The organism is Enterococcus sp. SMC-9 (genome assembly GCF_021011285.1).
Taxonomy (GTDB): Bacteria; Bacillota; Bacilli; order Lactobacillales; family Enterococcaceae; genus Enterococcus_C; species Enterococcus_C montenegrensis.
The window spans coordinates 287,671-332,214 of the sequence record NZ_JAILYE010000006.1 but is presented as its reverse complement, the minus strand read 5'-3'; the positions used below and the strand labels follow the sequence as shown (position 1 = coordinate 332,214).

The 44,544-nt window shown below is 39.5% G+C and carries 34 protein-coding genes, 2 tRNA genes and 1 pseudogene (1 of these 37 only partly in view); 28 read left to right on the top strand and 9 right to left on the bottom strand.

Annotated features, from left to right (window positions below; all coding sequences use genetic code 11):
• The 6 genes from K4422_RS11520 (at position 1) to K4422_RS11495 (ending at position 6,293) form a co-directional block, all read left to right on the top strand.
• Positions 1-74 (top strand) — tRNA-Pro (locus K4422_RS11520).
• Positions 75-146: 72 nt separating this feature from the next.
• Positions 147-220 (top strand) — tRNA-Arg (locus tag K4422_RS11515).
• Positions 221-612: 392 nt separating this feature from the next.
• On the top strand, positions 613-1,080 hold the full coding sequence (locus K4422_RS11510; RefSeq protein WP_206903170.1) for a CtsR family transcriptional regulator: 468 nt from the start codon (positions 613-615) through the stop codon (positions 1,078-1,080).
• Between the two features lie 5 nt (positions 1,081-1,085).
• Positions 1,086-3,584 carry an ATP-dependent Clp protease ATP-binding subunit gene (locus tag K4422_RS11505; protein WP_206903171.1) on the top strand — a complete coding sequence of 833 codons (2,499 nt, stop codon included), beginning with the start codon at positions 1,086-1,088 and terminating at the stop codon, positions 3,582-3,584.
• A 255-nt stretch (positions 3,585-3,839) separates the two neighbouring features.
• Positions 3,840-4,763, top strand: a complete 924-nt coding sequence (locus K4422_RS11500; protein ID WP_230711198.1) for a peptidase U32 family protein — start codon at positions 3,840-3,842, stop codon at positions 4,761-4,763.
• Positions 4,764-5,048: 285 nt separating this feature from the next.
• Entirely contained in the window at positions 5,049-6,293 is a 1,245-nt protein-coding gene (locus tag K4422_RS11495; protein WP_230711197.1) for a peptidase U32 family protein, read from the top strand.
• A 261-nt stretch (positions 6,294-6,554) separates the two neighbouring features.
• Here the strand turns inward: K4422_RS11495 and gloA2 are convergent, their stop codons facing one another.
• Positions 6,555-6,941 carry an SMU1112c/YaeR family gloxylase I-like metalloprotein gene (gloA2, locus tag K4422_RS11490; protein ID WP_230711196.1) on the bottom strand — a complete coding sequence of 129 codons (387 nt, stop codon included), beginning with the start codon at positions 6,939-6,941 and terminating at the stop codon, positions 6,555-6,557.
• A 293-nt stretch (positions 6,942-7,234) separates the two neighbouring features.
• Between gloA2 and gor the strand changes: the two genes are divergently transcribed.
• A complete protein-coding gene (gor, locus tag K4422_RS11485; protein WP_230711195.1) occupies positions 7,235-8,584 on the top strand; it encodes a glutathione-disulfide reductase in 1,350 nt (449 codons plus the stop codon).
• Between the two features lie 258 nt (positions 8,585-8,842).
• Here gor and K4422_RS11480 read toward each other — a convergent pair whose 3' ends face one another.
• Positions 8,843-9,577 carry an ABC transporter permease gene (locus K4422_RS11480; protein WP_230711194.1) on the bottom strand — a complete coding sequence of 245 codons (735 nt, stop codon included), beginning with the start codon at positions 9,575-9,577 and terminating at the stop codon, positions 8,843-8,845.
• A complete protein-coding gene (locus tag K4422_RS11475; RefSeq protein WP_230711193.1) occupies positions 9,574-10,281 on the bottom strand; it encodes an ABC transporter ATP-binding protein in 708 nt (235 codons plus the stop codon). The genes K4422_RS11480 and K4422_RS11475 overlap by 4 nt, the downstream gene beginning before the upstream one ends.
• A gap of 103 nt (positions 10,282-10,384) precedes the next feature.
• On the opposite strand from K4422_RS11475, the gene K4422_RS11470 reads away from it, so the two are divergent.
• From K4422_RS11470 to K4422_RS11455, 4 genes are all read left to right on the top strand, one after another.
• On the top strand, positions 10,385-11,128 hold the full coding sequence (locus K4422_RS11470; protein ID WP_230711192.1) for a polysaccharide deacetylase family protein: 744 nt from the start codon (positions 10,385-10,387) through the stop codon (positions 11,126-11,128).
• The gene (locus tag K4422_RS11465) at positions 11,128-12,096 is read left to right on the top strand and encodes an ABC transporter substrate-binding protein (RefSeq protein WP_230711191.1); all 969 of its coding nucleotides are present in this window, start codon (positions 11,128-11,130) and stop codon (positions 12,094-12,096) included. Before K4422_RS11470 ends, K4422_RS11465 begins: the two co-directional genes overlap by 1 nt.
• Before the next feature lie 156 nt (positions 12,097-12,252).
• Positions 12,253-12,564, top strand: a complete 312-nt coding sequence (locus tag K4422_RS11460) for a PadR family transcriptional regulator (RefSeq protein ID WP_230711190.1) — start codon at positions 12,253-12,255, stop codon at positions 12,562-12,564.
• The gene (locus K4422_RS11455) at positions 12,564-13,199 is read left to right on the top strand and encodes a DUF2812 domain-containing protein (protein ID WP_206903181.1); all 636 of its coding nucleotides are present in this window, start codon (positions 12,564-12,566) and stop codon (positions 13,197-13,199) included. The genes K4422_RS11460 and K4422_RS11455 overlap by 1 nt, the downstream gene beginning before the upstream one ends.
• Positions 13,200-13,306: 107 nt before the next feature.
• Here the strand turns inward: K4422_RS11455 and K4422_RS11450 are convergent, their stop codons facing one another.
• The 4 genes from K4422_RS11450 to K4422_RS11435 all read right to left on the bottom strand — a co-directional run bounded on the left by K4422_RS11450 (position 13,307) and on the right by K4422_RS11435 (position 17,837).
• Positions 13,307-14,293, bottom strand: coding sequence for a polyprenyl synthetase family protein (locus tag K4422_RS11450; protein ID WP_206903182.1), 987 nt, complete (start codon positions 14,291-14,293; stop codon positions 13,307-13,309).
• An 81-nt stretch (positions 14,294-14,374) separates the two neighbouring features.
• Complete coding sequence (locus K4422_RS11445; protein ID WP_206903183.1) at positions 14,375-14,923, bottom strand: Gx transporter family protein; 549 nt, start codon at positions 14,921-14,923, stop codon at positions 14,375-14,377.
• Positions 14,924-14,939: 16 nt separating this feature from the next.
• Complete coding sequence (locus K4422_RS11440) at positions 14,940-15,359, bottom strand: NusG domain II-containing protein (protein ID WP_230711189.1); 420 nt, start codon at positions 15,357-15,359, stop codon at positions 14,940-14,942.
• Between the two features lie 450 nt (positions 15,360-15,809).
• Complete coding sequence (locus K4422_RS11435) at positions 15,810-17,837, bottom strand: NAD(P)/FAD-dependent oxidoreductase (RefSeq protein ID WP_206903185.1); 2,028 nt, start codon at positions 17,835-17,837, stop codon at positions 15,810-15,812.
• Positions 17,838-18,097: 260 nt separating this feature from the next.
• On the opposite strand from K4422_RS11435, the gene K4422_RS11430 reads away from it, so the two are divergent.
• From K4422_RS11430 to menA, 4 genes are all read left to right on the top strand, one after another.
• On the top strand, positions 18,098-19,252 hold the full coding sequence (locus tag K4422_RS11430; RefSeq protein ID WP_230711188.1) for a peptidoglycan-binding protein: 1,155 nt from the start codon (positions 18,098-18,100) through the stop codon (positions 19,250-19,252).
• Positions 19,253-19,604: 352 nt separating this feature from the next.
• Entirely contained in the window at positions 19,605-20,540 is a 936-nt protein-coding gene (pplA, locus tag K4422_RS11425) for an extracellular electron transfer flavoprotein PplA (RefSeq protein WP_230711187.1), read from the top strand.
• A gap of 538 nt (positions 20,541-21,078) precedes the next feature.
• The gene (locus K4422_RS11420) at positions 21,079-22,161 is read left to right on the top strand and encodes an FAD:protein FMN transferase (protein ID WP_206903188.1); all 1,083 of its coding nucleotides are present in this window, start codon (positions 21,079-21,081) and stop codon (positions 22,159-22,161) included.
• 151 nt (positions 22,162-22,312) lie between these two features.
• Complete coding sequence (gene menA, locus K4422_RS11415; protein ID WP_230711186.1) at positions 22,313-23,269, top strand: 1,4-dihydroxy-2-naphthoate polyprenyltransferase; 957 nt, start codon at positions 22,313-22,315, stop codon at positions 23,267-23,269.
• 143 nt (positions 23,270-23,412) lie between these two features.
• On the opposite strand, the gene K4422_RS11410 is transcribed toward menA, so the two are convergent.
• Positions 23,413-24,375 (bottom strand): biotin--[acetyl-CoA-carboxylase] ligase, encoded by a 963-nt coding sequence (locus tag K4422_RS11410; RefSeq protein ID WP_206903190.1) that lies wholly within the window; start codon positions 24,373-24,375, stop codon positions 23,413-23,415.
• 800 nt (positions 24,376-25,175) lie between these two features.
• On the opposite strand from K4422_RS11410, the gene rpoB reads away from it, so the two are divergent.
• Positions 25,176-28,790, top strand: a complete 3,615-nt coding sequence (gene rpoB / locus K4422_RS11405; protein WP_230711185.1) for a DNA-directed RNA polymerase subunit beta — start codon at positions 25,176-25,178, stop codon at positions 28,788-28,790.
• A 102-nt stretch (positions 28,791-28,892) separates the two neighbouring features.
• Entirely contained in the window at positions 28,893-32,564 is a 3,672-nt protein-coding gene (gene rpoC / locus K4422_RS11400) for a DNA-directed RNA polymerase subunit beta' (protein ID WP_206903192.1), read from the top strand.
• A 297-nt stretch (positions 32,565-32,861) separates the two neighbouring features.
• Here rpoC and K4422_RS11395 read toward each other — a convergent pair whose 3' ends face one another.
• Complete coding sequence (locus K4422_RS11395; RefSeq protein WP_230711184.1) at positions 32,862-33,578, bottom strand: prepilin peptidase; 717 nt, start codon at positions 33,576-33,578, stop codon at positions 32,862-32,864.
• A 139-nt stretch (positions 33,579-33,717) separates the two neighbouring features.
• Here K4422_RS11395 and K4422_RS11390 point away from each other — a divergent pair, with 139 nt between their 5' ends.
• The 11 genes and pseudogenes from K4422_RS11390 to K4422_RS11340 form a co-directional block, all read left to right on the top strand.
• Positions 33,718-34,425 (top strand): DUF5105 domain-containing protein, encoded by a 708-nt coding sequence (locus tag K4422_RS11390; RefSeq protein WP_230711183.1) that lies wholly within the window; start codon positions 33,718-33,720, stop codon positions 34,423-34,425.
• Positions 34,426-34,614: 189 nt separating this feature from the next.
• Positions 34,615-35,082, top strand: coding sequence for a Dps family protein (locus K4422_RS11385; protein WP_230711182.1), 468 nt, complete (start codon positions 34,615-34,617; stop codon positions 35,080-35,082).
• A gap of 622 nt (positions 35,083-35,704) precedes the next feature.
• Complete coding sequence (locus K4422_RS11380) at positions 35,705-38,365, top strand: WxL domain-containing protein (RefSeq protein WP_230711181.1); 2,661 nt, start codon at positions 35,705-35,707, stop codon at positions 38,363-38,365.
• A gap of 8 nt (positions 38,366-38,373) precedes the next feature.
• Positions 38,374-38,724 (top strand): hypothetical protein, encoded by a 351-nt coding sequence (locus K4422_RS11375; RefSeq protein WP_230711180.1) that lies wholly within the window; start codon positions 38,374-38,376, stop codon positions 38,722-38,724.
• A 25-nt stretch (positions 38,725-38,749) separates the two neighbouring features.
• Positions 38,750-39,424 carry a WxL domain-containing protein gene (locus K4422_RS11370; protein ID WP_230711179.1) on the top strand — a complete coding sequence of 225 codons (675 nt, stop codon included), beginning with the start codon at positions 38,750-38,752 and terminating at the stop codon, positions 39,422-39,424.
• 47 nt (positions 39,425-39,471) lie between these two features.
• The gene (locus K4422_RS11365; RefSeq protein ID WP_206903199.1) at positions 39,472-40,251 is read left to right on the top strand and encodes a WxL domain-containing protein; all 780 of its coding nucleotides are present in this window, start codon (positions 39,472-39,474) and stop codon (positions 40,249-40,251) included.
• Between the two features lie 19 nt (positions 40,252-40,270).
• Complete coding sequence (locus K4422_RS11360) at positions 40,271-41,008, top strand: WxL domain-containing protein (RefSeq protein WP_230711178.1); 738 nt, start codon at positions 40,271-40,273, stop codon at positions 41,006-41,008.
• A 178-nt stretch (positions 41,009-41,186) separates the two neighbouring features.
• Positions 41,187-42,283, top strand: a pseudogene (locus K4422_RS11355) (DUF916 and DUF3324 domain-containing protein).
• The gene (locus tag K4422_RS11350) at positions 42,258-43,025 is read left to right on the top strand and encodes a class A sortase (protein WP_230711177.1); all 768 of its coding nucleotides are present in this window, start codon (positions 42,258-42,260) and stop codon (positions 43,023-43,025) included. The pseudogene K4422_RS11355 and the gene K4422_RS11350 overlap by 26 nt, the downstream one beginning before the upstream one ends.
• Positions 43,026-43,046: 21 nt before the next feature.
• Positions 43,047-43,634 (top strand): hypothetical protein, encoded by a 588-nt coding sequence (locus K4422_RS11345; RefSeq protein WP_230711176.1) that lies wholly within the window; start codon positions 43,047-43,049, stop codon positions 43,632-43,634.
• Positions 43,618-44,544, top strand: the 5' portion of a protein-coding gene (locus K4422_RS11340; RefSeq protein WP_230711206.1) for a helix-turn-helix domain-containing protein. It continues 549 nt past the right edge of the window; only the first 927 of its 1,476 coding nucleotides appear in the window; its start codon is at positions 43,618-43,620; the stop codon falls past the right edge of the window. The genes K4422_RS11345 and K4422_RS11340 overlap by 17 nt, the downstream gene beginning before the upstream one ends.

Below are 44,544 nucleotides of genomic sequence, written 5' to 3'. Positions count from 1 at the left end.
CGGGAAGTAGCTCAGCTTGGTAGAGCACTTGGTTTGGGACCAAGGGGTCGCAGGTTCGAATCCTGTCTTCCCGATTTTTTTTACTTTAGGCTTTATTTCTAAATGAATTTAAGCTATAATATTGTCAGACTTAATTTAATATTTATGCGCCCATAGCTCAACTGGATAGAGTGTTTGACTACGGATCAAAAGGTTAGGGGTTCGACTCCTCTTGGGCGCGTCTTAACGAAATCATATTAAGGATTTCGTTTTTTTGTATACCAAAATAGTTCTATCAAGGTCAAAATTTTATTAGCTATGATTTTGTTTAAAAAAATAGACAAGCTAGTAAATTATTTAGTGAATTGTAAGGAAAAATAGTATGTGATTAGCTCAAATTAATGTATGAATATTCATTGTGTTAGATTTTTTACTTTTGTGAAAGTTGCGGTAAAATAGAGAAGTAACTTTTATTTCCTATAAAAAAGTTACAAAGCAGTTCGTGTGTATGTGTTTTACTTTTTCTTCCGCTAATTCTTAAAGGAATGTTGTGATTCAGTCATGTTCCTTTAATTATCCAGCTAAGTTGGGTATAATTAAGGTCAGAATTAGTCAAGGGAGGGAAATCGCATTATGAGTCGTCACAACACTTCTGATTTAATTGAAGCTTATTTGAAAAAAATTTTGGAAGATAGCGAAATGATTGAAATCCGTCGCACCGAGATGGCTGATTTATTCAACTGTGTACCATCCCAAATTAATTATGTCATTAATACGCGTTTCACAATTCAACGGGGCTATGTTGTTGAAAGTAAGCGCGGTGGCGGTGGTTATATTAGAATTGAAAAAATCAAAATTTCTGACAATCATCGCTTTTTAGAGCAAGTAGATCAACTTTTTGTCGATACATTGGGAGAAAAAGATGCTTTAGCCATTATTCAAAAGCTATACGAAGAAGATATTTTAACCAAAACAGAAGGTAATTTAATTTTAGCGGCTTTGGCTAAAAGTACGCTGGGACGTTTTAAAAATGAAAATGAAATTCGAGCTGGCATGTTACATGCAGTGCTAGAGCGATTAAGTTATGAGGATAGGAAGTGAGTCAGATGGATGAATTATTTACAGAAAAAGCCAAGGCGGTCTTGACGATTGCCCAAGAAGAAGCAAAAACTTTCAAACATCAGTCAGTCGGTTCAGAACATCTACTGTTGGCTTTGATTATTGAACAAGATGGTATTGCTGGAAAAGTTTTACGGGAAATGAGCGTTACTGAAACAGATGTTAGAGAAGAAATTGAGCATTTAACTGGCTATGGCACGATGAAATCTTATCCGGCTGGAGTTTACTTACCGTATTCACCACGGGCAAAACAAATTTTTGCCTATGCAGGTGACGAAGCAAAACGCTTAGGCGCTCCGAATATTGGTACAGAGCATTTACTACTGGGACTTTTACGCGATGATGAAATTCTTGCTTCTCGCATCATGGTCAACCTTGGTTTGAGCTTAGCCAGAATGCGCCAACTTTTGAAAAAGAAAATGGGCGTAAGTGAAAGCAAGGCACCCAATAACGGGTTAGGAGGACGCCGCAGACAAGCGCCTCAGGGTACAAAAGGCATGCAGCAAGGTACGCCGACGCTAGACGGCTTAGCTCGGGATTTAACGAAGCTTGCCAGAGAAAACCGCCTCGATCCCGTGGTAGGCCGCAGTAAAGAAGTAAAACGTCTGATTCAAATCCTCTCGCGCAGAACGAAAAATAATCCTGTTTTAGTGGGTGAACCTGGTGTTGGGAAAACAGCTATTGCAGAAGGTTTAGCGCAACAGATTGTACGGGGCGAAGTTCCGGAAGATATGCAGCAAAAACGTTTGATGATGCTGGATATGGGTTCTCTTGTAGCGGGTACGAAATATCGTGGTGAATTTGAAGACCGGATGAAAAAAATCATTGATGAAATTTATCATGACGGGCAAATTATCTTATTCATCGACGAGCTGCATACTTTGATTGGTGCCGGCGGAGCTGAAGGGGCCATTGATGCTTCCAATATTTTGAAACCGGCTTTAGCTCGTGGCGAGTTACAAACAATTGGTGCCACCACGCTAGATGAATATCAAAAGTATATTGAAAAAGATTCTGCATTGGAACGTCGTTTTGCTCGTGTGCAAGTCGATGAGCCAACGCCAGAAGAGGCCGAAGAGATCTTAAGAGGCTTGCGTCCTCGTTACGAAGAACATCATGGTGTTGAAATCTCTGATGAAGCATTACATGCGGCTGTCCAGTTGTCTGTTCGCTATATCAATTCGCGGCAGTTACCAGATAAGGCAATTGATTTAATGGATGAGTCTTCAGCAAAAGTGCGTTTGGATAAAGCAGATGAACCTTCTGAAATTATCGGTTTGCAAGAAGACATTGCAAATCTGATGAGTGAAAAAGAAGAAGCAATTCAAAATCAAAACTTTGAAGCGGCAGCTCGTTTACGCCAAAAAGAGAAAAAGTTAAGTCAACGTTTGGCAGAATTAGCCTTTGCAGAAACAAAAGAAGCCTCTGGTTTTGCTGACCGTGTGACAGCAGAAGATGTCGCAACTGTCGTTTCTCAGTGGACAGGTGTACCGTTGCAACAAATGGAGAAAAAAGAAAGCGAACGCCTCCTAGATTTAGAAAAAATTCTTCATCAACGGGTAGTGGGCCAAGAAGAAGCAGTTAAAGCTGTCGCACGTTCGATTCGTCGCGCTAGAAGTGGCTTGAAAGATCCAAATCGTCCAATTGGTTCCTTCATGTTTTTAGGACCAACTGGTGTTGGGAAAACCGAATTGGCCAAAACGCTAGCAGAAGCGATGTTTGGCAGTGAAGATGCACTGATTCGCGTGGATATGTCAGAATTTATGGAAAAATACAGTACGAGCCGTCTGATTGGTTCTCCTCCAGGTTATGTCGGGTATGACGAAGGTGGACAATTAACAGAGAAGGTTCGTTCTAAACCATATTCTGTTATCTTGTTGGATGAAGTTGAAAAAGCGCATCCAGATGTCTTTAATATTTTATTACAAGTATTAGACGATGGGCATTTGACCGACTCAAAAGGACGTAAAGTTGATTTTCGTAATACGATTTTGATTATGACCTCCAATATTGGAGCTACGCAAATTCGTGAAGAAAAAAATGTTGGTTTTAACGTAACGGATTTAACAAAAGATCATGGGGCTATGCAAAAACGTATTTTAGAAGAATTGAAAAAAGCTTTCCGCCCTGAATTTTTAAACCGAATTGATGAAACAGTTGTCTTCCGTTCATTAGGAGAAGCTGAAATTCAACAAATCGTGAAAATCATGAGTAAATCCATTATAAAACGGTTGGCCGAACAAGATATTCAATTGAAAATCACACCTGCTGCCAATGAAGTTATCGGTAAAGCTGGTTTTGATCCAGAATATGGCGCTCGTCCAATCAGAAGAGCACTGCAAAAAGAAGTGGAAGATCGTTTATCTGAAGCGTTATTATCTGGCCAAATTCATTTGGGGGATAATGTTACAATCGGTGCTAAAAAAGGGAAAATCACCTTAACAGTAAAAGAACCTACTGAAGGGAAAAAATTGCAAAACGTTTAAAAATGCAGCCTCCAAATGTTAGTAATTTTCTAACATTTGGGGGTTTTTGTGTTCAGTTTTCTTTTAACGATTTTTTAGTAAAGTTTTGTTTTATCCATTTTACTTTCGGGGGATAAATTACCAGACTTATTAGCGTTTTGTTGTATTTTTAAAATCCAATCAGGGAATCTTCTAAAAATAGTAGGATTTTTGATTGCTACTTCTAAAATCCCACACCCTGTGATAAGATAATTGAGTTATCAAAGGGGGAAGAAGATGATTGAATTAATCACAACGGTAGCCTCTGTTGACCAAGCAAAAAAATTACTAGCAGCTGGTGTGGACACCATCTACTTTGGGGAAGAAACGTTTGGTTTGCGGTTACCTTATTCATTTTCACGCAAAGAACAAAGGCAATTAGTAAATTTAGCCCATGCTGCCGGGAAAAAAGCAGCAATTGCCGTCAATGGCATTATGCATCCGGAAAAAATGAAGTTAGTACCGGAGTATTTAGCTTTTGTAAAAGAAAGTGGTGCCGATCAAATTGTGGTGGGAGATCCTGGTGTCGTCTATGTGATGACGCAAAATGAAAACTTGGCGACGCCTTTTATATATGATGGGGAAACCTTAGTGACCAGTGCGCGTCAAATTAATTTTTGGAGTAAAAAAGGTGCTGTTGGGGCTGTTTTAGCCAGAGAAGTGCCTTTTGCGGAAATGGTAGAAATGGCGCCACAATTAGCGGTACCGGCGGAAGTTTTAGTTTACGGTGCAACCTGTATCCATCAATCAAAACGGCCACTTTTACAAAATTATTATAATTATACGCAGCAAGATGAGCGTACAAGTCGTGAACGCGATTTGTTCTTATCGGAACCAAAAAAACCTGAAACCCATTACTCAATCTTTGAAGATAGTCATGGGACGCATATTTTTGCTGATAATGATTTGGATTTGATGAAAGAAGTAGGACAGTTAGCCCAAACTGGTTTTACAACGTGGAAACTGGATGGATTGTTTACCGACGAAGCCAATTTTGTTGCCATTGCCGAATTATTTGTGGCTGCTAAGGCAGCCATCTTAGCTGGGACGTGGGACGAAGCACAAGCTGCAGCATTAGATGAAAAACTGCAGACCTTGCATCCTGAAAAGCGCGGATTAGACACTGGTTTTTATTATTTAGATCCAAAAGCGATTCGCTAAAAAGCAAGCGAAACTATTTACGATAAATGAAGTAAAAAAGGCCAGAAAGTTCAACAATAAGTAAAACCAGTGATAAGCAAAATGCGCTTACACTTTTTTTACTAATTGCTCACTGTCTAAGCGAGCCTTTTTCACATCTAAAGAAATCGAGTTGTCAAAAGTCCTACCAACTGGGTATTAAGCCACCCAACGTGCATGCCAAAAGGCAGCATACAATTGGCTTTACTTAATACCAGTTGGCAATTCGGACTATGACAACATCTAAAGCAGGAGTGACAAAAAGACATGACAAAGAGAGTCTTGAAGCGGCCGGAGGTTTTGGCTCCGGCGGGAACTTTGGAAAAATTGAAAACGGCGATTCATTATGGCGCCGATGCTGTTTATATTGGCGGGAACGCGTATGGTTTGCGAAGCCGCGCGGGGAATTTTAGTTATGAAGAAATGGCAGAAGGTGTAGCTTTTGCTAAAGAACACAATGCCAAAGTATATGTAGCGGCCAATATGGTTACCCATGAAGGGAATCAAGAAGGTGCGGGAGAATTTTTCCGCGAGTTGCGGGATGTCGGAATTAGTGCGGTGATCGTGTCTGATCCGGCATTGATTGAAATTTGTGCAACAGAAGCGCCGGGTCTTCCGATTCACCTTTCAACGCAAGCCTCTGCCACAAATTTTGAGACATTGGAATTTTGGAAAAATGAAGGCTTAGAGCGGGTCGTTTTAGCACGGGAAGTTTCAATGGCAGAAGTTGCTGAAATTCGCAAAAATACTGAAATTGAGATTGAAGCCTTTATTCACGGGGCAATGTGTATTTCATATTCAGGCCGGTGTACATTATCGAACCATATGTCCATGCGGGATGCCAATCGCGGCGGCTGTTCACAATCTTGTCGCTGGAAATATGAATTATACGATATGCCCTTTGGTACAGAGCAACACCGCAGTTTAACGGATAAAGGAAATGTAAATGAAGAATTTTCCATGAGTGCTGTCGATATGACGATGATTGAGCACATTCCAGATTTAATTGAAAACGGCGTGGATAGTTTAAAAATTGAAGGGCGCATGAAATCTATTCACTATGTTTCCACCGTTTCAAACGTGTACAAAGCGGCGGTGGACAGCTATATTGCAGATCCAGAAAATTATGTTTGCAAACAAGAGTGGATCGACGAACTATGGAAAGTGGCACAACGAGAGCTTGCAACGGGTTTTTATTACCATACACCAACGGAAAATGAACAGCTCTTTGGCCCAAGACGTAAAATTCCGCAATATCAGTTTGTCGGCGAAGTCATGGCCTATGATCCTACAACAAAAATTGCTACGATTCGCCAACGAAATCACTTTTCTGTCGGGGATGAAATTGAATTTTATTCACCAGGCTTTAAACATTTTGAACAATCAGTGGCATGGATGAAAAATGATGAAGGGGAAATGATCGACCGGGCCCCAAATCCGATGATGATTTTAACGATGCCTGTTGCCCAAGCTGTTGCGGTGGGGGATATGATTCGTAAGAAGAAGGATTAGGAAATAGGATAAAAGACAAGGCAGGTTATTTTGCTTGGAGGGAAAAATATCAGAAGCTTGACTTTGGTGTATTTTCCGCAAAGCAAAATTTCAGCTTATTGTGAATAAAACTAGTTCAACAATAGAAAAACTCCAGTCTAAATGGATGACTGTCACTAAGGTAGCTTTGATTGCTAACCTAAATGAGATAGCCGACCATGAATTAGACAGGAGTTTTTTTGTTCAATAGATTGGGTGCAGGTTAATTTGTTGCGACTTTATTTATTCATGCAATTCCAGCGGCAAGCCGTCAGGATCAAAGAAGAAAGTCATTTTTTCGTTTGTGAACGTGTCCCGCCGAATTTCTTCACATTTTACCCCCTGTTCTTTTAAGTAGGCGACTTCGGCTTCAATATTGGTAGTTTTGAAGGCTAAGTGGCGTAGTCCGCAAGCCTCAGGAAAACTTGGTCGTTTGGGCGGATGAGTTGCGGCAAAGATTTCCAGTTGGCAATTATCTAATTGCAAATCGAGTTTCGTATCATTTTTTTCGGGCCGATAATGTTCTCTAATGATCGGTAGTCCCAGAATGTCCACATAAAAGTGTTTGGCGCTAGCGAGGTTGGAAACGATAATGGCAACATGATGAATTTGGGTAAATTTTAGCGGCATGATTTTGCTCCTTTATACGAAAATAACTATTACGCAAAAATTACTGGTTATATCCACGTAATCTTTAAGTAAGTTTAGCCTATAAACAGCCTACTAGCTTATCATTTTTCTTTCAAGTACAATACAGGTATTGGAAAAATTATGGGAATCCTAGTGTGTCTGAAAATGTATTAGGCTTCAAATTTTAGCAAATTTTTTGAATGAAGACTAAAGGGTGACTGATAGGACAAAGGTCAAATTATCTGTCGTTGAAATTTTCGGACATATTCTAAAAGGATAAAGGGGAGAATTACGTGAAAAGTTATGATTATATTGTCATCGGTGGCGGTAGCGGCGGGATAGCATCGGCAAATAGAGCAGGGCTGCACGGACAAAAAGTTTTGCTAATTGAAGGCAAAGCTTTAGGCGGAACGTGTGTAAATGTTGGTTGTGTACCGAAAAAAGTAATGTGGCAGGCTAGTGAAATGCTGGAAATGATTCGCCGCGATGCACCAAGTTACGGCATTACAGCAGATATCAAAGCGTTTGATTTTACAGAATTGGTGGCGCGCCGAGAAAAATATATTTCCTTTTTACACGGGGCTTACCAAAGAGGTTTAGACAGTAATAAAGTTGATGTAGTAACGGGCTATGGAAAATTTGTCGACTCCCAGACGGTAGTGGTTGGCGATGAAAAATTTACAGCCCCTCATATTTTGATTGCGACTGGGGGAAGACCGAGCCATATGAATATCCCCGGGGGAGAATATGCAATGGATTCAGACGACTTTTTTGCCATGACGAAAAAGCCGGAGAGTATGCTGGTCTTGGGAGCAGGCTACATTGCAGCAGAGCTTTCTGGTATGGCACAACAAATGGGCATTAAAACCATGTGGGCTTATCGGCAAGGGCGTCCGTTACGAACTTTTGATCCGATGTTAAGTGATAATTTAGTGGAAATGTACCAAGAAGCAGGCTTGTCTTTGTATCCTGAGCACGTTGCAACTGAAATTATTAAAAATGATGACGATACTTTTACAGTGACGTTTGAAAACGGGGCAAAGTTACAGGCTGAAAAAGTTCTCTTTGCCGGCGGGCGTTTACCAAATACGCAAAATCTTGATTTAGAAAAAATCGGGGTGAAATTAGACCAGCGCGGGTTTATCGCGGTGGATGAATTCCAAAATACTTCGGTGCCGGGTGTTTATGCGGTAGGCGATATTATCGGGAAAGTTGATTTAACCCCAGTTGCGATTGCTGCCGGACGGCGTTTATCTGAGCGCTTATTTAATGGCAAAAAAGATCTGCATTTGGATTATGATCTGATTCCAACGGTGATCTTCACCCATCCGCCGATTGCGACAATCGGGCTGACAGAAGAACAGGCCTATGAAAAATATCAAGCTGAAAAAGTAAAAGTTTACCGTTCCCGCTTTACCCCGATGTATTTTGCCTTAAATGATTATCGGCAAAAATGCGAAATGAAATTGATTTGTGTGGGAGAAGAAGAACGAATCGTCGGCTTGCACGCGATTGGTATCGGCGTGGATGAAATGTTACAAGGTTTTGCGGTTGCCATCAAAATGGGGGCCACAAAAGCAGATTTCGACAATACGGTTGCGATTCACCCAACCGGTGCCGAGGAATTTGTCACAATGCGTTAAAATAAAGTACGACCTTTTAAGTTTGCTTAAAAGGTCGTACTTTTTTTAGTGCTGATCATAAATTTTTTGAAAAATTTGGGGGTGAAAAAGAGAATTGTCCTCTCGTTTTAAAAAGAAATTCGCTTGGAGAACAAAGCGGAATTTTGGAAGCACCAAGTAAGAACACGCAACATCAAGGCTATAAGCGTTGTGTTTTCTAGTCATTCCCTAAGTTTCCCCCTTAATGCTAGAGGTCTAAACGAGTACGTAAAGCTTTTTTTAATAGCGGAACTTTTCTTCTAGTAGGTCCAATAAAAGGAATAATATGCCGCCTAATAATGCGATACAAAAAATGCCGGCAAACATTTCGGAGTAGGCCATTTTGGTCCATGCGCTTAAAATCAAATAGCCTAGGCCGTATTCTGTGGCGTAATTTTCGGCAAAGAATAAGGACGCTAAGGCAATGCCGATACTGACCCGTAAGCTGGTTAAGAGGCTTGGGATTAAGGCGGGCAAAATCAAATAATAAATCCGCTGTAAAAAATTTGCATGAAAGTTCGTCATCGTCTTTTGGAAGTTGGCTGGAATTTGGTGAACGCCATCGCGAATGGAGACGATTACCTGCAGTAAAATAATCGCAAAGAGCAAGAGTACCTTCGAAAAATTCCCCAAGCCCCAAAACAGCATAAAAATCGGCAAGAAAGCAACTTTTGGTAGCGGGTATAAAAAATAGATGAAAGGAGCTAAGATGCGATTGGCCCCTTTAGATAAGCCCAATACAATCCCCATGGGAACACCGACTAAAAGGGCCAACGCTAAAGCAGTCAACACCCGTAAAAAACTCGCACCACTGTGAAGCAGCAGCATTTTTTTCAAGGCCCAAAAAGTCGGCCAAGTAGCAAGGGGCGTTGGAATGGCGTGATTTTTCGTAATTAGGGCTAATAGTTGCCACAACAAAAGATACATAATTCCACCCAGCAGCAGTTGACTTACGTGTTGTCGTAATGTTTTCATTGTCGCACCTCTGCTCTTAAAGCAATGCAAAATTCATAAAAGGCCAAACTTTCCCGTCGATTTTTAGTGGTAGCGGCAAATGTTGGGTTATCTATGACGATGAGTTGGGCATCTTTGACAATTAAAATAGTTTCACCCAAAAAGACAGCTTCTTCAATATCGTGGGTTACGACTAAAAGACTGTTTTGGCGTCTTTGTTGTTGGGCGATGAGTAAATCTTGAATTTTTTCTTTACTTTGGGAGTCCAAAGAAGAAGTGGGTTCATCCAGTAATAAAAATTGCGGGTTAAGGGCCAAGCCTTGTGCAATGGCAACTCGTTGTAGTTGTCCGCCGCTTAAAGCTTTTGGCCGTTTATCCTTTAAGTCGGTAAGTTGCAACTCCCTTAAAAGCTGTGTTACTTGTTGGCTGCGTTTGTCCTTTTTTTCGTGAGCTAATTTTAAGGGCAGGTTTACGGCAGCGGCAACAGTTAACCAAGGAAAAATTTGATTATTTTGAAAGACGGTCATAATCGTGTCTTCATCTTTTGTAAGGGTGCCGTCAGTTGGGGCTAAAAAACCTTGCAACAGCTGCAATAAAGTAGTTTTGCCGCTGCCAGAAGGGCCAATGACTGCATAGCGGTGATAATTTTTAAAACGATAATTTAGGTTTGTGAAAATAGTTTGTTTTCCATAATGGAAGGAAACATTGTTTAAGGTAATAGGCATGCTATAGGTATCCTTTTCTAAGTAGTTTGTGCAGCTTTTTTCAAACCTTGTGTTATACTAATGGAGGTTTTCAATGAAAGACAGCTTTTAAGGAGAGAAAAAAATGTTTACAACTTTAGTGTTTCACGAAATCCGGCCGCTTGCTGAGATAAAAGCAGGAATGCGCCCGATTCAAGTAGCAGATGGCTACGCCGATTCACTGCCGTTGCCTTTATACAATGATTTAGACAGTTTTACAGCCCAAATCGATTACTTAATCGCACAGCAGTATCATTTTTTAACATTGGCAGAAGTGGCAGCCTTTTATGCCGGAAAGTTTAATCTGCCCAAAAAAAGTATTTTGTTAACTTTTGATGATTGTTACCAATCGCAACTGCGCTATGCTTATCCTATTTTACAACAACGCAAACTGACGGCGGTCTCATTTGTGCCAACTGGTTGGATCTTTGCAACGCCTAGTTTATATGCGCCGGAAGTTTCTCGTCCGGTGAGTTTCCCAGAACTATTGGGCATGGCAGATGTTTTTACTTATGCCAATCATACCCATCATTTTCACCAACGTAAAGGGACAACTGCTTCTAGAGCGATGTGGGAAAGTGAAACTGATTTTATTTTAGATTTAAAAAAGTGTAATCAATTTGTACCAGTGAAGGATGTTTTTGCTTATCCATTTGGGCTCTACGATGAAAAAAACGTAGCAACTCTGGCCAAGGAGGGCTTTAAACTAGCCTTTACCACCATTAAAGGCAGAAATGAAAAAGAGACAAATCCGTTGGAATTGCGCCGCAATGTGGTGCCGGCACAATTACCTTTAGCAGCATTTAAAGAAATCGTGGGGGAAAAATAATGAAAAAAATAGCGGCGAGTTTATTGGTTGTACTCAGTGTTTTAAGTTTAGCGGCTTGTGGTCAAAACAATACCCAAACAACGTCAACAACAACGACTAAGACAGCTGAAAAAGTAACTGGAAAAACAATTAATATGGGAATTTTACCGGCAGAATCGGCTATCCCGATTATTTTGGCGCAAGAAAAAGGCTTCTTCAAAGAAGCTGGCACCGATGTCGCAATTAAATCCTTTGCTTCACCGAACGATCGCAATGTTGCCGTCCAGTCCAAACAGCTAGACGGCACAATTAGTGATGTTATGACCGAAGCAACCTTTAAGAAAAACGGAATCGATATGAAAATTACTTCCGGTATTTTGGAAGATTTTAAAGTGTTGGCTTCCCCCCAATCCAAAATTACGGAGATGAAGGGCTTAGCGGGGAAAAAAGTCACTTTAGTTCCTAATTTTATTTTGGAATATATCATGGATGACTTTGCTAAAAAAGACGGCTTTACTTATGAAGTTGTCAACATTCCTTCATTTTCTGCCCGCTCAGAGGCGTTATTAAATGGCCAAGTGGACGGTGCGGTTTATACTGAGCCCCAAGCCAGCATGTTGGCTAAACAAGGGGCAAAAATTTTAGGTAGTTCTAAAGAAGCAGGGATTAACGGCGGCACGTTGCAATTTACCGATGCCATTTTAAAAGAGCGTCCCCAAGATATTACTGCTTTTTATCAAGGTTATAATCAAGCTATCGATTATATGAATCAACACAAAGCCAGTGAGTATGCGGATATTTTAACCAAATATCAATTCCCAGAAGCTATGAGTACGTATTTGGATAAGCAGCAAAAAGATTATCCTCATGCGCAAAAAGTACCTAAAGAACAATTTGATGCCATTATCAAATGGGCCAAAGATAAAAAGCAAATTGATGAAAATTATAGTTATACTGCATTAACAGACTTTAATCATTTAACAAAATAGTCGCTGAAAATCGCTATTTTGTAGCAATTGATTAAAAAGCCCCAAAATTTCTTCTCAGAAAAGAAATTTTGGGGCTTTTTTTTCTTGCCTATTATACAGTTATACTATATAGTTTAACTATACAGTTCGACTATATAAAAAATAGGGAGTACTTCCATGAAAACAGATCAATTACCATTAACAGAAACGATTTTTTATCTGCTGCTGGTATTTTCCGAACCGACTTATGGTTATTTGGCGATTAAAAAAATTGAAGAATTAAGTATGGGCAACGTCCGGATTGCAGCAGGCACGATGTATGGCGCGATTGAAAATTTGTTGAAGTCCGAGATGATTATCCAAGTATCGCCAGTACAAGAGCGCAGAAAGATTTACCACATCACAGAATATGGGCGCAATATTTTGACAGATGAAGTGAATCGGATGAGGCACTGTACACAGCTTTTTGAAGAAATGGGGGAAAAATAATGAATCGCACAATTACAAAATTCCGGCTGTTTTTTTCGCTAGAAAAAGAAGAAGTCTGGCTTAACCGCAAGTTAGCACAAGGATTTCAGCTATTTGACATCACCGGCAGCGGGATTTTTTATCACTTTAAAAAAGTCAAGGATACCGACAAAGTGATTCAATTTGATTATCGTAAGTTTACAAGCAAAGAGGACTTTACCGATTATCTGCAATTTATGACCGATGCTGGCTGGGAGCATATTTATGGTCGTTACGACAGTGGTACCCAGTATTTTATCAGTGATCGCAGCCAAAATTTACAATTATTTTCAGATATTTCCTCTCTGATTGAACGGGAAAAACGAATTCGCAAGGGTGTCTTTGGCTCTTTGTCTTTTCTAGTCCCAATTTATGTGGCGCTATTTATGAGTAGCACTGACCTTTCTGTGTTGTGGCACCCACAAAAAGAATTTCTAACACCAGGTCTCTGGCAGAAAACTGGAAGTGAGTTTTGGCGCGCTTTTTTCTTTGAATTACCTTTTGCTTTGATGCGGATTTTGAATCATTTGGTAGTGCCGATTATTTTCTTGTTCATTCTTGCGGTCTTCCTTAATTCTTATTGGCGCATGCAGCGGTATAAGAAATTGGTGTATTAGTGAAACATTACAGGTCCAAAAAAACGACGTTAAAGTTCAAGGACGGTCTCTTTTCATTAGAGATGGTCCTTGAATTTTTAGCGTCGTTTTTTGTTAAAAATTGCCGTCTAATTGTTCCGTTCCAATATCGTCTGGGTTAAACGTAAAAGTGTTTCTTTGGTGTTTAAGTCATTTTCGGGCAACTTGTGAATCCCTTTTAGCGCTTTATCGGTGTAATCTTTTGCGTAGGCTTTTGCTTTTGCTACGCCGCCATATTCATGGACATATTGATAAAGCTGTTCAACTTCTGTATCGGTAATTTCAGCTTTTTTTTCTAAAAGCGGTAGTAATTTTTGTGGTGCTTTTTGTAAGGCCAATAATAAAGGAAGGGAGTATACGCCTTGGCGCACGTCTTCTAGGACCGGTTTTCCGATCTCGGTGGCATTTTTAGAATAATCTAAGATGTCATCGATGATTTGAAAAGCCATGCCGATATTTTGACCGATATCACCACATTGTTTGGCAAAACGCTCCCCAGTGCCACTTTCTAAAGCCCCAACAAAACAACTTAGGGAAAATAGTTCAGCCGTTTTTCCAGAAATATTTTCCAAATATTCGGCAATGGATACATCGGTCGCATAACGGGTGTCCATTTGTCCGAGTTCTCCGTTTAAGATTTTTTCCATACTACGGGAGTTGATTTGCAAGCTGCGCATGGAACCGGCGTAGTCGGCCATTAGTTTAAAACAGCAGACAAAGAGAAAATCACCAGCATAAACAGCCACAGCATTGCCAAATTCAGAGCGGATAGTTTGAAGTCCGCGGCGCAAATCAGCTTCATCGACAATGTCATCGTGGACTAACGTTGCTGTGTGCAACATTTCAATTGAAGCAGCCAAAGAGACAGCTTTCTTGCGGTCTTGTTCGGGCCCAAATTGTGAAAAAAGCAATTGATAGGCAGGGCGCAATAGCTTGCCGCCGGAGTGAATCATGCTTAAAATTGCTGTTGCAACAGGTTTGTTTTTTAACTTGATAGAATCTTCCATCAGTGTCAAAGTTTGACGCAATTCAGGTTGTAAGACAGGATAGTCCTGCCACAGTGGATGTAACTTCATAAAATTCTCCTTTAGGTTTTAAAAGGTGCAGAGGGTTCTTTTCCCTTTTATTTCCAACAATTGACACAAAAGATCAGCGTATTAGCGCCAACTTTGTTTTGTTTGATGTTCATAGGCAATTTGGAATTTTTGCAATGTTTGCACCCGCTGCAATAAAAAGTTTGCAGCAATACCAATGGCAATTCCAGATAAGATACCAAAAAACGAAAGAATCGGCAGGTACAACATGACCGTCCAAGATTGGGCAATAAAAGAAGCTGTTAAAAGCTGCCCAACATTGTGCATGAAGCCGCCGGCGGCACTAATGCCGATGATGCTGATGCGTTTTGGTCCCAAAATGCGTAAGCAGGCCATCGCAAAATAGCTTAGCATAGCACCGCTCATACTATAAAGAAAGGTTGAAAGTGTGCCCCCTAATAAAGTAGTTAAAATTAGGCGCATCCAAACTAGAGTAAAGCTGTCTTTTTTGGGCATGGTGAAAAGAGAAATAATGGTAATTAAATTTGCTAAGCCCAGTTTGGCACCAGGGGCAAAGGCAAAGGGGTAGGGAATCATATTTTCAATTAAGCCAATGACTACACCTTGTGCAACCAAAAGCGCAATATAAATCATTTTTTGTGTACGACTCATTTTTTGGGACGTCTAATTAATAAATTAAATCGTCGCCGTCACCTCCTGAACTTTGACCTTGTACCTCAATGACCAGTTTATGAGGCAAACAGACAATCGTCTCGCCATTTTTTTTGGCCCAGCCCCGCCGCACACAGACCTGATCGCCGCAATTTGCTTCTTTGATACGGATTTTGTCGTCTTTTACCTCGATTAAATTATAATCTCCATCAGGATCTTCGTAACGATACGTCTCAATTTGTCCTTTAAAAAGTTTAAAGGTCTTGATCTCTTTGCCGTCAACCCGCAAAACCGCTACTTTGGTCGTAACAGGAGCATCTGTTTGCTGCAAGCCAAAAATAAGGGTCGGGATAAAAGAAGCAATAATCAAAATAATAACGATGATAAAATCCCAGGGTTTTAATTTACTGGCTTTAATAAATTCTTTTAGTTTCAAAAAGGTCACCTTTCTAAGTCTTAAAGGGTTACAAACGTGTGCTAAAAAACATTTGAATACAAAGTTAGTGTAATTTTTGCGAAAGCGTGAAAGGTCACCTTCCGCTTTTTGATCTAGCAGTTAAAACGAACTTCCTACGGCATTAAGCTAAAATTTCAAGAAATTTGAAAAACAATTTATTAAAATTTTATCTTAATGCTTGGAAGTAAACCGAGTTTTATCCGCTTTTCTTTTGTCTAGCTTCAGGTGTCAACGCTTTAAGAAAAATTCAAAAACTCGATTCTGGTAAAAAGCATACCAGAATACAAGTTCCTGATATTTTTTTTAAGAGCTAACCGTCACCTTCCGCTTTTCTTTTGTCCTTTATTTTACCATAGGAACTTGGTTGGTAACTAAGAAAAGACCCAGACAAAAACTGCCCGGGTCTTTTTTACATGCCTAACAGCAAGTTTATTTTTGATTGTAAAGAGATTTCGGCTTGCCGTACCACCAGCCGCCTAGTTTTTTCTGAATCCATGGGATTACCCAACGGTCTAAACCGACTGCGCGACCAGAGCCGTTCATTAAGGCAAAGGCAACCGGGATGAACCAGATGTTAACCCAGTAGAACATACCAGACATACAGAACATGGCAACTAAGATGATTGTTGTACCACTCATTAACCAAGTGAACAAACCAGCCATTAAACAAAGTGCAATACCGATTTCAACGAAGACCATCATTTTTTGGAAGAACATCGCAACGTCCATATTTGGCATCATCACTTTCATGATGCTGCTGAACCAGTCAGGTGCTTTGTCTAAAACAGCCATTGGTTGTTCGCCGTAACCGTAGCTTAAGCCAAAGTGGGCTGCATGTGCCGCAGCTTCTGCACCACCAGATGAAGCTGCATTTGTTGCTGCGTCGGCTGCACCAGAAGAAACAGTTGCAGAAGCACCACCGACAGCGTCGGCTACGCTTGAAGCAGTCGTTGCCGCGGTAGCCGAAGCACCAGAAGCAGCGTCAGCGCCAGAAGATGCGGTTGTCGCAGCTTCTTTAGCATATTCCCAAGTCCAAGGGAAGACAGAATTACCTGTAAACCAAGAACCTTCGCCAAACCAAGTAGATGGTTTTAATACTTCGCCGTTTCCGACGATTTTTTTGAAGGCTTCAATAAACCAAACTAAACCGTAGAAAACGCGTAATGGGACACTCCACAAAACATTGCCGTAACGAGAAGAATGACCTCGTGTTACGTTGCGGTCGTCTTTGATGTGGAAGAATTCGTGCATCATGTATTGGAACATATAATAGCCAGAACGAATATCAAAGAAGTATTTCAAGTTGACGATGTGTTTCATAATGATTGCTAAGAAACCACTTAAATGGATTTTGCCGAATAATTCCGCAACGCCCCATTTCGCACCGACAGAAACCATGAATCCTTGATAGTTACTCTTGAATTTATGTTTTTGACCGTCACCTTTAATAGCAGATACTACGTTTGCTGCCGCACAGTGACCAGTTTGTTCAGCCGCTTGTACGATTTGCGGTGTTGGTGTATTTGGTTGTTCTTCATAGTAAACCAAATCCCCAATAATATAGATGTTTTTATCTTCGTAGCCTTTTGCTTCCATATATTCATTGGCAACTAAACGGTTACCACGAGCTGCTTCTAAACCAAAGTCAGCTGCGTCAGAGGTTGCTTTAACACCGGCTGTCCAAATTAAAGTGTGAGTTGGAATAGTAGAGCCGTCTTTTAATTTAATATGATCTGCGTCAACTTCAACGATTGGTGCATTTAAAACAAGTTCAACATTTTTCTTTTCCAAGTAACGAACAGCTTTGTTGGCATCGTTACGATTTAACATATTTAAAATTGTTGGCATTGCTTCAACAACTTTTAATGTAAATTCGCTTTTATCTAATTTGTAGTCTTCAGCTAAGCGGTCTTTCCAGTCCACTAATTCACCGATCATTTCAATTCCGGTAAAACCAGAACCACAGACAACAAATGTCAACATTGCTTTACGTTTTGTAGCATCAGGTTCAATTGCTGCTTTGGCAACGGTGTGTTCAATGTGTTCGCGAATGCGGACAGAATCTTCAAAAGACCACAGTGTGAAGCCGTGTTCTTTGACACCAGGGGTACCAAAATCATTTGGTTCGCCACCCATACCAATTACTAAGTGATCAAATGGATAGCTGCCAGCTTGTGTTTTGACAACTTTTTGATCTTTGTCGATACCAACTACAGTATCTGTTACTAATTTGACGTTCTTCTTACGGGCAAACAAGCGTTGTAAGTCATATTGAATAGCAGTTGGTTCCACGCGGCCGCCGGCAACTTCGTGTAGTTCTGTCATCATGGTGTGATAAGAATGACGATCGATTAATGTGATTTCCACATCATCTTTCTTCAATTTCTTGGCCATGAATTTAGTAGCGGCTACACCTGCGTAACCCGCACCCACAACGACAATGTTTTTCTTTGTCATTGAAAATCGCTCCTTAAAATATAAAAATAGTATGATAATTATTACACAATCCACACCATTATACAGACTTGTTCGCCATTTGTCTATTCTAAAAACTTCATTAGAATGAGGTTTTTCGCTGAAAATGAGCTTGTGAACATAGACCATTATTGTGAATTTTTCTCAAAGCTGTAAACGTTTGACTTTTACGTCGCTTTAATTACAATGTAATGTGCATCACATGCTTGTCACGTGAGAAGAATATGAAAAGGGGAAATACCATGTTAAACAAAAAATTAGTAGCAGGGTTTACAGTCTTGACGTTTTCTGCCTTAGTATTAGGCGCTTGCAGTCCAGACAAAAAAGATGATAGCGCGGCTAGTTCATCTGCTAAAACAGAACAAACAACAGCTTCATCCAGCAAAGCGGCAAATGCTGACGTTAAAATTGCCGATGGTAAAACAGAAAATGCAGAAGTTCCTGGAGCAGGTACAATTGTTATGCGTCAATTATACACAGCCCCTCACGGAGACAAATCATTTGCAGTTGTCAATGTAACATTAGATGGCGACAAAATTATTTCCGCCCGGATGGATGAATTCCAATACGTTGAAAAAGGTGACGACTGGACTGGCGTGCCAAATTCAGACGGCAAATTGGGAGAAAACTTCCCGAAAGGTAATATTTTAGTTGCAAAAGAAGAAAACAGCAAAGCATACTCTGCTATGATGAAAGATCATGGTGGCGCAACGCAAACTTGGGATGCTAGCATGACAGCAATCACAAACTTTGTTAAAGGTAAAACAGTTGCAGAAGTAGAAAAAGCTGTTAAAGATTTAGAAGCACAAGGCAAAGATGCAAAAGTTGCCGATGTTGTTTCTGGGGCAACGTTTGCTGATACTAAAGGTTACTTGCAATCAATCGTAGATGCTGCTAAATCAGGTATGGTTTCAGTTGGCGAAAAAACAAGCAACACTGATTTGAAAGAAGCGATGATTTTAGCTGCTCCTCATGGCGATCAATCATTTGCTACTGTAACAGTTGCTTTAGACGGTGACAAAGTAGCTGCAACCTTTGTTGATGAATTCCAATATGTTGATCCAGCAGACTTCGGTGGCGTGCCAAACTCAAATGCTGCATTTGGCGAAGGCATTAAAGACAACTTGGTTTTAGGTTCTAAATATGCTAACAATGAAGCATACTCTGCTATGATGAAAGACCATGCAAAAGCTACACAAACATGGGAAGAAAATATTCACGCCGTTGATGCCTTTGCAAAAGGTAAAACAGTGGCAGAATTAGAAAAAGCTGTTAGCGACTTGAAAGGTCAAGGCGAAGACGGTAAAGTTTCTGACGTTGTTTCCGGTGCGACATTTGCTGATACAGCTGGTTACTTACAAGGAATTATCGACGCTGCTAAAAAAGCTGCAGAATAATTTTTATTAAAAAAATTTTTGAACTTCCGGTCTTTTACGACTGGAAGTTTTTTTGTGAAAAAAAGGCGGGGCAATGCTTTTTCAAATAAAAACACAAAAAGAACAATAGTTGTCAGGACACAGCTTTGCCAGTTTTTAGAAAAAGAAAAAAATGACAGCTTTTCATGTGAAATTTTTTTCAAAATGAAACGAAATTAAGAAAAATGGCGAATCGAAGATACAATAACAGGCTTTGTGAATCGTTAACAATCATGGAAACGTTTGACTTTTATGTAAGATTAATTACAATGTAATATGTATCACATGCTTAGTATGTGACAAGAATAAGTGAAATGAAGAGGGGAAATACAAAATGAAATCAAAAAAATTAGTAGCGGGTTTTACAGTCTTGGCGTTTTCTGCTTTAGTGTTAGGCGCATGTAGTGCAGACAAAAAAGATGATAGCGCAGCAAGCTCATCTGCTAAAACAGAACAAACAACAGCTTCATCTTCAGCAGCAAAAGAAGAAGCAGCTAAAGTTATCGCTGGCGGCGAAATGAAAGACGGTACTTACAAGTTAGAAGAAAAGAACTATTCAAACGGCTACCGTGCAACTTTTGAAATTACTGTAAAAGACGGTAAAATTACTGAATCTAAATACGATAACATCAATGAAGCTGGCAAATCAAAAACTGAAGATGCTGACTACAACAAACAAATGAAAGACAAAGCTGGTATCTCACCAGAAGAATTTATTCCTAAATTCAACGAAGAATTAGTTGCAGCACAAGATCCATCAAGCATGGACGTTGTTACAGGCGCGACACATTCATTTGAATCTTTCCAAAACTATGCACAACAATTAATCCAAGCTGCTCAAGCTGGTAAAACAGATACAATTGAAATTGACAATGGTGCAGAACTTAAAGACGGCACATATGCATTGAAAGAAAAAAATGACAAAAACGGCTACCACGTTGACTTTTCAATCGTAGTTAAAGACGGTAAAATTACTGAATCTAAATACGATAACTTAAACGCAGACGGCAAATCTAAAAAAGATGACGCTGACTACGAAAAGAATATGAAAGACAAATCTGGCGTTGGTCCTAAAGAATATATCGAAGACTTAAACAAAAACTTCTTAGCTGCAATGGGCAAAGAAGACGGTTCACCTGCTGATATGGACGTTGTAACTGGTGCAACTCACAGCTCACATACATTCATCATCTACGCTGAACAATTAATCAATGCCGCTGAAAAAGGCGACACAACTCCAATCGAAGTTGACAACATTGTAACTGAATAATCTATCACCTGATGAAATCCCGGCTGCTTTTTTTAGCAGTCGGGATTTTTGCGATTTCAACTAGGCGCTCTCTGCCGTAGTTGAATCGTATGGGAAGCGAAAATAAATTTTTTTTGAATTAAAAAAATACCGAAGATGCGAGCTAGTAGCGATTTCAACTAGGCTTTTTTCTGCCGTAGAAAAATCCTAAGGGAAAGTAAAATAGTCACTGGTCAAGTTTAACTATATTTCTACTTTTTTTTGATTATAAAATAATGAAAGCTGTTAGAAATGCCACTTTGGTTAAAAGAAAGTGATAGTTTTCATTTTTTGCTAATGTAACGAAAACCATTGTGAAAAAAATGGATAAAATAGTTATTAACTTTGACGGATCACAGCTTTTCCCAACGGCTTAATTTGCACAAAGGAATTTTTATTTTATTTTGTTATTTCATTTTCTTAAAAAAATGAAATATTCCGCTTTTTTTATAAGCTTGTGACTTTGCAAACAAGTTAAAAACCGCTATGATGTAAACGTTGATTTTAAGGAGGAAGGAACATGAAAAAATATTGGCGCCTGCTGTTTATTGCCTTTATCGGCATTTTCTTTTTAGCTGCTTGTGGCAAAGGCGACAGCGAGAAAAAGACGGCAAAATTACGAGAAGAACCTTATTACCAGGAAAAATTTTTAATGGGAACCTACGTTAGAATTCGCGTTTACGACGAAGGAAAAGAAGACGCGATGAAACCGGCTTTTGATCGGGTAAAAGAATTAGCTGACAAGATCACCATTAATCAAAAAGGATCAGAAATTGATGCGATTAATGCACAAGCTGGTATTAAACCGGTGAAAGTAACTTCGGATATGTATTACTTGTTAAAAGAAGCCTACAAATATAGTGAAGAAACAGATGAAGCCTTTAACATGACCATCGGTGCGATCACGCAATTGTGGCGGATCGGCTTTGACGATGCCAGAAAACCAGCCCAAAGCGAAATCGATGCCGCTTTGAAAAAAATTGATTTTCATAAAGTGAAATTCAACGACCAAGATCAAACGGTTTATTTGGAAGAAAAAGGAATGATCATCGACCTTGGTGCGATCGCCAAAGGCTATATTACAGATGAAGTAGTAAAAGTTTTACAAGATAAAGGTGTAACGTCTGCTATTGTTGACCTTGGCGGGAACGTTTATGTTTTAGGTCATAGCAACCGTGGCCAAAAAGATCCGTGGAATGTCGGTATTCAAGATCCTAATAAGAGCCGTGGCTCCATTGTCGGCAGTATCAAAGAAAAAAATCGGACGATTGTAACGTCTGGTATTTATGAACGCTTCTTGGAAGTGGATGGTAAAAAATATCACCATATTTTTGATTCTAAAACAGGTTACCCTTATGATAACGATATTGCCGGAGTATCTATTATTACGAATAAATCCATTGACGGCGATGCCCTATCAACTTCTGTATTTGCTATGGGGGTTAAAGAAGGGTTGAAATTTATTGAAGAACATGAAAAAGGCAGCGATGCAATTTTTGTTACCAAAGACGATAAAATTTATGTGACCGACGGAATTAAAGATAATTTCAAAATTGGGAAAGACTCTGGTTATACCATGGGAAATCGTAGTGAATTAAAATAAAAAGGTGGGGCGGTTCTAAACGCGTTTAGTTACAGGTGATAAGCCAAAATTTTGCACCAGTTTTCTAAAATTAGGAAAATTGCGGCTAAATTTGGCTTATTATTTTGAATTGTTTATTGCCGCCTTTTAGATGGAAAAAGGAGTTTGTGGTATGTCTTTAAAAGTATTTTTGGAAATCGTGGAGATTAAGACTAAAATTGCCAGTGTTTTCCCCTTCTTAGTTGGGGCACTGTTTTCAGCTACGTTTTATCATTCCTTTCATTTTGGTTATACGCTATTATTTTTTATTGCCATGTTAATTTTTGATATGACGACAACGGCAATTAACAATTATATGGACTTTGAAAAAGCCCATTCACAAACCTATAAGTTTAACGAAAATGTGATTGGGCGGGAAAATGTGTCGCCTAAATTGGTGCGACAAATGATTGTAGGAATGATTTTAACCGCTGCTCTTTTAGGTTTTATTCTGGCCTATCAAACAGGCTGGTTATTGCTCGTGTTAGGTTTAGTGTGCTGTTTTATCGGCATTTTTTACACCTATGGCCCAGTACCGTTATCCCGGATGCCATTGGGAGAAATTTTCAGTGGTGTAACAATGGGATTGGGGATTACTGCTATGGTAGTTTATATCAATACCATGAGTAGCGACGTGATGTATTTAAACGTTGATTTTGCGAGCGGTAAGTTTTCCTTTGACGGAAATTTCTGGCTGATTGCAGCGCTAGTTTTAGCTGCAATACCTTTAATTTGTACGATTGCCAATATCATGTTGGCAAATAATTTGCGAGATTTGGAAACAGATATTAAAAACCATCGCTATACTTTGGTTTATTACATTGGCCGCGAGCACGGAATTCACTTGTTTTCGTATTTGATGTATGCCAGTTACGTGGCAATTTTGGTCGGTGTGTTACTGCAAGTCTTCTCTTGGCCGCTGCTTTTGGTCTTTTTAACTTTGCCAAAAATCCGCCAAAATTTAATTGCCCACAAAAAAGAATTACCTGCACCCCATAGTTTTGTTTATTCCTTGAAAAACATGGTGCTCTTTAATAGTGCCTATGTTATCTGCCTAGGCTTATCTTTAATCTGGCAATTGCTACGCTAACAGATAAAATCAACCAAATAAACGCCCATCAAAGCAGACTAGAATTTTCTAGGAGGACTTTGATGGGCGTTTTTTATGTCAAAATAAATACGCGTTACTTTTACAAAAAAAGTTAGCGCTCTTTTTAACTGAGCTTTTCTGCCTTATTTGCCAATGGAGCTGAGACTGATCTCGCCAGAGTTTAAGGTGAAGGTTTGTTGTGGCGTAGCTACGACTAGCTGGCCTTCATCGGTAATATCTTTAGCAATACCGGAATACGTTTTTCCGCCTTGCGTAAAGCTGACATTTTGCCCTAAAACAAAAGAGCGCTTGCGATACTCAGTTAAGAAATCTTGCTTGGGTAATTGCGCTAATAGGTCAAAAAAGTGCCGCCAAATTTCATTGATTAATTGATTACGTTCAAAAGGTGGCGTACCCCCTTCGGCAAAAAGGGAAGTGGCTTTTTGTTGCAGGTCACTTGGAAAATCTTTTTGTGGAATGGCAAAGTTAAAGCCCATACCGATAATCACGTGGGAAATAATGCCAGACTCAAAATCGCTTTGGGCTTCTGAAAGGATGCCGCAAATTTTACGACCCTCCAAATAAATATCGTTGACCCATTTAATTTGTGGTTTGCGGGTTGTTAATTTTTCAATCGCCTGGCAAACAGCCACAGCCGCCAAAACGGTATACTGGGGTAATTCCGCAAAAGATTGGTTAGGAGTTAGTAATAAACTCATGTAAATGCCTTCGCCTTTTTGCGCGAAAAACGGGCGGTTAAAGCGGCCGTGCGCCGCTGTCTGCATATCGGCTACGACTAAAAAGGGTGCTTTAATACCACTAACTTGGGCAAGTTTGGCATCTTTCATCGTCGATTCCGAGATGTCTTTTGTCGCCACTGCTAAATCAGGTAAACCAGCGGCAATGGCTACATCATCCAAGCGATCTTGTGGTAAATAACGGTAACCTGTTTTTAAATGCTCAAAAGTATAACCGACTTTTTCCAATTCTTTAATTGCTTTCCAGACAGCAGTACGGGAAATAGCTAATTCTTGGGCAATTTTTTCTCCGGATAAAGTGGCGTTATTTTGTTTTAAAAGTTGTAATACGCGGTCTTTTGTCGTCAAGAAAAAACCTCCTATCTATTTTTATGGTCATATAAAAGATAAAGGATTAATGCTAAAAAAGAAACAAAAAGACAGCCAATTCGTATTAATAAAATCGTTGGGGACTCAAAATGCCGGTGATTCAGCACTTGGCTGAAGAAAAATAATAATAATAGCAGCAAAACGGCTAAAATTATTTTGTGGCGGTCCCACTTAATAAAAAAGGCAGCAATAATTAGAAAAAGTAGCACCGGTACCCAAAAAATGAGGCCGCTAATTTTCTCCATATAAAACACTCCAAATAAAAGATTCAATTTTTTGCTGTAAAGCCAGACAGCTTCAGCTTAATGCCAAAAGACTAACCGAGTTCATTTGGCTTTCCTATTGAACTATATTTTTTTGTAGAAAGTCACGAAAAAATTGTTAATAATTGAACAAGAGCGGCTAAGTTTTTTCAAAGGAAAAGAACTTGTTTCACCATTTTGAAAAGAATCAAATGAAAGAATGAATCTTTAACAAACTATTAAGGAAAGCCGTCGGCACTGGGAGAAACCATTGACAAAATGGTTTTTGGTCTGTATAATCGACAGAGCAAAAACTATCTGATGAAAAGAAGGAAGCAGGAACGATCTATTGTCCGTTTCGGCTTTACCATAGGAAAACAAAAGTAGAAAGGTCAATTTGAACGTTCTATCTTTTGGTTTTTTTTATGCCCAAAAGCCGCAAAAAATGCTTTTTGTTACGAAAGTTTAATATTTGTAATCTTTTTGTAACGAAAGTTGGATAGCCTTTTTGAAAGAAATTTTTGAGGGGTGAAGAGCTTGGCTGGACACGTAGTAAAATACGGGAAACATCGCGAACGTAGAAGTTACGCTAGAATCAGTGAAGTATTGGAATTACCGAATTTGATCGAAATTCAAACCGACTCTTACCAATGGTTTTTAGATGAAGGTTTACGTGAGATGTTTGAAGACATCTTACCAATTGATGATTTTAACGGTAATTTGTCACTGGAATTTGTTGATTACGACTTGAAGGAACCAAAATACACAGTTGAAGAAGCTCGCGCGCATGATGCAAACTATTCTGCGCCACTACATGTTACTTTGCGTTTGACAAACCGGGAAACTGGCGAAATTAAATCACAAGAAGTTTTCTTCGGTGATTTCCCATTGATGACCGAACAAGGTACATTCATCATCAACGGTGCTGAACGGGTTATCGTATCACAGTTGGTACGCTCACCAGGTGTTTATTTCCACGGTAAAGTAGATAAAAATGGTAAAGAAGGCTTTGGTTCAACTGTTATTCCTAACCGTGGTGCATGGTTGGAAATGGAAACAGACGCCAAAGATATTTCCTATGTACGGATTGACCGCACACGTAAAATTCCATTAACAGTATTGGTTCGGGCGTTAGGTTTTGGCTCCGACGATACAATTCTTGAAATTTTTGGCGAAAGCTTATCATTACGCAACACAATCGAAAAAGACTTGCATAAAAACGCAAGTGATTCTCGTACTGAAGAAGGCTTAAAAGATATTTACGAACGACTACGTCCAGGAGAACCAAAAACTGCGGACAGTTCTCGTAACCTTTTGAATGCCCGCTTCTTTGATCCAAAACGTTACGACCTTGCCAATGTCGGTCGTTACAAAGTAAACAAAAAATTAGACCTTAAAACACGTCTATTGAACTTAACGTTAGCTGAAACTTTGGTTGACCCTGAAACAGGTGAAATCATCGTTGAAAAAGGCACTGTTTTGTCTCACCAAGAAATGGACAAATTAGCACCTTTCTTAGATAACGGTTTGAATGCTGTTACGTATTATCCTTCAGAAGATGGTGTCGTGACAGAACCAATGACAGTTCAAGTGATTAAAGTATTTTCACCAAAAGATCCAGAACGAGAAGTTAACGTAATCGGTAACGGCTATCCTGACGCTTCTGTGAAAACAGTTCGCCCTGCAGATATCATTGCTGCTATGAGCTACTTCTTCAACTTAATGGAAAGTATCGGCAATGTTGACGATATCGACCACTTAGGTAACCGTCGGATTCGCTCCGTTGGTGAATTATTACAAAACCAATTCCGTATCGGTTTAGCCCGGATGGAACGTGTGGTAAGAGAACGGATGTCTATTCAAGACACTGAAACGCTAACACCACAACAATTAATCAATATTCGTCCAGTTGTGGCAAGTATCAAAGAATTCTTTGGTTCTTCTCAGTTGTCACAGTTCATGGACCAAACAAACCCATTAGGTGAGTTAACCCACAAACGTCGTCTATCAGCCTTAGGGCCTGGTGGTTTGACACGGGATCGTGCCGGCTATGAAGTTCGAGACGTTCACTATTCTCACTATGGTCGTATGTGTCCAATTGAAACGCCTGAAGGTCCAAACATCGGGTTGATCAATAGTTTGGCATCATACGCAAAAGTAAATAAATATGGCTTTATTGAAACACCATATCGTCGTGTGGACCGTGCGACTGGCCGTGTAACGGATCAAATCGACTATTTAACAGCCGACATTGAAGACCATTACGTGGTTGCCCAAGCAAACAGCCCATTAAATGAAGATGGTAGTTTCAAAGAAGAATTAGTGATGGCCCGTGCAACTTCTGAAAACTTAGAAGTAACGATTGATAAAATTGATTACATGGACGTATCGCCAAAACAAGTAGTTGCCGTTGCGACTGCATGTATTCCTTTCTTAGAAAACGATGACTCCAACCGTGCTTTGATGGGTGCCAACATGCAGCGTCAAGCTGTGCCGTTGATTAACCCTAAATCACCATGGGTTGGGACTGGGATGGAATATAAATCAGCTCATGACTCAGGTGCTGCTTTATTATGTAAAAACCCAGGTGTCGTTGAATTTTGTGATGCATCTGAAATTCGTGTTCGTCGTGAAGACGGGGCATTAGATGTCTACTCTGTTACAAAATTCCGTCGTTCAAACTCAGGTACTAGCTACAACCAACGCCCATTAGTAAAACTAGGGGAAGAAGTTGAAAAAGGCGATATCCTAGCTGACGGACCTTCCATGGAAAACGGGGAAATGGCCTTAGGACAAAACGTTTTAATTGGTTTCATGACTTGGGAAGGTTACAACTACGAAGATGCCATCATCATGAGCCGTCGTTTGGTTAAAGATGATGTTTATACTTCGATTCATATTGAAGAATACGAATCAGAAGCTCGTGATACAAAATTAGGACCTGAAGAAATTACCCGCGAAATTCCAAACGTTGGGGAAGATGCATTGAAGAACTTGGACGAAATGGGGATTATCCGCATTGGTGCCGAAGTAAAAGACGGCGACTTATTAGTTGGTAAAGTAACGCCAAAAGGTGTAACGGAATTATCAGCTGAAGAACGTCTATTACATGCTATCTTCGGTGAAAAAGCCCGCGAAGTTCGCGACACTTCTCTTCGTGTTCCTCACGGCGGTGGCGGTATCGTCCACGACGTGAAAATCTTTACCCGTGAAGCTGGCGACGAATTATCACCAGGGGTTAATATGTTAGTGCGCGTTTACATCGTGCAAAAACGTAAGATCCATGAAGGGGATAAAATGGCCGGTCGTCATGGTAATAAAGGGGTTGTATCCCGGATTATGCCAGAAGAAGATATGCCATATCTTCCAGATGGTACACCAATTGACGTGATGTTGAATCCTTTAGGGGTGCCATCACGGATGAACATCGGACAAGTATTGGAATTACACTTAGGGATGGCTGCCCGTCAATTAGGTATTCATGTTGCAACACCAGTCTTTGATGGTGCAAATGATGAAGACGTTTGGGCAACTGTTAAAGAAGCAGGTATGGCAAGTGATGCCAAAACTGTTCTTTACGATGGCCGTACTGGTGAACCATTTGATGGTCGTATCTCCGTTGGGGTTATGTACATGATTAAACTAGCCCACATGGTTGACGATAAATTGCATGCCCGTTCAATTGGACCTTACTCACTTGTTACCCAACAACCATTGGGTGGTAAAGCGCAGTTTGGTGGACAACGTTTCGGAGAAATGGAAGTTTGGGCACTGGAAGCTTACGGTGCAGCTTACACCTTGCAAGAAATCTTGACTTATAAATCAGATGACGTTGTGGGTCGTGTGAAAACATACGAAGCAATCGTTAAAGGTGAACCAATTCCAAAACCTGGTGTACCAGAATCCTTCCGCGTATTAGTGAAAGAATTACAATCATTAGGTTTAGATATGCGCGTCCTTGATATCGAAGATGAAGAAATTGAACTTCGTGACATGGATGACGATGATGATGATTTAATTACAGTAGATGCTTTGACGAAATTCGCCGAACAACAATCTGCTAAAGAAGTTGAACAGGCAGCTGCCGCTGAAGAAAAAACTGCAGAAGAAGATTTGAATCAAGAAATCGAAACTGCCGAAGACGTTGAATAAGCTTTAATTTAACGGAGCATTTGGCACTTTTCAGTCATCGACTGTCAAGTGTCAAAACTCCCTTAAAAGCTTACGTTTATATTCAGTTGCAACCCGCTAGAAATGAAATGGAGGGAACCCCTTTTGATCGATGTAAATAAATTCGAAAGCATGCAAATAGGTCTGGCATCTCCTGAGAAAATCAGAAGCTGGTCATACGGGGAAGTTAAAAAACCTGAGACCATCAACTACCGCACGCTAAAACCGGAACGGGAAGGTTTGTTTGACGAACGCATCTTCGGTCCTACTAAAGACTGGGAATGTGCTTGTGGTAAATACAAACGCATCCGTTACAAAGGCATCGTCTGTGACCGTTGTGGCGTGGAAGTAACACGCTCAAAAGTACGTCGTGAACGTATGGGTCACATTGAATTAGCTGCTCCGGTTTCACATATTTGGTATTTCAAAGGTATCCCATCACGGATGGGCTTAGTTTTAGACATGAGCCCACGGGCATTGGAAGAAGTTATTTACTTCGCTTCTTATGTCGTAATCGATCCAGGCGATACTTCACTAGAGAAAAAACAATTATTGACTGAAAGAGAATACCGTGAAAAACGGGAACAATACGGTCAAACATTCACTGCTGCGATGGGTGCTGAAGCAATTAAACAATTGTTAGACAGCGTTGACTTAGACGGCGAAGCAGCTGAATTAAAAGAAGAATTAAAAACAGCTTCTGGTCAAAAACGGACACGGGCAATCCGCCGTTTGGATATTTTGGAAGCATTCCGAAAATCTGGCAACAAACCAAGCTGGATGGTTATGGATGTTATTCCTGTAATCCCGCCAGACTTACGTCCAATGGTGCAATTAGAAGGTGGCCGTTTTGCAACGAGTGACTTAAATGACTTGTACCGTCGTGTGATTAACCGTAACAACCGGTTAAAACGCTTATTGGACTTAAATGCACCATCTATTATCGTGCAAAATGAAAAACGGATGTTACAAGAAGCCGTTGATGCATTGATTGATAATGGTCGTCGTGGCCGTCCTGTGACAGGACCAGGTAACCGCCCATTGAAATCACTTTCTCACATGTTGAAAGGGAAACAAGGTCGTTTCCGTCAAAACTTGCTAGGAAAACGTGTTGACTATTCTGGTCGTTCCGTTATCGTTGTTGGACCTTTCTTAAAAATGTATCAATGTGGTTTGCCAAAAGAAATGGCAATCGAATTGTTTAAACCATTTGTTATGAAAGAATTAGTCCAAAGAGAAATCGCTTCAAACATCAAAAATGCAAAACGTAAAATCGAACGCATGGAAGATGAAGTTTGGGACGTTTTAGAAGACGTCATCAAAGAACATCCAGTTCTATTGAACCGGGCACCTACTTTGCACAGACTAGGTATCCAAGCCTTTGAACCAGTCTTAGTTGAAGGTCGCGCAATCCGCTTGCACCCATTAGTGTGTGAAGCCTACAATGCCGATTTCGATGGGGACCAAATGGCTGTTCACGTACCGTTAAATGACGAAGCGCAAGCAGAAGCGCGGATGTTAATGTTAGCGGCACAAAACATCTTAAATCCAAAAGATGGTAAACCAGTTGTAACCCCTTCTCAAGATATGGTCTTAGGGAACTACTACTTGACGATGGAAGAAGATGGCCGTGAAGGTGAAGGTATGATCTTCCGCGATATGGATGAAGCTGTAACTGCATGGCGCAATGGCTATGTGCATTTACACTCTCGGATTGCGGTTAACCCAAGAACTCTAGGGGACAAACCATTCACTGAAGAACAAAAAAATCGTTTGATGGTAACGACGGTTGGTAAAGTTATTTTTAACTCCATTATGCCACCAGAATTCCCTTACCTAAACGAACCAACTGATTTCAACTTGACAATCCAAACGCCTGACAAGTACTTTGTTGAAGCAGGTACAGATATTCCAAGTTTCATCAAAGAACAAGAGCTCGTTGGACCATTCAAGAAGAAAAACTTAGGAAATATCATTGCAGAAGTCTTCAAACGTTTCAAAGTTACAGAAACTTCTAAAATGTTGGACCGCATGAAAGACTTAGGTTACAAACACTCTACTCATGCCGGTATCACTGTAGGGATCGCTGATATCATGGTTTTATCTGAAAAACATGACATCATTGAAAATGCCCACAAACAAGTAGAAACAATCACTAAACAATTCCGTCGTGGTTTGATTACAGATGATGAACGGTATGAACGCGTTATTGGTGTTTGGAATGCAGCCAAAGATGAAATCCAACAAAAATTGATGGAATCTTTAGATGCGAAAAACCCAATCTTCATGATGAGTGACTCTGGAGCCCGTGGTAACATCTCCAACTTTACGCAGCTTGCTGGTATGCGTGGTTTGATGGCCGCTCCAAATGGTCGTATCATGGAATTGCCAATCATCTCAAACTTCCGTGAAGGACTTTCTGTCTTGGAAATGTTTATCTCTACTCACGGTGCACGTAAAGGGATGACCGATACCGCCTTGAAGACTGCCGATTCCGGTTATCTTACACGTCGTTTGGTTGACGTGGCTCAAGATGTTATCATTCGTGAAGAAGACTGTGGTACCGATCGTGGTTTAGATATCAGCGCAATTCGCGAAGGCAACGAAATCATCGAATCCTTGGAAGAACGCTTAGTAGGACGTTATACACATAAATCTGTCGTAAATCCTGAAACGGGCGAATTAATTCTTGGTTCTGATGACTTAATCACCGAAGATATTGCACGTCAAATCGTGGATGCTGGGATTGAAACTGTTTCAATTCGCTCTGTCTTCACATGTAATACAAAACATGGTGTATGTAAACATTGTTATGGTCGTAACTTGGCAACAGGTGCTGAAGTTGAAGTTGGTGAAGCAGTTGGTACAATCGCTGCCCAATCAATCGGTGAACCAGGTACTCAGTTGACCATGCGTACATTCCATACCGGTGGGGTTGCCGGGGACGATATTACCCAAGGTTTACCTCGTGTCCAAGAAATTTTTGAAGCCCGTAATCCAAAAGGGCAAGCTGTCATCACTGAAGTTACAGGTGAAGTCATTGAAATCGCTGAAGATGCTGCAACACGCAGTAAAGAAGTGACAATCAAAGGTACGACCGATACACGGACCTACACTGTTCCGTATACAGCACGTATGAAAGTGACAGAAGGAGATTACATCCATCGTGGTGCACCTCTAACTGAAGGTTCTATCGATCCAAAACAATTGTTACAAGTTCGCGATGTTTTATCCGTTGAAAACTACCTATTACGGGAAGTACAACGTGTTTACCGTATGCAAGGGGTAGAAATCGGTGACAAACATATCGAAGTTATGGTTCGTCAAATGTTGCGTAAAGTTCGCGTAATGGACCCAGGTGATACTGAAATTTTACCAGGTACATTATTAGACATTGCCGACTTTAAAGACCAAAACTACAACACATTGGTTGCTGGTGGCGTACCTGCGACATCTCGTCCAGTGTTACTAGGGATTACAAAAGCATCATTGGAAACAAATAGTTTCTTATCTGCTGCGTCATTCCAAGAAACAACACGGGTGTTAACAGACGCTGCAATCCGTGGTAAACGTGACCCATTACTAGGCTTGAAAGAAAATGTTATCATCGGGAAAATCATTCCTGCTGGTACTGGTATGGCACGTTACCGCAATATGGAACCAAAAGAAGTTACGGTTGCTTCTGAAAATGTGTATAGCATTTCAGACATCGAAGCCCAAATGGCGGCAGAAGATGCCTTAAACAACCAAGACTAATGCGTTAGTATTAAAAGTCGCGGCAGAACGCTTGCGAAAATGCCGTTTATTTTTGGAAATGAGTCAGGACAAAATTTTTGTCCTGGCTCATTTTTTTGACTATAAGAAAAGTAGGATTGTCGTAGGAATAAATTGTCTTTTTTTCTAAGCCTGCTTGTACCACTAGAAAATGGGCAGGATAAATAAACCTTAGCCAAATCAGAAATTTAGCAGCTAGGTGTAGGATTTTTATAATCAATTTTTTGAAAATGAAGTTAAATTATGGAATTTTCAAAGTCACAAGTTTAAAAGATGCCGTCAAGGGAACTCCCATGCTAAAATAAAGAGAGCATGTATCGTTTTGTTAAAGTGTAGGACGAGGAAAAGCCCACAGCTTAAAAAAGGGATAAAGGGCAATCTGTCGCTATTTTTTTGCAGTATTTTTGCTACGATAAAGTACAAAAGTCCGAAACTACTGCTAAGAAAAAGCAGCATAGAAAATTGCCAGAAAGATAACCAAGGGCTCCACGCCAGCAATAATAAAAGGTCACCAACCCCCAATTTCTCACGGTAGTAATAACTAAAAAGCGCGGCAAATAGGAGACAATAAAGGAATGTCTGCCAATGAAAAGGCATCTTTAAATAAGACTGCCCAAGCCATAGCACAAGACTTGTTACCAAAAAGATACTGGTTTCTAAAATTTTGAAATAGTAGTCGGAAATACTCAAAAGCCAAGCAGAATATAGCCAAAAACAAGTGATGATCGGGTTTGCCGGCGAATAATTTAAGCATAAAGTAAAGAGCAGTCCGCAAGTAATTTCTGCAATAAGGTAATCAAAGGGGATTTTTGTTTGGCAGTGACGACAGCGTCCTTTTTGTAAGAGAAAGCTTAACAGTGGAATCAATTCCAACCAGCTAAGACGCGTGTTACACGCCTCGCAATGAGAGGGAGGAAAAAGTGAGCTATTTTTAGGCAGACGCGTCGCGAGAAGATAACCAAAAGAGCCAAAGCAACAGCCAATAATAAAAGTCATAACCATTCTCCTTTCAAAATAAATTACGCAAAAAATGTGTAACTTATTTATGAAAAAATATATGCTTTCACCAAAGCAAAAATTTTGTTTTAATGTTTTAAAATTAGCAGCTATTTATCAAAAGATTGGGAGTGTTCGTATGAAAAAAATCTGGATACCACTCATGCTAGTGGCATTATTTGTTTTAGCGGGGTGTAATAAGGCTATTCCTGCCGAAGAGGCGGGTCAGCTGTTCGTTGATCGCGTCGTCTATGACGACGATACGGAAAAATTTACAGAAAACTTTGCGAATGGAGAAGAATTGAATAAAGGCTTTAAAGAAAATGAGGCCAATTTCAAAGATAATTTTACAGCGGGGTTAATCAGTGTCGGTGATGCCGTTTCCAAAGATGAAGCCAATGAATTAACGGAATTATTAAATCATCAAATCAAAGAAGTTACCTCCTATGACGTAAAAGTAAAAGAAGCAGGTAAAATCTCCAATGTGACATATGAAGTGAAGGGTCTAGATTTTGCTGCCATCATGAAGGAAACTTCAAAAGGGATTACGCAAAAAATGATTGCAGATAATAAACTAGCCAACGATCAAAATAAGATTATTGAAGAAACGTTACAACTGTTAAGAGAAAATATTAAAACAGCTAAAGCCAAAGAAACAGCTGTTCCGATTATGATCGAAATGAAACCTGAAAAAGGAAAGTGGACTATTGTTAGAGGACAAAGAGACCAAATTAATAATTTATACTTTGCCTTTGTAGCGGGTGTTAAAGATCAAGAAACACTGACAAGTGATTGGAATAAAGCGATGGAAGAAGTCGCAAAAGAAGTACAAGCAGAATTGAAATGATCCAATGACCTCTTGTTAAAAAACAAGAGGTCATTTTTAAAACGGGGGATTTTCAGTAAAGATTCCGCAAATTTACTTATTTTTTAAAAGTATGACAAAATTTGAAATAACGCCAAAGAGTGTTTTGTTGTACTTTTTTCCGATTTCATACTATCATTTTAATGTAAACAATTTGAAGGAGGATGAAAAATGAAATTTGCAAAAACAAAAGAAGTATTAAACCAATTAGTGGCAGACTTAAGTCAAATGTCAATGGTTATTCACCAAACTCACTGGTATATGCGAGGACCTGGTTTCTTGACATTACACCCAATGATGGACGATTTCATGGATGATGTGAACGACCAATTAGATGAAATTTCTGAACGCTTAATCACATTAGATGGCGCTCCTTTTTCTACATTGAAGGAAATGGCTGAAAATACTAAAATTCCTGATGAAGTAGGTCGTTGGGACCGTTCAATGGAAGAACGCTTAGCTACTTTGGTTGAAGGTTACCGCTATTTGGCTGACTTATACCAAAAAGGGATTGAAGTATCTGGTGAAGAAGGCGACGATCCAACGCAAGACATCTTCATCGAATTCAAAACAGCAACAGAAAAACGCATTTGGATGATTCAAGCACACTTAGGCAAAGCGCCTAAAATTGATGCTTAATATTTAAATACTGTCTAAAAGATTCAGCGATGTATGTCGCTGGATCTTTTTTTGTTTAAAATCATGGAAAGTTAAAATAAAAAAACAGTTGCGATGTGCTATTAAAATCTATTTTTGTCTTTTTATTTTTTTGTCAAAATCAGATTTTTTGTATGAAATGTTATCAAACTTTCATTACCTAAAAAACTATTCAAGAAAGTAAATGATGATTGTGTGAAAAAACAGAAAAAAATCTCATTTAATCAGTAAAAATAGCCTTTATTTCCAGCCTAAATTACAATTATTTCATTTTTTTTAAGAAAAATTAAGAATATTTTGGTATAGATGAATTTCGTTGCGTTTTAAACAATGTCCTATTTTAAAAAATAGTTATTTTATAATTTTTATCAATAAAATAATGATAATTTAATTGCTAATAATTCATTTTTTGTTTGTTTTTCTTTGTAATATAACGGTTTTTCTTTAATGGAAATTAGTTAAACAAAACTAATTTTGGTTTTGAATAAATTTTGTCATTTCAATAATTATTATAAGATAATTGTCATTTTAAATAAAAAAAAATATAAAAACAGAAGAATTGCTGTGATATTATTTAGACCGTGAAGGAGGTGAATGAAAAAAGATGCGCTGTAAAATAAAATTTTTATTATTATTTACTATTTTACTTTCAACTGTGCCCAATTCAGTATTGGCGGCAGCACTAGGAGATGAAAATGGTAAAGAAGATACGACTGTTAGTAGTAGTGCACAAACTGTAGAGTCTACCTTTCTTGAAACAGACAAGAGCGAGACCACCGCTACGACACCACCTTTCAGTAGTGGTGAAAGTAATGTGGCAACTACGCTAGAAACCAATCCTACTAGCACAGCTACGACGACAAAAAGTCAGGAGCAAACAACTGAGGAAAGTAAAGATGTTCAAGTCAAAGAAAAAGTGCGCCCCCGTCTGGCAGCAAATGAGGCAGAAGTAAATACTTGGACGGCTTTTGTCAGTGCGGTTTGCGATGAAACAATTACAAAAATTAGTTTAACAGGCAGTTTTGAAAATCCAAGTGCCTCTGATTCCAACTTATCTAGTTATCAACGAAAAAATGATTTGGAGATTGATGGTCAAGGGAATCGCATCCATTTTAAAGATGCATCGATTCGATTGGGTAGCCCACAAAATGCGATTGGTAATTTCCATATGCACGATATTGTTTTGAATCAAAAATATGTTGGGGCTAACTCAGAAGATATCGTCGGGACACGTTTGAATTATACGTATGGTGCAAAATGGAAATATCGTTTTGGAAATGTTACGACAGAGCCTGGCGTGCAACGCTTGGCACGTGCCTCTCATTCAGAAGTAAGAGTATATGGCAAGATGAATATTGATACCCGCGCAGAAAATTTTTATTTAGGTAGCATGATTATGGAAGACGGTACCCAATATAAAGGAAACGTTAATTATTATAACTTCTCTGTTTTTTGGTATAACGTTGCTGCTAGTGCTACGTCAACAGGAGCATCACGAGAATTTACAATCGGCAATAATTGTCGCGTGGACGCAGGACAAACACAAACTTTAGGGAGAACTTATCCTGCGGTTTATAGTCATTATCTAGCATTAACGGTTGGTGAAAATAGTGTTTATAACGTAGACATGCCGGGAAATGCCGTTCGGTTTGATGATGATGGGGCTGGAATGACGATTAAAAAAGGTGCAATTGTTAACTTAACTAGTAAACAAGACTCAGGATCAGTTGTAGCATTTAGTAATAATAATACCTATTTAAATGCTGAGCCGGGGAGTTATTTTTATGTAATTGGCACGAGTAGCCAACCGTTAATTAATGTTTCAGCTAACGGCTTAGGTACCGGAAATGTTACGCGTACCGGGAATACCTTTACTTTAAATAGTCCCGCTCAATATGATTTGCGAAACTTAAACAATACAAAGAGTGCGGTGAACGTCGCGAATGGGAACCGTGCTGAGAATAATTTTTATATTTTTGATTCGGATATTGATTTGTGGAATGTGGGGGTGCCGGTTTTAGGGCCTTCTAGTGAAACGTATGCAAAAGTTCCAAGTTTGTCTGTTGCAGGTAGTGGTACAAAAGAAGTAGTAAGTACATCAGTGAGTGGTCTGCAGCAATTTAAACAAGCCAATTATCGGCGTATTTCAGGGATGAATCAGAATCCTAAAATTGAATGGACGCCGGTAACGGATGCAGATAAAACGATTGAAGGACGCGTCGTCATTGGGGAAGTGCCAGATAATAACGGGTTAGTTGATGGGGAGATCAAATATATTCCCGTGTATGCTTCAGAAAATCAAGCGCAGGTTACATTGACAGATACTTATGGGAATATTCGGAGTGATTTAGCCACGGATGCTAATGGGTATATCCGTTATAAAGAGACAAGTAATCCAGCTCAATTTCAAAAAGCTGGAGAAAAAATAACAGGTATTGCGAAAAGAGGCCCGTGGATAACACCGGCAGCTAGCGCAACTACAGTAATTGATGCTACACCACCAGAACCCGCTAAAGTCGATAATTCGGACGCCATCCAAAGTATTACGACAAAATTAACGGGCACTGGGGAACCTAATAGTATTATAACACTAACTGTTAACGGTCAACCACAGGCAAATACATCACAAGTAGTAAATTCCCAAGGAAAATGGGAACTTGATATTTCCAGCTTACAAATTACGCGAGGCGATGTTATCCAAATCTTTTTGCAAGATCAAAGTGGTTTAATTACACAATTAAGTGAGGATCAACGGCCAAGTACAAATAATGATATTGGCAACATTAATCCTAAAGAAGATTTAAATTATCGGGACGCCACATTTAAGGCAGCAACTAAGGTTATCGTTGTGGGAAATTTATCATTAGATACAGTGCCAGATAAACTTGAATTTGGGAGCAATAACATTTCTAATCAAACGCAAAGCTATCAACCAACAATAAACGGTAAGCTTGTGATTTCTGATACTCGTGGCGGTGCTAAAAAGCCATGGCGCTTAACGTTACATCAATCTGAAGCTTTAAAAAACGGTACAGTTTCATTGGAAGATGACTTATCTTACACTTCTTCGCTGGGGGAAAAACAAATTACAACAGCTACGCAAATTGTGGAATCTGGTAAATTTACAACCGATGGTAGCAAAGAAATTTCTGCGAATTGGACAGGAAATCAAGGATTTAAATTAACTGTTCCTGTTGAAAAACAACGCATCGGAGATTACACAGGCAAATTAGCATGGCAACTAGAGGATGTCCCAGGAAATTAGGTGATGAGATGAAAAAAATAATAATCAGCACTGTATTGACGGTATTGTTTGTTTTCACCACAATCCCCGTCTTTGCGGCAGAAAAAAACTATGATAGTAACAGTGTTACTTCTTTTTACGGTAAATATGAATATAAAAAGAATAAAGATGACAAAAAACCTGAAGTAATTTTAACGCCAGGCCCACAGACAACTAACGATGCAAGTTCGTTACCGACTTATAAAGGACAAGAAGTAATCATTCCAGTGACAGGGGATGTCTCCTATCAATTCACGACAATAATGGGTATTGCATTATTGGCGATGATTTTTTTCAAACTAAAAGGAGGCGGGTACACTGAAAAAATTCGAAATACTTAGTTTTCTTTGCCTACTATCCTTTAGTTTGATTGGTGGAATAAAAGCTTATGGATCTGATACTGGTACTCATATCAGATATCAAAGTAGTGAAGATACACTAATTAAACCACTAGATCCACTTTTACCAGACCCTGCAAAACCAGTAACACCAATCGATCCGACTGATCCAAGCGGGCCGGTCGCTGGGACAGGTGGCAGCCTTTCATTAGATTTTGCTTCTGGTTTTCAATTTGGCAATCAAGCAATTTCAACAAGAAACGAAACTTATTATGCTAAAGCACAAGAATATAGTGATTTTGATGGCGTAAAAAAGGTAGGCCCCAATTACGTACAAGTAACTGATATACGGGGGACAGGTAGTGGTTGGCATTTAGCGGTGAAACAGGCGACACAATTTCAAACGGCAGAAGGACAACTACTTACCGGTGCCGAAATTTCTTTTAGTCAAGGAGAGATGGTGTCAAACCTTGCGAATGATTTCGCACCAACCCCAGTTTCTTCCTATACGTTGCCGCTTAACAGTGAAATAGATGTAGTCGTTGCAAATCAAAATAAAGGGCTTGGAACATGGTTGTATCGTTTTGGTTCAGATGAAAAGACAGGGGCACAAGCTATCTCGTTGCATGTTCCAGGGAAAACAGTGAAGTACGCTAAAAAATATCAAACAGCACTAACATGGACATTAAAAGATGTTCCATAGCAAGTAATAAATAAAAAAATATTTAGAAAACGTTAGGAGTAATAGACATGAAAAATATCCGCTTTATGACAGTGGCAGCTCTAGCAGCTTTATCACTTTCTATGGCTGGTGGGTTGGTTTCTCACGCAGCTTCAGTAGCTTATGATTCAAACGGGGTGGTGGAATTTATTCCCAATCCAGATCCCACCAAACCAGTTGATCCCACCAATCCAGATCCTACCAATCCGGTTGAGCCAGTCGATCCAACAGATCCAGACGGTCCAAAACCTGGTACCGATGGCCCATTATCCATTGACTACGCTTCTTCTTTAGACTTTGGGATAAATAAAATTACCAATAGTGATCAAGTGTATTATGCACGGGCACAACAATATAAAGATGGGACAGCCGCAACGCCGAATTATGTGCAAATCTCAGATAATCGCGGGAATAACGCCGGCTGGACTTTAAAAGTAAAACAAAATGGTCAATTCAAAGCTGCAAGTGCGTTAAATGATACATTGACTGGTTCAGTAGTGAAATTAGTGAGCCCGACAGTTGCGAGTAATTCAACTGCGGTTCATCCAACCGCAGCCAGTGTGATTGAATTAAATCCAGATGCCAGCGAAAGTTTGGTTATGTCGGCTAAAGCAGGTGAAGGTGCCGGAACTTATGTTGATCGTTGGGGTAGTGTTGAGACTGTTAAAGAAACAGACAAAGATGGGACACAAGTAGATGCGCAAGTAACCAAAGCTATTACGTTATCTGTGCCAGGTAGCACACCAAAAGATGCGGTAAAATACAGCACGACATTAACATGGAGTTTGTCTGACGTACCAGGAAATTAATAAAAAAGGAGCAATTACAATGAAAAAAATTGGTTATTTATTTCTAACAACAAGTATTTTAGCAGGCGTGGTTCTAAGTGGTACGACAGCTTTAGCAGCCGATGGCGCCAATTATAATTCAAATGGGATTATTACGTTTACACCAAACACAGATCCTACCAATCCCGTTGATCCAATCAATCCAGTAGACCCAGTGGAACCCGTTGATCCAACAGATCCAGCTGGCCCAAATCCAGGAACTGCTGGCCCATTATCGATTGATTATGCTTCAAGTTTAGATTTTGGCTCGCAAAAAATTACGTCTAAAAACGAAGTCTACAAAGCAAAAGCGCAAAAATATGTGGACAAAGATGCCGTAGAAAAAACAGGACCTAACTTTGTGCAAGTAACAGACAACCGGGGGACAGAAGCTGGCTGGACGTTACAAATGAAACAAAATAATCAATTTAAAACAGCTGATAATGAAGAATTAACTGGGGCTGAAATTGTTTTTAAAAACGGCCATGTCGTAACGGCTTCTGATTCAGCAGCGCCTACCGGTCAAGCGACTATTATTGCTGATCCAAGTGGTGCTTTGCAAGATGTAATGTCTGCAACAGCAGGGCAAGGTGCCGGGACCTACTTACTAGATTGGGGTACAGATGCTACCACAGCAGCAGAAAGTATTGAATTAAGCGTACCGGGGGCAACAACGAAATACGCTAAAAAATATACAACCACCTTTACTTGGGTGTTAACTGACGCACCAGGAAATTAAGTTTTAAGACATGGGAAATAGAATAAAAAATTAAAATAAGACAAAATACCCGGACAATAGTAGATAAACGTGCTAAAAACGCTGTTTATGGCGTGATTTTTAGCATAGAGAAATGTCTCAATTGTTCGGGTAATCTGTTTTAATTACTAACTATTTTTTCATTGAAAGGATTATAGAAATGAAGGTAAAAAAAATAATCATGTTGCTAGCAGCCGTTTTTTGCTGTTTGTTATTACCACAGCCGAGTTTTGCCTCGGAGTTTAACTTTGCTGTGACACCAAAGACTTCTGCTAATCAAATTGATAAGACAAAGACGTATTTTGATTTATTGTTGGCACCAAACCAAGCAGATGAATTGTCCGTGTCATTGCGCAATGACACGGATCAAAAAGTAGTCGTAGAAGCTCAAATCAATAGTGCCACTACTAATGGCAATGGGGTTGTTGAATACAGCCAAAATGAGATTAAAGCAGATGAGACGCTGCAATATAATATTAAAGACTTTGTAAAAGCACCAAGTGAGATTAGCTTGGCGCCTCATTCTGCAGCGGAATATAAAATTAAAATACAGATGCCCAATGAGAAATTTTCTGGTGTAATTGCCGGGGGGATTACGTTTAAAGAAAAAGCCGCAAAGACAGATAATTCCACTGCCAAGCAAGAAGATAAAGGCTTAGCAATTAAAAATGAGTATTCCTATGTTGTGGCGTTATTGATGCGCCAAACTACAGATAATGGCGCGCCGGACTTGAAACTAACGAAGGTCGCCGCAGATCAGCGCAATGCACGAAATGTCATTCAAGGGAATTTACAAAATCCTAATCCTACCTATTTAAATCAATTAGCGACAAAAACAACGATTAGCAAAAAAGGCAGTGATACAGCACTTTATACGTCAGAAAAAAAGGCATGCAAATGGCACCAAATTCCAATTTTGATTTAGCTGTAGCATTAAATGGTGAAGCTTTAAAAGCCGGTAAGTATACCATGAAAATCGAAGCCTATGGGCAGCAAGATGAAAAAGGACAGTTTAAATTTATTGGAGATGGTCATAAAGAAACCAATTATCACTACCATTGGTCATTGTCAAAAGACTTTGAAATTAAAGCTGAAGTAGCCAAAAAATTAAACGACTCAGATGTCACCATCAAAAAAGACTATACCTGGGTATATATTTTAATCGGTATTTTATTGCTGCTCTTGTTAATTTTGTTCTTTATTATTTGGCGCAGAAAGAAAAATAAAGAAGATGATGAAGCAAAAAGTTCAAATTAGTCTGATTTTATTGTATGTCCTAGCAGTGACCCTGCTTTTTTTACCTTTTTTAAAGCAGGCATTGTTAATTTATCAAACCGATAATGTCACACTTAAAACAAGTCCTTTCCATACAAGTGAAGAAAGTGTGGCTTTAGAAGCTGTGCAGCCACCGGATTTAGCTGATGTTTTAGCATTTAAGAAAACGGCCGTCTTCAAAGAAAGCGGCGGGATAACATTACCGGCAGTAGGAATCAGCGTGCCTGTTTTTAACGGTGTGACCAACCAAGAACTATTAGTAGGCGCAGGTTCGCTTTTTCCAGAGCGCTCGCCACAAGATCATAATTTTGTCTTGATTGGTCATCATCTTGGGCGTGAAAACTTGCTGTTTGGCAAATTACTCCAGGTGAAATTAGGCGATAGCATTTATTTACGCTACGAAAATAATTTTTATCATTACAAAGTAAAGGAAACAAAACTCGTGCATCAAAGTGAACTACAAGTTCTGGATGATCACAACCAAACAGAGATTACACTAATCACCTGCGATAAACCAACGCAAACGCAATGGCGCTATGTGGTGTACGGCAAGCTGGTTCAAAATAATACCCAGTCGCAACTAAAGGCACAAATGGTAAAACAGGCAAAAACGATTACGCGAAAAAATCAGCAACAAAATCGCTGGTATGGCATCGGCGTTATCGTATCGTTTTTACTTTGCTTGGTACTGGGAATTATCATCATTAAAAAAATCAGTTCATAATTTTAGAAAAGGGGTGATGTAATGAGAAAAATGACGCGTTCGGTCTTTTTAGCAGTAGGGGCTTCAATTTTCTTGTTTTCAGAACACGCCTTAGCCAATACGGTTATTTATGATCCATTAGATCCGCATAATGCGATTACACCAATCGCAAATGAAGAACAAAAAATTGAAACCAATAACACTCACAAGACAGATGGAAAATTAGCATTGGAGAAAGAGGCAGACAGGTCACCTATCGTTGTCTCGCCAAAATCTGATAAAAAAATAATAGAGGCAAAAAAAGTGATGCAAGACGTAGTGCCAAAAGACGCTTATTTATTAGATAAACAACAGACAAAAAGTAAAAAAACAGCTGTCTTTCCAAGTGAGCCTTACTACTTATCACCTTTACAAGGGCGGAGAAAAAATCAAGTTTTAATGCTTAATGACGAATTTTTTGCCCCCATGGAAATCGCAGCGTTATTGCCAGAAGGAAATGCAACTGGAGGAGATGATGCCGACGAATGGACAGAAATTGCGCAAAGTGCCTATGTATTATCGGGGTTGGTATTGTACGGTCAAGGAAATGGAAAATTAGAAGCGAGAGTGAGTGATGACTTTGCTGGCTAATTTTTTAGCAAAAGAAGAGTGGCGTAAATATCAGCTCTTGAAAAAAGTAGAACGTAGCCCGTATTTTGCTTTAACAAAAAAAGAATTAATGGAAGAATTAGGAATTTCCAATTATGTATTAAAAAGCCTGATTGATCAGCTGATTTTAGATTTGGAACACTATCAGCTGGCACCAGAAATAAATCTTTTTGTCGAGGAACCTTTTTTGCAACTGGAAATTACCGGAAGTGCAAGTTCTGAAACGTTGTTAGAAAAATACGTGGCAGAATCAACGAGTTTTCAAATTTTAGCAGGGGCTGCTTTAGGGCAGTTCAAATCCTTGAATGATCTTTCCGAAAAAAAGTTGATCAGTTACCCAATTGCCCATAGCAATTATAAAAATTTGAATACGTATTTAAAAAATTTCGACATCACGATTGATAAAAAGTTTCGTTTAACCGGTAAAAGTGAAAAGAACGTGCGCTTATTTTTAACCGAGTTATTTGCCCGGATTTTTAAAAATGATCAAGATATTTATCCTGTGGCCGACCAAAATATGATTCAAACGAAATTAGAAGCGTTGGATTTAATCAAAATGACGATGCATCAAAAAATGAAGTTGATGCATTACTTACACGTAACCAATTTACGTATTCAGCAAAAAAAGTATGTAGAGTGGCAAGACTTAAGTTTTCTGTTGCCGGAAAATTTGGAAAAAGAAATGCAAACAGCCTTTTTTTATCGGGTTCCTTCGCAATACCGGGAGGATGAAGCGGCGGCGTTTTACTGTTATTACGGGGCGCGTTCCAAAGAGATCGGACTAACATTTGCACTTGCAGAAAGTCCACAGATCAATCAATGGAGTCAAAACTTACTTGCGCAATTAATTCAAACTTTCCCAAAATTGATCAAGGAAACGGAAAGTTTGGCT

Bases quoted from the DNA above. Each gene is read 5' to 3' on its own strand.
- K4422_RS11510 (WP_206903170.1), top strand. From the start codon at position 613: ATGAGTCGTCACAACACTTCTGATTTAATTGAAGCTTATTTGAAAAAA.
- K4422_RS11505 (WP_206903171.1), top strand. From the start codon at position 1,086: ATGGATGAATTATTTACAGAAAAAGCCAAGGCGGTCTTGACGATTGCC.
- K4422_RS11500 (WP_230711198.1), top strand. From the start codon at position 3,840: ATGATTGAATTAATCACAACGGTAGCCTCTGTTGACCAAGCAAAAAAA.
- K4422_RS11495 (WP_230711197.1), top strand. From the start codon at position 5,049: ATGACAAAGAGAGTCTTGAAGCGGCCGGAGGTTTTGGCTCCGGCGGGA.
- gloA2 (WP_230711196.1), bottom strand. From the start codon at position 6,941: ATGCCGCTAAAATTTACCCAAATTCATCATGTTGCCATTATCGTTTCC.
- K4422_RS11480 (WP_230711194.1), bottom strand. From the start codon at position 9,577: ATGAAAACATTACGACAACACGTAAGTCAACTGCTGCTGGGTGGAATT.
- K4422_RS11475 (WP_230711193.1), bottom strand. From the start codon at position 10,281: ATGCCTATTACCTTAAACAATGTTTCCTTCCATTATGGAAAACAAACT.
- K4422_RS11470 (WP_230711192.1), top strand. From the start codon at position 10,385: ATGTTTACAACTTTAGTGTTTCACGAAATCCGGCCGCTTGCTGAGATA.
- K4422_RS11465 (WP_230711191.1), top strand. From the start codon at position 11,128: ATGAAAAAAATAGCGGCGAGTTTATTGGTTGTACTCAGTGTTTTAAGT.
- K4422_RS11460 (WP_230711190.1), top strand. From the start codon at position 12,253: ATGAAAACAGATCAATTACCATTAACAGAAACGATTTTTTATCTGCTG.
- K4422_RS11455 (WP_206903181.1), top strand. From the start codon at position 12,564: ATGAATCGCACAATTACAAAATTCCGGCTGTTTTTTTCGCTAGAAAAA.
- K4422_RS11450 (WP_206903182.1), bottom strand. From the start codon at position 14,293: ATGAAGTTACATCCACTGTGGCAGGACTATCCTGTCTTACAACCTGAA.
- K4422_RS11445 (WP_206903183.1), bottom strand. From the start codon at position 14,923: ATGAGTCGTACACAAAAAATGATTTATATTGCGCTTTTGGTTGCACAA.
- K4422_RS11435 (WP_206903185.1), bottom strand. From the start codon at position 17,837: ATGACAAAGAAAAACATTGTCGTTGTGGGTGCGGGTTACGCAGGTGTA.
- K4422_RS11430 (WP_230711188.1), top strand. From the start codon at position 18,098: ATGTTAAACAAAAAATTAGTAGCAGGGTTTACAGTCTTGACGTTTTCT.
- pplA (WP_230711187.1), top strand. From the start codon at position 19,605: ATGAAATCAAAAAAATTAGTAGCGGGTTTTACAGTCTTGGCGTTTTCT.
- K4422_RS11420 (WP_206903188.1), top strand. From the start codon at position 21,079: ATGAAAAAATATTGGCGCCTGCTGTTTATTGCCTTTATCGGCATTTTC.
- menA (WP_230711186.1), top strand. From the start codon at position 22,313: ATGTCTTTAAAAGTATTTTTGGAAATCGTGGAGATTAAGACTAAAATT.
- rpoC (WP_206903192.1), top strand. From the start codon at position 28,893: ATGAAATGGAGGGAACCCCTTTTGATCGATGTAAATAAATTCGAAAGC.
- K4422_RS11395 (WP_230711184.1), bottom strand. From the start codon at position 33,578: ATGACTTTTATTATTGGCTGTTGCTTTGGCTCTTTTGGTTATCTTCTC.
- K4422_RS11390 (WP_230711183.1), top strand. From the start codon at position 33,718: ATGAAAAAAATCTGGATACCACTCATGCTAGTGGCATTATTTGTTTTA.
- K4422_RS11385 (WP_230711182.1), top strand. From the start codon at position 34,615: ATGAAATTTGCAAAAACAAAAGAAGTATTAAACCAATTAGTGGCAGAC.
- K4422_RS11380 (WP_230711181.1), top strand. From the start codon at position 35,705: ATGCGCTGTAAAATAAAATTTTTATTATTATTTACTATTTTACTTTCA.
- K4422_RS11375 (WP_230711180.1), top strand. From the start codon at position 38,374: ATGAAAAAAATAATAATCAGCACTGTATTGACGGTATTGTTTGTTTTC.
- K4422_RS11365 (WP_206903199.1), top strand. From the start codon at position 39,472: ATGAAAAATATCCGCTTTATGACAGTGGCAGCTCTAGCAGCTTTATCA.
- K4422_RS11360 (WP_230711178.1), top strand. From the start codon at position 40,271: ATGAAAAAAATTGGTTATTTATTTCTAACAACAAGTATTTTAGCAGGC.
- K4422_RS11350 (WP_230711177.1), top strand. From the start codon at position 42,258: ATGATGAAGCAAAAAGTTCAAATTAGTCTGATTTTATTGTATGTCCTA.
- K4422_RS11345 (WP_230711176.1), top strand. From the start codon at position 43,047: ATGAGAAAAATGACGCGTTCGGTCTTTTTAGCAGTAGGGGCTTCAATT.